General features: G+C 61.4%; 51 protein-coding genes and 3 pseudogenes (1 of these 54 running past the window's edge). 15 read left to right on the top strand and 39 right to left on the bottom strand.

What is annotated here, in order from left to right; genetic code table 11:
* Window positions 1-174 precede the first annotated feature (174 nt).
* Both YH62_RS21475 and YH62_RS21470 read left to right on the top strand, forming a co-directional pair.
* Entirely contained in the window at window positions 175-651 is a 477-nt protein-coding gene (locus YH62_RS21475; RefSeq protein WP_046796314.1) for a chemotaxis protein CheW, read from the top strand.
* A gap of 237 nt (window positions 652-888) precedes the next feature.
* Window positions 889-2532: pseudogene (locus YH62_RS21470) on the top strand (PAS domain-containing methyl-accepting chemotaxis protein); the annotation flags it as partial.
* Window positions 2533-2650: 118 nt separating this feature from the next.
* Here the strand turns inward: YH62_RS21470 and YH62_RS21465 are convergent.
* From YH62_RS21465 to YH62_RS21390, 16 genes and pseudogenes are all read right to left on the bottom strand, one after another.
* Window positions 2651-4312, bottom strand: a complete 1662-nt coding sequence (locus tag YH62_RS21465; protein WP_046796313.1) for an OFA family MFS transporter — start codon at window positions 4310-4312, stop codon at window positions 2651-2653.
* 76 nt (window positions 4313-4388) lie between these two features.
* Window positions 4389-4732, bottom strand: a pseudogene (locus YH62_RS21460) (formate dehydrogenase subunit delta).
* Window positions 4722-5543, bottom strand: a complete 822-nt coding sequence (fdhD, locus tag YH62_RS21455) for a formate dehydrogenase accessory sulfurtransferase FdhD (protein WP_046796312.1) — start codon at window positions 5541-5543, stop codon at window positions 4722-4724. Before fdhD ends, YH62_RS21460 begins: the two are co-directional and overlap by 11 nt.
* Window positions 5543-8422: a formate dehydrogenase subunit alpha gene (fdhF, locus tag YH62_RS21450; RefSeq protein WP_046796311.1), complete on the bottom strand. Its 2880-nt coding sequence runs from the start codon at window positions 8420-8422 to the stop codon at window positions 5543-5545. Before fdhF ends, fdhD begins: the two co-directional genes overlap by 1 nt.
* A gap of 4 nt (window positions 8423-8426) precedes the next feature.
* A complete protein-coding gene (locus YH62_RS21445) occupies window positions 8427-9983 on the bottom strand; it encodes an NADH-quinone oxidoreductase subunit NuoF (protein WP_046796310.1) in 1557 nt (518 codons plus the stop codon).
* Window positions 9980-10459 (bottom strand): formate dehydrogenase subunit gamma, encoded by a 480-nt coding sequence (locus YH62_RS21440; protein ID WP_046796309.1) that lies wholly within the window; start codon window positions 10457-10459, stop codon window positions 9980-9982. Before YH62_RS21440 ends, YH62_RS21445 begins: the two co-directional genes overlap by 4 nt.
* A 167-nt stretch (window positions 10460-10626) precedes the next feature.
* The gene (locus tag YH62_RS21435; protein WP_046796308.1) at window positions 10627-11520 is read right to left on the bottom strand and encodes a LysR family transcriptional regulator; all 894 of its coding nucleotides are present in this window, start codon (window positions 11518-11520) and stop codon (window positions 10627-10629) included.
* 161 nt (window positions 11521-11681) lie between these two features.
* A complete protein-coding gene (locus tag YH62_RS21430; RefSeq protein WP_046796307.1) occupies window positions 11682-12089 on the bottom strand; it encodes a F0F1 ATP synthase subunit epsilon in 408 nt (135 codons plus the stop codon).
* A gap of 69 nt (window positions 12090-12158) precedes the next feature.
* Window positions 12159-13598, bottom strand: a complete 1440-nt coding sequence (gene atpD, locus YH62_RS21425; protein WP_046796306.1) for a F0F1 ATP synthase subunit beta — start codon at window positions 13596-13598, stop codon at window positions 12159-12161.
* A 23-nt stretch (window positions 13599-13621) separates the two neighbouring features.
* Window positions 13622-14500, bottom strand: coding sequence for a F0F1 ATP synthase subunit gamma (locus YH62_RS21420; RefSeq protein ID WP_046796305.1), 879 nt, complete (start codon window positions 14498-14500; stop codon window positions 13622-13624).
* A 42-nt stretch (window positions 14501-14542) separates the two neighbouring features.
* Complete coding sequence (gene atpA / locus YH62_RS21415; RefSeq protein WP_046796304.1) at window positions 14543-16072, bottom strand: F0F1 ATP synthase subunit alpha; 1530 nt, start codon at window positions 16070-16072, stop codon at window positions 14543-14545.
* The gene (locus YH62_RS21410) at window positions 16072-16638 is read right to left on the bottom strand and encodes a F0F1 ATP synthase subunit delta (RefSeq protein WP_082118442.1); all 567 of its coding nucleotides are present in this window, start codon (window positions 16636-16638) and stop codon (window positions 16072-16074) included. The genes atpA and YH62_RS21410 overlap by 1 nt, the downstream gene beginning before the upstream one ends.
* A gap of 261 nt (window positions 16639-16899) precedes the next feature.
* Complete coding sequence (locus YH62_RS21405) at window positions 16900-17283, bottom strand: hypothetical protein (protein ID WP_046796302.1); 384 nt, start codon at window positions 17281-17283, stop codon at window positions 16900-16902.
* 66 nt (window positions 17284-17349) lie between these two features.
* Window positions 17350-19572, bottom strand: a complete 2223-nt coding sequence (locus YH62_RS21400; protein WP_046796301.1) for a primosomal protein N' — start codon at window positions 19570-19572, stop codon at window positions 17350-17352.
* A gap of 57 nt (window positions 19573-19629) precedes the next feature.
* Window positions 19630-20761, bottom strand: a pseudogene (locus tag YH62_RS21395) (AAA family ATPase).
* Window positions 20762-20803: 42 nt separating this feature from the next.
* A complete protein-coding gene (locus tag YH62_RS21390; protein WP_046796300.1) occupies window positions 20804-21715 on the bottom strand; it encodes a 1-acyl-sn-glycerol-3-phosphate acyltransferase in 912 nt (303 codons plus the stop codon).
* Between the two features lie 141 nt (window positions 21716-21856).
* Between YH62_RS21390 and YH62_RS21385 the strand changes: the two genes are divergently transcribed.
* Both YH62_RS21385 and YH62_RS21380 read left to right on the top strand, forming a co-directional pair.
* Window positions 21857-22792: a tyrosine recombinase XerC gene (locus YH62_RS21385; RefSeq protein ID WP_046796299.1), complete on the top strand. Its 936-nt coding sequence runs from the start codon at window positions 21857-21859 to the stop codon at window positions 22790-22792.
* Between the two features lie 79 nt (window positions 22793-22871).
* Window positions 22872-23954, top strand: a complete 1083-nt coding sequence (locus YH62_RS21380) for a TraB/GumN family protein (RefSeq protein WP_046796298.1) — start codon at window positions 22872-22874, stop codon at window positions 23952-23954.
* A gap of 82 nt (window positions 23955-24036) precedes the next feature.
* On the opposite strand, the gene lpdA is transcribed toward YH62_RS21380, so the two are convergent.
* The 13 genes from lpdA to sdhC form a co-directional block, all read right to left on the bottom strand.
* Window positions 24037-25443 (bottom strand): dihydrolipoyl dehydrogenase, encoded by a 1407-nt coding sequence (gene lpdA, locus YH62_RS21375; protein ID WP_046796297.1) that lies wholly within the window; start codon window positions 25441-25443, stop codon window positions 24037-24039.
* Between the two features lie 33 nt (window positions 25444-25476).
* Window positions 25477-25890, bottom strand: coding sequence for an MAPEG family protein (locus tag YH62_RS21370; protein ID WP_046796296.1), 414 nt, complete (start codon window positions 25888-25890; stop codon window positions 25477-25479).
* Between the two features lie 15 nt (window positions 25891-25905).
* A complete protein-coding gene (gene odhB, locus YH62_RS21365) occupies window positions 25906-27156 on the bottom strand; it encodes a 2-oxoglutarate dehydrogenase complex dihydrolipoyllysine-residue succinyltransferase (RefSeq protein WP_046796295.1) in 1251 nt (416 codons plus the stop codon).
* A 60-nt stretch (window positions 27157-27216) separates the two neighbouring features.
* Window positions 27217-30213, bottom strand: coding sequence for a 2-oxoglutarate dehydrogenase E1 component (locus tag YH62_RS21360; protein WP_046796294.1), 2997 nt, complete (start codon window positions 30211-30213; stop codon window positions 27217-27219).
* A 180-nt stretch (window positions 30214-30393) separates the two neighbouring features.
* Window positions 30394-31299 carry a succinate--CoA ligase subunit alpha gene (sucD, locus tag YH62_RS21355; protein ID WP_046796293.1) on the bottom strand — a complete coding sequence of 302 codons (906 nt, stop codon included), beginning with the start codon at window positions 31297-31299 and terminating at the stop codon, window positions 30394-30396.
* A 19-nt stretch (window positions 31300-31318) separates the two neighbouring features.
* Window positions 31319-32512, bottom strand: coding sequence for an ADP-forming succinate--CoA ligase subunit beta (gene sucC, locus YH62_RS21350; RefSeq protein WP_046796292.1), 1194 nt, complete (start codon window positions 32510-32512; stop codon window positions 31319-31321).
* 21 nt (window positions 32513-32533) lie between these two features.
* Window positions 32534-33496: a malate dehydrogenase gene (mdh, locus tag YH62_RS21345; RefSeq protein ID WP_046796291.1), complete on the bottom strand. Its 963-nt coding sequence runs from the start codon at window positions 33494-33496 to the stop codon at window positions 32534-32536.
* A gap of 177 nt (window positions 33497-33673) precedes the next feature.
* Window positions 33674-34837, bottom strand: a complete 1164-nt coding sequence (gene zapE / locus YH62_RS21340) for a cell division protein ZapE (protein WP_046796290.1) — start codon at window positions 34835-34837, stop codon at window positions 33674-33676.
* A gap of 22 nt (window positions 34838-34859) precedes the next feature.
* The gene (locus YH62_RS21335; protein ID WP_046796289.1) at window positions 34860-35390 is read right to left on the bottom strand and encodes a protease inhibitor Inh/omp19 family protein; all 531 of its coding nucleotides are present in this window, start codon (window positions 35388-35390) and stop codon (window positions 34860-34862) included.
* Between the two features lie 219 nt (window positions 35391-35609).
* Entirely contained in the window at window positions 35610-36389 is a 780-nt protein-coding gene (locus YH62_RS21330; protein WP_046796288.1) for a succinate dehydrogenase iron-sulfur subunit, read from the bottom strand.
* 18 nt (window positions 36390-36407) lie between these two features.
* Window positions 36408-38249 (bottom strand): succinate dehydrogenase flavoprotein subunit, encoded by a 1842-nt coding sequence (gene sdhA, locus YH62_RS21325; protein ID WP_046796287.1) that lies wholly within the window; start codon window positions 38247-38249, stop codon window positions 36408-36410.
* Between the two features lie 7 nt (window positions 38250-38256).
* Window positions 38257-38637 carry a succinate dehydrogenase, hydrophobic membrane anchor protein gene (gene sdhD, locus YH62_RS21320; RefSeq protein WP_046796286.1) on the bottom strand — a complete coding sequence of 127 codons (381 nt, stop codon included), beginning with the start codon at window positions 38635-38637 and terminating at the stop codon, window positions 38257-38259.
* Window positions 38638-38649: 12 nt separating this feature from the next.
* The gene (sdhC, locus tag YH62_RS21315; protein WP_046796285.1) at window positions 38650-39042 is read right to left on the bottom strand and encodes a succinate dehydrogenase, cytochrome b556 subunit; all 393 of its coding nucleotides are present in this window, start codon (window positions 39040-39042) and stop codon (window positions 38650-38652) included.
* A gap of 300 nt (window positions 39043-39342) precedes the next feature.
* On the opposite strand from sdhC, the gene YH62_RS21310 reads away from it, so the two are divergent.
* Window positions 39343-39714 (top strand): hypothetical protein, encoded by a 372-nt coding sequence (locus YH62_RS21310; RefSeq protein WP_046796284.1) that lies wholly within the window; start codon window positions 39343-39345, stop codon window positions 39712-39714.
* Window positions 39715-39717: 3 nt separating this feature from the next.
* Here YH62_RS21310 and YH62_RS21305 read toward each other — a convergent pair whose 3' ends face one another.
* From YH62_RS21305 to tsaD, 5 genes are read right to left on the bottom strand one after another with little or no spacing between them, the layout of a single operon-like run.
* A complete protein-coding gene (locus tag YH62_RS21305; RefSeq protein ID WP_046796423.1) occupies window positions 39718-40362 on the bottom strand; it encodes a methyltransferase in 645 nt (214 codons plus the stop codon).
* A gap of 7 nt (window positions 40363-40369) precedes the next feature.
* Window positions 40370-40810, bottom strand: coding sequence for an EVE domain-containing protein (locus YH62_RS21300; protein WP_046796283.1), 441 nt, complete (start codon window positions 40808-40810; stop codon window positions 40370-40372).
* A gap of 6 nt (window positions 40811-40816) precedes the next feature.
* Complete coding sequence (locus YH62_RS21295; protein WP_046796282.1) at window positions 40817-41110, bottom strand: YciI-like protein; 294 nt, start codon at window positions 41108-41110, stop codon at window positions 40817-40819.
* 21 nt (window positions 41111-41131) lie between these two features.
* Window positions 41132-42121, bottom strand: coding sequence for an NAD(P)H-dependent glycerol-3-phosphate dehydrogenase (locus YH62_RS21290; protein WP_046796281.1), 990 nt, complete (start codon window positions 42119-42121; stop codon window positions 41132-41134).
* Window positions 42118-43215, bottom strand: a complete 1098-nt coding sequence (gene tsaD, locus YH62_RS21285; protein ID WP_046796280.1) for a tRNA (adenosine(37)-N6)-threonylcarbamoyltransferase complex transferase subunit TsaD — start codon at window positions 43213-43215, stop codon at window positions 42118-42120. The genes YH62_RS21290 and tsaD overlap by 4 nt, the downstream gene beginning before the upstream one ends.
* A 69-nt stretch (window positions 43216-43284) precedes the next feature.
* Between tsaD and hemC the strand changes: the two genes are divergently transcribed.
* The 6 genes from hemC (at window position 43285) to YH62_RS21255 (ending at window position 49198) form a co-directional block, all read left to right on the top strand.
* Window positions 43285-44214, top strand: a complete 930-nt coding sequence (gene hemC / locus YH62_RS21280; protein WP_046796422.1) for a hydroxymethylbilane synthase — start codon at window positions 43285-43287, stop codon at window positions 44212-44214.
* A gap of 3 nt (window positions 44215-44217) precedes the next feature.
* A complete protein-coding gene (locus YH62_RS21275; RefSeq protein WP_046796279.1) occupies window positions 44218-44931 on the top strand; it encodes a uroporphyrinogen-III synthase in 714 nt (237 codons plus the stop codon).
* An 89-nt stretch (window positions 44932-45020) separates the two neighbouring features.
* Window positions 45021-46292 carry a COG4223 family protein gene (locus YH62_RS21270; protein ID WP_046796278.1) on the top strand — a complete coding sequence of 424 codons (1272 nt, stop codon included), beginning with the start codon at window positions 45021-45023 and terminating at the stop codon, window positions 46290-46292.
* Window positions 46293-46304: 12 nt separating this feature from the next.
* A complete protein-coding gene (locus YH62_RS21265; protein WP_046796421.1) occupies window positions 46305-47915 on the top strand; it encodes a heme biosynthesis protein HemY in 1611 nt (536 codons plus the stop codon).
* A 19-nt stretch (window positions 47916-47934) separates the two neighbouring features.
* Window positions 47935-48414: a TerB family tellurite resistance protein gene (locus YH62_RS21260; protein ID WP_046796277.1), complete on the top strand. Its 480-nt coding sequence runs from the start codon at window positions 47935-47937 to the stop codon at window positions 48412-48414.
* Between the two features lie 10 nt (window positions 48415-48424).
* Window positions 48425-49198 carry a glutamine amidotransferase gene (locus YH62_RS21255; protein WP_046796276.1) on the top strand — a complete coding sequence of 258 codons (774 nt, stop codon included), beginning with the start codon at window positions 48425-48427 and terminating at the stop codon, window positions 49196-49198.
* Here YH62_RS21255 and YH62_RS21250 read toward each other — a convergent pair.
* Window positions 49186-50445, bottom strand: a complete 1260-nt coding sequence (locus tag YH62_RS21250) for an MFS transporter (protein ID WP_046796275.1) — start codon at window positions 50443-50445, stop codon at window positions 49186-49188. The two genes, YH62_RS21255 and YH62_RS21250, sit on opposite strands and share 13 nt — an antisense overlap.
* A gap of 138 nt (window positions 50446-50583) precedes the next feature.
* On the opposite strand from YH62_RS21250, the gene YH62_RS21245 reads away from it, so the two are divergent.
* Together YH62_RS21245 and YH62_RS21240 are read left to right on the top strand one after the other, a co-directional pair.
* Window positions 50584-50874: a YggT family protein gene (locus YH62_RS21245; protein WP_046796274.1), complete on the top strand. Its 291-nt coding sequence runs from the start codon at window positions 50584-50586 to the stop codon at window positions 50872-50874.
* Complete coding sequence (locus YH62_RS21240; RefSeq protein WP_046796273.1) at window positions 50871-51185, top strand: DUF167 domain-containing protein; 315 nt, start codon at window positions 50871-50873, stop codon at window positions 51183-51185. Before YH62_RS21245 ends, YH62_RS21240 begins: the two co-directional genes overlap by 4 nt.
* Before the next feature lies 1 nt (window position 51186).
* Here YH62_RS21240 and ppa read toward each other — a convergent pair whose 3' ends face one another.
* The 4 genes from ppa to YH62_RS21220 form a co-directional block, all read right to left on the bottom strand.
* A complete protein-coding gene (gene ppa, locus YH62_RS21235; RefSeq protein ID WP_046796272.1) occupies window positions 51187-51723 on the bottom strand; it encodes an inorganic diphosphatase in 537 nt (178 codons plus the stop codon).
* Between the two features lie 128 nt (window positions 51724-51851).
* Complete coding sequence (locus YH62_RS21230; RefSeq protein WP_046796271.1) at window positions 51852-52358, bottom strand: GNAT family N-acetyltransferase; 507 nt, start codon at window positions 52356-52358, stop codon at window positions 51852-51854.
* Between the two features lie 198 nt (window positions 52359-52556).
* Window positions 52557-54380 (bottom strand): translational GTPase TypA, encoded by a 1824-nt coding sequence (typA, locus tag YH62_RS21225; protein ID WP_046796270.1) that lies wholly within the window; start codon window positions 54378-54380, stop codon window positions 52557-52559.
* Window positions 54381-54515: 135 nt separating this feature from the next.
* Window positions 54516-56597 (bottom strand): M3 family metallopeptidase, encoded by a 2082-nt coding sequence (locus YH62_RS21220; protein WP_046796269.1) that lies wholly within the window; start codon window positions 56595-56597, stop codon window positions 54516-54518.
* Window positions 56598-56825: 228 nt separating this feature from the next.
* Between YH62_RS21220 and YH62_RS21215 the strand changes: the two genes are divergently transcribed.
* Both YH62_RS21215 and YH62_RS21210 read left to right on the top strand, forming a co-directional pair.
* Window positions 56826-57305, top strand: coding sequence for a MarR family winged helix-turn-helix transcriptional regulator (locus YH62_RS21215; RefSeq protein ID WP_046796268.1), 480 nt, complete (start codon window positions 56826-56828; stop codon window positions 57303-57305).
* A gap of 22 nt (window positions 57306-57327) precedes the next feature.
* On the top strand, window positions 57328-57671 hold the start of the coding sequence (locus tag YH62_RS21210; RefSeq protein WP_046796420.1) for a multidrug effflux MFS transporter. It continues 829 nt past the right edge of the window; the window shows 344 of its 1173 coding nt (coding positions 1-344); the start codon lies at window positions 57328-57330; its stop codon lies off the right edge, out of view.

Below are 57671 nucleotides of genomic sequence, written 5' to 3'. Positions count from 1 at the left end.
CAAGCCGCAATGCTGCACAATGCCTTTGCCCATTCAGCTTTGTGCAACACTCTTCCCATAGGATCACCCCAAGCGCGACCGGGGCTCGAGAGGCATATGGCACGCGAACTTTACGGCAACGGTCGCGCCAGCGCGGTGCTCCCGTCCAGCCTTGGATCATTGGGAGAAATATCGATGGCGACCGCCAACTCCACGAATTACGGCAACGAGATGCTGGAGATCATCGCTTTCCGGCTTCACGATCAGGAGTTCTGCGTAAAGACGACGACGATCCGGGAAATTCGCGGTTGGGCGCCTTCGACGCCGATCCCACACGCGCCCGCCGATGTGATCGGCGTCATGAACCTGCGCGGCTCGGTTATTCCGATCATCGATCTCGCCTACAAGCTCGGAATGCATAGCACCGTTGCCAACGAGCGCAGCGCCATCGTGGTGGCGGAGGTCCACAACATGGTGATCGGCATGCTGGTGGATCGCGTCTCCGATATCCTGACGATCCCCTCCAGCCAAGTTCAGCCGGTTCCGGAAATCTCCGCATCTTTCGACAAGTCCTTCTGCGAGGGGGTCATCGCCAGCGAAGCCGGCATGATCTGCTTCCTGAATCTCGCCAAGATGTTCAAGGGCAACGAAGCCGAAGATCTCGCCGCATAGTTTCGAGGTCCCTCTTCTCATCGATCCGAAGCCGCCGGGCATTGCCCGGCGGCTTTTTCTGTAATGTAAGTAAAAACTTACCTATGTGGTCAGTATCTGCAATTTTCATAAATTACCTATTAATTTATACATGCTCCAATGGGGCCACAGGTATGAAACCTGAAGTTGAGTATCATCTAAAAATTTGGAAAATGGGCTGAGGACGGCGTGAAACCCGTCCTGTCAGAGGGGTCAAACATGTTGGGTTTAGGCAAGTCAGCGGAAGCGCGCCATGTGGTGGATGCCATATCGCGATCGCAGGCCGTGATCGAATTCGATCTTACGGGAAACATTCTCTACGCGAACGAAAACTTCTGTCGCGCCTTGGGCTACAGCCTGGCCGAGATAAAGGGAAAGCACCACCGCATCTTCTGCGATCCCGACTATGTCACATCAGCCGAGTACCGAGATTTCTGGGCCAATCTCGCTGCGGGAAAATTCGACGCGGGAGAGTATAGGCGCATCACTAAAGCGGGCGGCGACGTCTGGATTCAGGCGTCCTACAATCCGGTCTTCCGCTCCGGCAAGCCTTACAAGGTCGTCAAGTTCGCGGCCGATATCACCGCAGCCAAGCTCAAGGCTACCGATGATGCGGGCAAGCTTACGGCGCTGGACCAGTCGCAGGCGATCATCGAATTCACGCCGGAAGGCGAGATCCTGACTGCCAACGAAAACTTCTGTCGTGGGCTCGGCTACGAGCTTTCCGAAATCAAGGGCCGTCATCACCGGATGTTCTGCGACCCGGCCTATGCGGCTTCCCCGGAGTATGCTGCCTTCTGGCGCAGGCTTGCGGCGGGAGAGGTCATTGCCGATGAATTCGTGCGCTATGGGAAGGGGGGCCGGGAAATATGGATTCAGGCCGCTTACAATCCGATTCGGGACATGAACGGACAGGTGAGCAAGGTGGTGAAGTTCGCCACCGACGTCACTCCACGCATGAGCGCCATCGACGAGCTTGGAAACGGTTTGCAGGATCTCGCGGAAGGAAAGCTTGCCCAGAAGCTCGAACGACCCTTCGTGCCCAGCATGGAGAAGACCCGGCATGACTTCAATGCCGTCGCGGCAAAGCTTCGCGATGCCATGCAGACGGTTGCGGAAAACGCCTCGGCGATCGCCGCCGCTTCGGGCGAGATTCGCGACGCTTCCGACGAGCTTGCACGGCGAACAGAGCAGCAGGCGGCGTCGCTCGAAGAAACCGCCGCCGCCCTTGACCAGATCACGACGACGGTGGCCGATGCCAGCCGGCGCGCAGACGAGGCTGGGCGGCTGGTGACCCACACCAAGGAGAATGCCGAACAATCCGGCCTTGTCGTTCGGGATGCGATCACCGCCATGGATCAGATCGCCCAATCCTCCCGCGAGATCACCAATATCATATCGGTGATCGACGAGATCGCCTTCCAGACCAACCTTCTGGCGCTGAATGCCGGGGTGGAGGCTGCCCGGGCCGGGGAGGCCGGCAAAGGCTTTGCGGTCGTGGCGCAGGAAGTGCGCGAACTTGCCCAGCGCTCTGCAAGCGCCGCAAAGGAGATCAAGACGCTCATCAACACGTCGAGCCAACTCGTTTCCAACGGTGTCGATCTGGTTGGCCAAACAGGAACGGCACTTCGCGAAATCGTCGGCCAGGTTGCGGAAATCCACGGCAATGTCGCTGCGATCGTCGAAGCCTCGCGGGAGCAATCGACCGGGCTGAAGGAGATCAATCATGCGGTCAACCTGATGGATCAGGCGACCCAGCAGAACGCCGCGATGGTGGAAGAGACCACGGCAGCCAGCCACTCGCTTGCGGGTGAAGCCGAAAGCCTGCGGAAGCTTCTCGCTCAGTTCGATATCGGCGATATGCGCAGGGAAGAAAGCCCACGCGCCCAGCATACGCTCCAAACACGCGCCGCCTGACGCCGCTGTAGGCGTGAATACAAAAAAGGCGGCCCAAGGCCGCCTTTTTCCTTTGCCGGGGTTCTTAACCGAACAGAGCTAAGCTGCTCTTCAACGTTACCCAAATACCCCAGAGAAGCGGGATTCCGACGACGGCCCAGGCGAGTGCCGCCTTGGTATCGAGCCCGCCTTTGCCGATGCCGAAAGAACCGGTCGGGCCGGCATTCGCCGCAGCGGTCCTGGCCTGCAGGGCAGCGACTTCCTCATCCGGCATGAACCACTTTTCCGAGAGCGGCCGCACCAACGCATTGGCGATGAGGCCGAGCGCCAGCATGCCGGCGAGGATATACATGGTGCCGGTATAAAGCGCGGGCCCCGGCGCCACGCCCGCCGCGATCTGCGCTTCGCGGATGTAGTTCACGACCACCGGACCGACGATGCCGGCCGTCGCCCAGGCCGTCAGTAGACGCCCATGGATGGCGCCAACGAACTGCGTGCCGAAGATATCGGCGAGATAGGCCGGAATAGTCGCGAAGCCGCCGCCATACATGGACAGGATGATGCCGAAGGCGAGCACGAAGAGCGCCTTGCTGCCCATGTCGGCAAGCGTCGGAGCCGCCGCATAGAGCACGATGCCGATGATGAAGAAGGCATAATAAGTGTTCTTGCGGCCGATCTTGTCGGAAAGCGATGCCCAGAAGAAACGCCCTCCGATGTTGAACAGCGACAGGAGGCCGGTGAACCCCGCCGCGATGGCGGCGATCTGCGCCTTTTGTCCGGCGTCAAGCTGCGAGAAGGAAAGATCCGGGAGGCCGATCAGCGAGCCCGCGAAGATTTCCTGCAGCATCGGTGAGGCCATGCCGATGACCCCGATGCCGGCCGACACGTTCAGGCACAGCACCGCCCAGATCAACCAGAACTGCGGGGTCTTGTGCGCGTCGCGAAGGTGGACATGCTTATGGGTGATCATAGCCTTGCCGTTGTTGGCCGGAGGTGTCCACCCGTCCGGACGCCAGCCAGCCGGCGGAATGCGATAGCCGAAGGCGCCGCCCATCATGAAGGCGAAGTAGATGACCGCCATGACGATGAAGGTCTGCCAGACACCGACGGAGATATCGGTCTTGAAATAATTCATGAGAATATTGGCGAGCGGAGCGCCGATCATGGCACCGCCGCCGAAGCCCATGATGGCCATGCCAGTCGCCATGCCGCGGCGGTCCGGAAACCATTTGATGAGGGTCGAGACCGGCGAGATATAGCCGAGCCCGAGGCCGACACCGCCAATGACCCCGGCGCCGAGCCACATCAGCCAGAGCTGATGCGTCATCACGCCGAGAGCCGCGACCAGAATGCCGCCGCACCAGCAGCAGGCTGAGACGAAGCCGGCCTTCCGCGGACCTACCCGCTCGAGCCAGCCGCCCCAGATCGCCGCCGAGCATCCTAGCAACACGAAGAAAAGCGTATAGATCCAACCGAGGTCGGCAACACGCCAGTTACATGTCGTTGTGAAGAGAGCGGAAAGCAGGTTCAGGCTGCTACATGATGGATCAGGCGTTCCGGGTATCGCCCGCGAGAGCGGTAACCAGAATACGCTGAAGCCGTAAGCCATCCCGATGCAAAGATGGATGGCCAAAGCCGCCGGCGGCACGAGCCAGCGGTTGAAGCCTGCTTTTGCGACAATACGTTCCCTATCGAGGAGCCCGACATTGCCTGTCAGGCCCTCGTCCGTTGTTCCTGCAAATGCCATTAACAATACCCTCCTCTGGAATGTCGTGACTGAAGATCGTCACCCGTCCGGGCTTGTCCCCGACCGGCGGGTGCATTCACGCAGCGCTTTCCGGCCTGTTCGGCCAGGAAAGCGGTTCATTCGCTACCGGCCCCCTGCCGCTAGATCATTCTCGGCAGCGCCTTGTCCGACACCGCTCGCAGGGCCGACCTTATCCTCCGGTCTGCGGATCAACACGGAGGCCTCGATCACCAGCGGCAGCAAACCCTCGCCGCCCCGGTCGAGATGCTCGAAGAACTGCCGCCGCATGCGCGGCTCCCAGAACTTGTTGATATGCGTGGCAACTCCCTCAACCCGAACCTCTTCCGGCTGCGACATGAAGAAAGTGGCGATCTGGTTCGCCATACGGATCAGCTTGTCGTGGGTCTGGTCATGCGACATCGGCAACTGCTCCGGTACTGACGCGATCGCTGCGCGTGAAAATCTCGAAATCCTCGCCACGGGTCAGCGCGATCAGCGTCATGCCCGCGGTTTCCGCGGTGCGGATCGCGAGCGCCGTAGGCGCGGAAATGGCGATCAGAACCGACGACCCTATGATCGCGGCCTTCTGCACCATTTCCACGGAAATGCGGCTGGTCACGACGACCACGCCACCGGCCCCATCGAGCCCCTGGCTGAGGACCGCACCCGCGAGCTTGTCGAGCGCATTGTGCCGGCCGACATCTTCGCGAACCGCCAGAAGCCCCTCGCCGGGCACGAAAAACCCCGCGCCATGAACCGCATGGGTCTGCGCATTCAGAACCTGTGCGCCTCCGAGCGCTGCTGCAGCCTCGGCGATATCCCGTGCTGAAAGCGTCACGCTGCCCGCCGAGACATCCGGCACCGGCCGCACGGCCTGCTCGATCGATTCGATACCGCAAAGACCGCAACCGACCGGCCCGGCCATATGCCGCCGCCGCGCGCGCAGCGCCTCCTCCCTCTCCTGGGCAAGAGTAACCTGCACATCGAGTCCCGGACCTTCCTCGATCACGTTGATCGCCTCGATTTCCGCCGCCGATGCAATAATGCCCTCCGTCAGGCTGAAGCCCACCGCGAAATCCTCGATATCCGCCGGCGTGCCCATCATCACCGCATGGGTAGATCCGTCATAGGAGAAAGCTATCGGCACTTCCTCCGGCACCACGCGCGAGCCTCGGCGGATCACGCCATTGCGTCGCGTAATCTCGAGAGCTGTTGCGATGGTGGCCGGCATCACTCCGCAGCCTCCAGCTTGCCGGCGATACGGCGGGACCGACGTGACAGTTCCTCGTAATCTTCCTGCCACTCGGTCGGTCCGTTGGAGGGTGAGACCTGCACCGCCGTCACCTTGTATTCCGGACAATTGGTCGCCCAGTCGGAGAAGTCCGTGGTGATGACGTTCGCCTGTGTGTCGGGATGGTGGAAGGTCGTATAGACCACGCCCGGCGCCACGCGATCAGTGATGAGGGCGCGCAGCGTCGTATCGCCCGAGCGGCTGGCGAGCTTGATCCAATCGCCTTCCTTGATGCCGCGTTGCTCGGCATCGTGCGGATGAATTTCCAGCCGGTCTTCCGCATGCCAGGCGACGTTTTCCGTACGCCGGGTCTGAGCGCCGACGTTGTATTGGCTAAGGATGCGGCCGGTGGTCAGCAGCAGCGGGAAGCGCGGGCCGGTCTTCTCGTCCGTCGGCACATATTCCGTGCGGATGAACTTGCCCTTGCCACGGACGAAGCCGTTGACATGCATGATCGGCGAGCCTTCCGGGAACTTCTCGTTGCAAGGCCACTGAACAGAGCCCATCTTTTCGAGATAGTCGTAGGAGACCAGCGCGAAGCTCGGCGTCGTCGCCGCGATCTCGTCCATGATCTCGGACGGATGCGTGTAATTCCAGGCAAGCCCCATCGCCTGCGCCAGCTTCTGGGTGACTTCCCAATCCGCATAGCCGTTCTTCGGGCTCATGACCTTGCGAACGCGGTTGATGCGGCGTTCGGCATTGGTGAACGTGCCATCCTTTTCCAGGAAGGTGGAACCCGGCAGGAAAACGTGGGCGTAATTGGCGGTCTCGTTGAGGAAGAGATCGTGGACAACGACGCATTCCATCGCTGCGAGGCCGGCAGAGACATGCTTGGTGTCCGGGTCGGACTGCAGGATATCCTCGCCCTGGATATAGATGCCCTTGAAAGTGCCTTCGACAGCGGCATCCAGCATATTGGGAATGCGCAGACCCGGCTCGTTGTTGAGCGTGACGCCCCAGAGCTTCTCGAAGGTCTCGCGCGTGGCATCGTCCGAGATGTGGCGATAGCCCGGAAGCTCGTGCGGAAAGGAACCCATGTCGCATGAGCCCTGCACATTGTTCTGGCCGCGTAGCGGGTTCACGCCGACACCCGGGCGGCCGATATTGCCGGTTACCATGGCAAGATTGGCGATCGCCATGACCGTGGTCGAGCCCTGGCTGTGCTCGGTGACGCCGAGACCGTAGTAGATCGCGCCATTTCCGCCGGTGGCGTAGAGACGGGCCGCACCCCGGACGAGCTCGGCCGGAACGCCGGTATATGTCTCGGCAGCTTCCGGGCTGTGCTGCTCTTCGGAAACGAAGGCCGCCCAATCCTCGAATTCGGACCAGTCGCAACGCTCGCGGATGAATTTCTCGTCGAACAGGCCTTCCGTGACGATGACATGCGCCAGCGACGTCAGCACGGCGACATTGGTGCCGGGTTGCAACGGCAAGTGATAGGAGGCCTCCACATGCGGCGTCTTGACGAGGTCGATACGGCGCGGATCGATGACGATCAGCTTGGCGCCCTGGCGAAGCCGCTTCTTGAGCCGCGAGCCGAAGACCGGATGCCCATCGGTCGGATTGGCGCCGATGACGATGACCACATCGCTCTGTTCGACGGAATCGAAGTTCTGCGTGCCGGCCGACGTACCGAAGGCCTGGCCGAGGCCGTAGCCGGTCGGCGAATGGCAGACGCGGGCGCAGGTATCCACGTTGTTGTTGCCGAAGCCCGCGCGGATCAGCTTCTGGACGAGGAAGGTTTCCTCGTTCGTGCAGCGCGAGGAGGTGATGCCGCCGATCGAATCGCGGCCGTATTGATATTGGATGCGCCGGAATTCGGATGCCACATGCGCGAAAGCCTCCTCCCAGGTGACCTCGCGCCAGGGATCGGTGATCTTTTCGCGGATCATCGGGTTGAGGATGCGGTCCTTGTGGGTGGCATAACCATAGGCGAAGCGGCCCTTGACGCAGGAATGGCCGCGGTTCGCCTGGCCATCCTTATAGGGCACCATGCGCACCAACTCCTCGCCGCGCATTTCCGCCTTGAAGGAGCAGCCGACGCCGCAATAGGCGCAGGTGGTGACCGCCGAATGTTCCGGCTGGCCAATCTCGATGACCGACTTTTCCGTTAGCGTCGCCGTCGGGCAGGCCTGGACGCAGGCGCCGCAGGAAACGCATTCGGAATCAAGAAAATGCTCGTGCATGCCGGGCGAGACGCGCGACCCGAAACCCCGACCCTCGATCGTCAGCGCAAACGTGCCCTGCACTTCCTCGCAGGCTCGCACGCAGCGGGAGCAGACGATGCACTTGGAAGGATCATAGGTGAAATACGGATTCGACTCGTCCTTCGGCATCCACTTGGCGTTGACCTCGCCATTGTTGCGCGCCTTGACGTGGTTATCGCCCTCATAGCCGTAGCGTACATCGCGAAGGCCTACGGCGCCGGCCATGTCCTGCAGCTCGCAGTCGCCATTGGCGGCGCAGGTGAGACAGTCGAGCGGGTGGTCGGAGATATAGAGCTCCATCACGCCTTTGCGTATGTCCTTCAGCCGTCCCGTCTGCGTGTGGACGATCATGCCCGGCGTGACCGGCGTGGTGCAGGAAGATGGCGTACCGTTGCGGCCTTCGATCTCCACGAGACAGAGGCGGCAGGAACCGAACGCATCGACCATATCCGTCGCACAGAGCTTCGGCACCTTGATGCCTGCCTCCATGGAGGCGCGCATGATGGAAGTGCCTTCCGGCACGGTGATCTCGCGCCCGTCGATGGTCAGCGTCACCTGTGCTTCGGATTGGGAAGCGGGCGTTCCGTAGTCGATTTCTTGGATCAGGGACATGGTGTCACTCCGCCGCTTCGATGAGGGGTGTTGGGGCGAAATCCTCCGGGAAATGCGTCATCGCGCTCATCACCGGATAGGGCGTGAAGCCGCCAAGCGCACAAAGCGAGCCGAACTTCATCGTGTTGCAGAGGTCGGCCAGAAGCTCGCGATTCTTCTCGGGCTCGATGCCTTGGGCGATCTTATCCGCCGTTTCGACGCCTCGGGTCGAGCCTATGCGGCAGGGCGTGCACTTGCCGCAGCTTTCGATAGCGCAGAACTCCATGGCAAACCGCGCCTGCTTCAGCATATCCACGGCATCGTCGAAGACTGTGATCCCGGCGTGACCGATCAGACCATCCCTTGCCGCAAAAGCCTCGTAGTCGAACGGCGTATCGAACAGTGCGCGCGGGAAATAGGCCCCGAGCGGCCCGCCCACCTGCACCGCCTTCACGGGCCGGCCCGTCGCCGTACCGCCACCGATCTGGTCTACGATCTCACCAAGCGATAGGCCGAAAGCCGTTTCGAAAAGCCCGCCATGCCTGACGTTACCGGCGATCTGGATCGGGATCGTGCCGCGAGACCGGCCCATGCCGAAATCACGATAGAAGGCGGCACCCCTCTCCATGATGACCGGGACGGAGGCCAGCGAAATGACATTGTTGACCACTGTCGGCCGGCCGAGGAAGCCTTTCAGCGCCGGCAGCGGCGGCTTTGCGCGCACGATGCCGCGCTTGCCCTCCAGCGAATTGAGGAGCGAAGTCTCCTCGCCGCAGACATAGGCGCCGGCGCCGGAGCGGATCTCGATGTCGAAGGCGTATGAGGAACCCATGACGGAGGAGCCGAGAATACCGGCTTCGCCAGCGATCCTGATCGCTTCGGTCATCGTCGCGATCGCATGCGGATATTCCGAGCGGGTATAGACGTAACCCTTGGTGGCGCCGGTCGCGATGCCTGCGATAATCATGCCTTCGATCAGTACGAAGGGATCGCCCTCCATGATCATGCGGTCGGCAAAGGTGGCGCTATCGCCCTCGTCGGCATTGCAGACGATGTATTTCTGCGGCCCCGCCGCATCCATCACCGTCTTCCACTTGATGCCGGTCGGAAAGCCTGCGCCGCCGCGGCCGCGAAGCCCGCTGTCGGTGACTTCCTTCACGATATCCGCGGGGGTGGTCGCGATGGCCTTCGCAAGACCCGCAAAGCCGCTGTGCTTGCGATAGTCCTCGATCGAGAGCGGATCGGTGATTCCGCAACGCGCAAAGGTCAGGCGTGTCTGCTGACGAAGGAACTCGATCTCCTCCGTCAGCCCGAGACAGAGTGGATGAGGTGCGCCGCTCAGTAGGCCTGCATCGAAGAGGCTTGCCACATCGCCGGCCTTCACGGGACCGTAGGCGATACGCCCGCGATCGGTTTCGACTTCGACCAGCGGCTCCAGCCAGAACATGCCGCGCGAACCGTTGCGCACGATCTTGGCGTCGAGGCAACGCGCCTCGATCTCCTGGGCGACTGCTTTCGCCACCTTCTCGGCGCCGAGCGCGAGCGCTGCTGCGTCACGCGGAACGAATATCGTCACCGTCATCGGCGTGCCTCCACAACGATTTCGGAAAGACAGTGCTCGTCGACCCGGCCGTAGACTTCATCATCGAGCATTGCAGCGGGCGCGCAGGCGCATAAGCCGAGACAGAAGACTGGCTCCAGCGTCACAGCTCCGTCACGCGTCGTTTCATGGAAGTCGATGCCGAGAAGCTGCTTCACGCGCTCTGCAATCCGATCGCCACCCATCGATTGGCAAGCCTCCGCGCGACAGAGCTTCAGCACATGCCGACCGGCCGGGTGATCGCGGAAATCGTGATAGAAGGTGACGACGCCATGCACCTCGGCGCGCGACAGGTTGAGCTCGTTTGCGATGATCGGCTTCACCTCGTCCGGCACATAGCCGAACTCCGCCTGGATCGCATGCAGGATCGGCAGCATCGGGCCTTCAAGATGCTTCAGATCCCTGATGATCTGAAGCGACCGCTCAGCAGGGTCGCCGGCGGAAACGCGCATGTTCATGTCTCATTGCCTCCCGGCTGGTCCAGGAAACGGCGCGAGGAGCGCCGCCCGGAACAGGACGCGGCGAAGCTGTCCGACAATCTTACTTCGCCGACTGTGATGGAATGTCACAACAGGGAGGCGCAACCGTCAATAAAGGAGATCGGTTACGCGATAGAAAAAAACTATCAAGCCATGGCCGCCGGCGTGAGGCTACGCGCCTGATGAAGCAGGGCGGAAACCAGAGGCGTAAACGGCTCGCGATGGGTCGCCACCAGCCCGACGATGTGGCTCGCCTCCGGACCAACGATCGGAATGGTGCGAATCTGCTTCGAAAACCCAAAGGATCGGGCGACATTGCGGGGCATGATGCTGGCCCAGCGGCCGGTCCCCACATGCGAAAGCAGCACCACCATGGAGTTCGACTCGAGCATAGGCTTTATCGTCACCCCGGCCTCGGCCAGATGCTGGTTGATGATCCGCCGGTTCTGCATGTCCGGCGTCAATAGACAAAGCCTAAGATCGGCCATTTCCTTCCAGGTGACCTGCTCGCGGTCGGCATATTGCGTGCCCACCGCCGTCACCAGATTGTAGCGTTCGGCATAGAGAGGCACGCTGGTGACGCGGCCGAGCGGCTCGTTGTCCAGATAGGTGATGCCCGCGTCGATCTCGAAATTGTCGAGTTGGGAAAGCACCTGCAGCGAGTTGCGGGATACGACCGAGAACGTCACGTCGGGATGCTTTTCCTGGAAAGGCTCTGTGAGTCGCGGGATCATCGCCAGCGCGGTGGGGATGGAGGCGAGACGGATATGCCCGGCAAGGCCTTTCCGGGCAGCACGCATCTCCTCGCGCATGGTGCGGGCATCGCCGACAATTCGCCGCGCCCATTCCAGCACCCGTTGCCCCTCGGGGGTCAGGCCCTGGAAGCGCGAACCGCGAACCACAAGCTGCACGCCGAGCTGATCCTCGAGCTGCCGGATGGCAGCCGAAAGCGACGGTTGCGTAATACCGCACTCTTCCGCCGCGCGGCCGAAATGGCCTTCACGAGCCAATGCAATGAAGAATTCCAGCTTGTCGATCATCGGCGCTCTCCCATGCAAGGGCTATCGCGTTCCGACCCTTGATACAACTGCGCCCCGAAGCCCGATCGCTCCCCCGATTGGCAAATGGCCTGCACCTCGCAACGATGAAAAGGAAAAAGGCGGCTTTTCAGCCGCCTTGATGAATTCCCATTTTGCCCTGATCAGGCCGGCAGGATTGCGCCGTGCAGATCGGTCAGCTGCGCCAGATATTCCTCGAGCTTCGTCTTGTGCTCGTGGCTGGTCGCCGCATTGACATCGGCCTGGGTTGCCTCGATGCGCTTCTGAAGCGTCTCGCGGTTAATCTCGCTCATTGGCACGGCCGCCTCGGCAAGGAGCGTGCAGCCGGTCGGGAGGATATCGGCGAAACCGCCGAACACCACGTATTGGTTCGTCTGCCCCGAGGCCAGCTTCACCGTGACGATGCCGGGCTTGACCGTGGTCATCGTGGGCGCATGGTTGGCCAGAACCGTCATTTCGCCAAGCGTTGCCGGGATGACGACTTCCGTAGCCTTCTCCGAGACAAGCAGGCGCTCCGGCGAAACCAGTTCAAAGTTGAAAGCGTCGGCCATAGCGGTTCACTTCTTCACGTGTTGCATGCAGAGGCGCGTCGCAACGCAACGCGCCCGCTCTGTATTGCTTTAAGCAGCCTCTGCCAGCTTCTTGGCCTTCTCGATGGCTTCTTCGATCGAGCCGACCATATAGAAGGCAGCTTCCGGCAGGTGGTCGTACTCGCCGTTGACCAGGCCCTTGAAGCCCTTGATCGTGTCTTCGAGAGCCACCAGCTTGCCCGGCGAACCGGTGAAGACTTCGGCGACGAAGAACGGCTGCGACAGGAAACGCTCGATCTTGCGGGCGCGGGCAACCGTCATCTTGTCCTCTTCGGACAGTTCGTCCATGCCGAGGATGGCGATGATGTCCTGCAGCGACTTGTAGCGCTGCAGCGTCGTCTGAACCTTACGGGCAACGTCGTAGTGCTCTTCGCCGACCACCATGGGGTCGAGCATGCGCGAGGTGGAGTCGAGCGGATCGACGGCCGGATAAATGCCCTTTTCCGCAATCGAACGCGACAGAACCGTCGTTGCGTCCAAGTGGGCGAACGATGTTGCCGGAGCCGGATCGGTCAAGTCGTCGGCCGGAACGTAAATGGCCTGAACCGAGGTGATCGAGCCCTTGGTCGTGGTGGTGATGCGTTCCTGCATCTGACCCATATCGGTGGCAAGCGTCGGCTGATAGCCCACGGCCGAAGGAATACGGCCGAGCAGAGCCGAAACTTCCGAGCCAGCCTGGGTGAAGCGGAAGATGTTATCGACGAAGAACAGAACGTCCTGACCCTTGTCGCGGAAGTCTTCAGCGATCGTCAGACCCGTCAGAGCGACGCGGGCGCGGGCGCCCGGCGGTTCGTTCATCTGGCCGTAGACCAGCGCAGCCTTGGAGCCTTCGCCACCGCCATGCTTGTTGACGTTCGATTCGATCATTTCGTGGTAAAGATCGTTGCCTTCACGGGTACGCTCACCAACGCCCGCGAACACGGAGTAACCACCGTGCGCCTTTGCAACGTTGTTGATCAGTTCCATGATCAGAACGGTCTTGCCGACGCCGGCACCGCCGAAGAGACCGATCTTGCCGCCCTTTGCGTAAGGCGCGAGCAGGTCGACGACCTTGATGCCGGTGACCAGAATCTGGCCTTCCGTAGACTGCTCGACATAGGCCGGAGCATCCTGGTGGATCGAACGGAGCTTGGTGCGGTCAAGCGGACCTGCTTCGTCGACCGGTTCGCCGATGACGTTCATGATGCGGCCGAGCGTCTGCTCGCCGACCGGAACGGAGATCGGAGCGCCGGTGTTCTTGACCGGCTGGCCGCGAACGAGACCTTCGGTCGAGTCCATCGCGATCGTGCGAACGGAGTTTTCACCGAGGTGCTGCGCGACTTCGAGAACGAGGCGATTGCCGTTGTTGTCGGTTTCGAGCGCGTTCAGGATCGGCGGCAGGTCGCCTTCGAATGCGACGTCGACGACAGCGCCGATGACCTGCGTCACCTTGCCGGACGCCGCCTTATTCAGGGTAGCTGCTTTAGCCATGTTTCTTACCCTCTTTCTCTCGCTCAGAGCGCTTCCGCGCCCGAAATAATTTCAATGAGTTCCTTGGTGATCTGAGCCTGGCGCTGACGGTTATAGGAAAGCGTCAGCTTGTTGATCATCTCACCGGCGTTGCGCGTGGCATTGTCCATCGCGCTCATCTGCGCGCCATAGAAGGAAGCGTTGTTCTCCAGGATCGCGCGAAAGATCTGCACGGCCACGTTCTTGGGCAGCAAGTCCTCGAGGATTTCCTGTTCTCCGGGCTCATACTCATAGAGCGCCGCGGATGCATCCGCTGCTTCCGAGACTTCGAACTTGGCCGGAATGATTTGGCTAGCTGTCGCAACCTGCGAGATCACCGACTGGAAGCGCGCATAGAACAGCGTCGCCACGTCGAATTCGCCTGCATTGAACAGCGCGAGAACCTTGTGGGCCACTTCGTCAGCCTGGGCGAAACCGAGCTGCTTCACCTCGCGGAACGTCACATAATCGATGATGTTCTCGCGGAAGCTCCGGCGCAGAACGTCGTTGCCCTTGCGACCGACCGTCAGGATCTTGACGGTCTTGCCTTCGGCAAGCAGCTTCAGCGCATGTTCGCGGGCAAGGCGGATGATGGAGGAATTGAAGCCGCCGGCCAGCCCGCGCTCGCCGGTGGCGACCACCAGGAGGTGGACCTGATCGCGGCCCGTCCCCGCCAGAAGACGCGGAGCCTCCGCGTTCCCAGCATTTGCGGCACTCAAGCCCGCCAGCACCTTGTTCATGCGTTCCGCGTAAGGACGGGCAGCTTCGGCCGCCTCCTGCGCACGGCGCAGCTTCGCCGCGGCGACCATTTTCATCGCCTTGGTGATCTTCTGCGTCGCCTTGACGGAGGCGATCCGGTTTTTCAGATCCTTAAGTGAAGGCATCCGTTATCGGTCCCCTGGGGGTTAGTTGGGCTTGATCCGTTCTCAGGCGAAAGACTTGGCGTAGCTGTCGAGCGCCGCCTTCAGCTTTGCCTTCGTGTCGTCAGACAGCTGCTTGTCGGTGCGGATCGCATCGAGAATAGCCTTGCCTTCGGAGCGGAGGTAGGAGAGCAGACCCTGCTCGAACTTGCCGACCTGGTTGACCGCGATCTTGTCCAGATAGCCGTTCACGCCGGCGAAGATCACCGCAACCTGTTCTTCCGTCTTGAGCGGCGAGAACTGCGGCTGCTTCAGGAGCTCGGTGAGACGCGCACCGCGGTTCAGCAGGCGCTGCGTCGCGGCATCGAGATCCGAACCGAACTGGGCGAAGGCGGCCATTTCGCGATACTGGGCGAGCTCGCCCTTGATCGAACCGGCAACCTGCTTCATCGCCTTGATCTGAGCGGCGGAACCGACGCGGGAAACCGACAGACCGACGTTCACGGCAGGGCGGATACCCTGGTAGAACAGGTCGGTTTCAAGGAAGATCTGACCGTCGGTGATCGAGATCACGTTGGTCGGGATGAACGCGGAAACGTCGTTACCCTGGGTTTCGATGACCGGCAGAGCGGTGAGCGAACCGGCGCCCTTTTCGTCGCTGAGCTTTGCAGCACGCTCAAGCAGGCGGGAATGCAGGTAGAAAACGTCGCCCGGATAGGCTTCGCGGCCCGGCGGGCGGCGCAGCAGCAGGGACATCTGGCGATAGGCGACAGCCTGTTTGGAAAGGTCGTCGTAACCGATCAGCGCATGCTGACCGTTGTCGCGGAAATATTCGCCCATCGCGCAACCGGCGAACGGAGCGAGATACTGCATCGGCGCCGGATCGGAAGCCGTCGCAGCAACGATGATCGAGTACTGCAGCGCGCCGCGCTCTTCGAGAACCTTGACGAACTGGGCAACCGTCGAACGCTTCTGGCCGATGGCGACATACACGCAGAACAGCTTGTCGTTGTCCGGGCCGTTATCGTGGATGGCCTTCTGGTTCAGAATCGTATCGAGGATGATCGCGGTCTTGCCGGTCTGGCGGTCGCCGATGACGAGCTCGCGCTGGCCGCGGCCAACAGGGATGAGAGCGTCGATGGCCTTGAGGCCGGTCGACATCGGCTCATGCACTGACTTGCGCGGAATGATGCCGGGAGCCTTGACGTCGACGCGGGCGCGACGGGTCGCATTGATCGGACCCTTGCCGTCGATCGGGTTGCCGAGCGCATCGACGACGCGGCCGAGCAGTTCCGGACCGACCGGAACGTCGACGATCGCGCCGGTGCGCTTGACGGTATCGCCTTCCTTGATGTCGCGGTCGGAACCGAAGATGACCACACCGACATTGTCGGTTTCAAGGTTCAGCGCCATACCGCGGATGCCGCCCGGGAACTCGACCATCTCACCGGCCTGGACATTGTCCAGACCGTAGACGCGGGCAATACCGTCGCCGACGGAAAGAACCTGTCCGACTTCGGAAACTTCAGCCTCCTGGCCGAAATTCTTGATTTGATCCTTCAGAATTGCGGAAATTTCCGCGGCGCGGATATCCATCAGCCAACCTCTTTCAGTGCAAGCTTAAGGGTGGAAAGTTTGGTGCGAAGGGAGGTATCGATCTGGCGAGAGCCGACCTTGACGATCAGGCCGCCGAGGAGCGACGGATCGACCGTGACGGCGATCGCCACATCCTTGCCAGTGACGCCCTTCAGCGCCGACTTGAGTTCTTTTTCCTGCGCCGCGGTCAGCGCATGGGCCGAGGTGACTTCGGCGGTAACTTCACCGCGATGCTCGGCGGCAATCACGCGATAGGCGCGGATCATGCCGGGCAGCGCAAACAGACGGCGATTGCCGGCAACGACCTTCAGGAAATTGGCGACAAGCCCCTTTACCCCGGCCTTTTCGGCAATGGCGGCCACAGCCTTCTGCTGATCCTCGGCGGAAAATACCGGGCTTGCGACCAGGCGACGCAGGTCTTCACTTTCGTCCATCAGCGCCTGAAAACGATCGAGATCGGCTCCGACCGCATCGATCGATCCGGTTTCGAGAGCGAGTTCGAAAAGCGACGAAGCATAGCGCTCCGCCACACCGGAAATAAGCTGGGACGTGTCAGCCACGGGCACAGTTTCCCTGAATTGCCATCCAAGCGCCAAACCTCACGGGAGAGATCCGGCAAAGCCTTGAAATCGTTTGATTATTCCCCAGAACCTGCAGGGCGCCCGCCCTACCCTTTCTGACTTTCGCGGTCCGTCTAGCATAGGATGTAGGGACTCGCAACACGCGTGATAACGGAAAAAGCCTGCTGCGCAAGGGCTCAATCGATTTTTATGGCGCAAGCAGCGGAATATCGGCAGCTTTTCGACCAAGACGTCAAAATGCACGCCTTACAGATAGCCGAAGACATAGGCGAGCGGCCCGGCGGAAAGAACAACCTCAAGTAGGAAAATCAGGATATTCCGCGGTGTGAGAGCCCGATCCAGGATGCAAGCCAGCAAGCGTCCCATTGCCGCGAAGGCAAGCGCAATTCCAAGCGCCATATAAAGCCAGTCTTGCGCGAGCAGGATCGGCAGGAGGCCGAGACCCAGATACTGGGCGCCGATCGAACGGACGGAAGCGTAGCCTTCCGGCCGTATGCCCCCGATATGGAAGGCGGAAAGGCGAAGCACCGTTGCCGGAAAGACCAGCACGAAAAGGCCGATGACCGCCGTTGCCGCTGCCCCGGTAAAGGCGAGCTGTTCCCCCAGCTCGGTGGGAAAATAGAATTCCATGCCGCCCTCAAATCAATCGAATCGCGGTGTTTTTATCGCATACCGCCGCAAGCCGCAAAAACCCGGTCAGAGAAAGCTTTGCGGATCAATGTCGACTTGGATCTGCACCGAGCCTCTCTGTTTGGGGCCGTTCGCCAGCATTGTCCGCAGGTATGCCTGCATGTCGGAATTCCGGCGGCCATGCACCAGCAGCCGGAAACGATGCCGGCCGCGCACCAGCGCAAGCGGAGCCTCGGCGGGACCGAGCACGGAAATGCCGGAGACCTGCGGCGCGGCCGCCCGCAAGCCACGGGCATGGCTTTCCGCATCCGCCCTGGTATCGGCCGAAACGATGAGCGAAGCGAGGCGCCCGAAGGGTGGCAGGATCGCCTTTTCCCGCTCGGCGATTTCCCGCTCGTAGAAAGCTCCGGCATCCCCCGAGACGATCGCCTGCATCACTGGATGCTGAGGCTGAAAGGTCTGCAGCAGGCCATGGCTTTTCAAGCCTGTTCGCCCGGCGCGCCCCGTTACCTGCGAAAGAAGCTGGAAGGTCCGCTCGGCCGCGCGCGGATCGCCATTGGCAAGCCCAAGGTCCGCATCGACGATGCCCACCAGCGTCATCAGCGGGAAATTGTGGCCCTTGGCGACGAGCTGGGTGCCGATGACGATGTCCGCGTCGCCCCTGGCGATCGCCTCCAGTTCCAGGCGCATGCGCTTGACCCCGCCGAGAAGATCGGAAGACATCACGATCGTACGCGCCTCGGGAAAGTGTTTTTCCACCTCCTCGGCAATCCGCTCCACGCCCGGTCCGCAAGCGACCAGATGATCGAGCGTGCCGCATTCCGGGCAGGCTTCGGGTGTCGGTTCGGCATAGCCGCACTGGTGGCATTGGATCTGGTTTTTGAACCGATGCTCGACAAGCCAGCTAGAGCATTGCGGACATTGGAAGCGGTGACCGCAGACGCGGCAGAGCGTCAGGGGCGCATAGCCGCGACGATTGAGAAAGAGCAAGGCCTGTTCGCCGCGTTCGATGGTCTTGCTGATTGCCCGGAGCAGCACCGGTGAGAGAAAACCTCCCCTTTCCGGCGGATGCCGGCGCATGTCTACGACATGCAGGTCGGGCAGCGCCGCATCGCCGAAACGGGTCGGCAGATGCACGGTATTGTAGCGCCCCGAAAGCCCGTTCACCTGGCTTTCGACGGAGGGCGTGGCGGAAACCAACACGATCGGGAAATCGCCGATCCGGGCGCGCACGACCGCCATGTCGCGGGCATTATAGAAGACGCGATCTTCCTGCTTGTAGGCCGGATCGTGCTCTTCGTCGACGATGATGAGGCCAAGCTCCTCGAAAGGCAGGAAGAGTGCCGAACGGGCACCCGCCACCACGCGCACCTCGCCCGTCACGATCCCGCGCCACACCTTTTCGCGCATGCGAGGGGAAAGATCGGAATGCCATTCGCCGGGCTTGGCGCCGAAACGATCCTGGAAGCGTTCGAGGAAACTTGAGGTGAGCGCGATCTCCGGCAAGAGGATCAGCACCTGCTTTCCGCGCTTCAGCGTCTCGGCGATCGCTTCGAAATAAACCTCCGTCTTGCCCGATCCCGTGACCCCATCGATAAGTGAAGCCGAAAAGCCCCCTTTGCGGATCGCTTCGACGATATCGACTGCGGCTTCCTTCTGCGGTCCCTGTATCCGCGGTTCCACATAGTCCGGGTCGGGCCTCGCCACCACGGGCGGAGGAGGCAGGAAGACCGTCTCGAAAATGCCCTGAGCCGTCAGACCGTCGATCACGCTCAGGGAAACGCCGGCCGCATGCGCGAGCCCGCTGCGGGTCCAGGGCACGTCTTCGTCGCCGGCAAGCTGGAGGACCTTCGAGCGGGCGGACGTCATCCGCTCCGGCTCTCCGCCGAGATAGCGCAGCCCCTCCACCATCGGTTCAGGGTCGAGGGCAGCCGGCGCCCGGATCGCCATGCGCGCCACCAGGCCCGGAGGCGAAAGCGTATAGGATGCCACCCATTCGATGAAGCTGCGCATCTCCTTCGAAAGCGGCGGACAATCGAAGACCAGCGTGATCGGCCGCAGCTTCTTGGGGTCGAGCGTCTCGTCGTTGTCGCCATCCCAGACCACGCCGATCAATTGCCGGGGGCCGACCGGCACCTGCACGACCGATCCCGGCTCCACATGAGCGCCTTCCGGCACGGCATAGCTATAGGGGCCCGGCACCGGCAGCGGCACCAGGACAGGCACCACGCGGTTTACCGCCGGCGCTTCGAACAGCGTGCCGAAGAGATCGGAAGAATCCTTGTCCATCAGCCGGGACCATGCCCCGATGAGAAATAAAAGAAAACCATAAAGAGCGCGTAGCGGCTATTCCGCCTCGTCATCCATCATGCCGGTAAGCCGCATGCCGTCGATCCACGTTGCACCATCCTGGCGGATTACCCGGCGCGAGCGTGTGCCGCATCGAGCCTCCACTTGTTCTGCAAGCTGTTCCGAATGGGTAACGACCCAAACCTGGCTGCTGCGCGTCGCTCCAGCGACCATATCGGCCAACGGCGACAGCATGTCCGGATGCGGGCTTGCTTCCGGCTCATTGAGCGCGATCAACGGTGGCTGACGATAGGACATCAGGGCTGCCGCCAAACCCAGAAAGCGGATCTGTCCATCGGAAAGCTCGCGCGGCTGGAAAACCCGCTTGGGAAAATCAGGAAAGACAAGCCCGAATTCCGCATATTCACCCGGCAGCGGTACCGAAAGCCTTGCTCCGTTGAAGGCCGAAGCGATGGCCCCATCGAGATCGGCGGTATCCTCGCGAATATGGGTAAGGGTCGCCAGCACGCCGCGAGATTGCTGCCATCCTGATCCAGAAGCGGCGAGGTGACCGCAAGGCACGGCTGCCTGAGTGGCGAACGCGATCGGTGCGGAAGCCGTGATAGAACCTCCAGGCATCGACCGCACGGCGAAAGGTACCGACCTCCGGATAATGCCCGGCATCGCCCAGAAGCGCGATCGCGGTTTCGGAAGCCAGCGCCTGCTCCGGATATTCCTCCATACGGCCGCGTTCGCCGCGAACCATGATGCCAGGCCCCGCCCTCTTCATCATCGTCACGGGCCGGGTGCCGGTCTCGATGGACAGCTCTTCCATCTTGATCTGCGGCTCGAAGGCAAAGCCGGCCGCGGCCGGCGGACGCAACCCCGCCTCGACACGATAGCGAAAGATTATCGCCCGCTCCTCGTCGATGAGCTCCACTTCGAATTTGATGCGAAAATTCTTCTCCTCCCGTCGCGGACCGGACCAGAGGGCAGACGCCATGCCGCCTTCGGCGGCGATCTCATGGGCCAGATTTCCGCGCACGGCAGCCTGCACGAGCTGCAGCGCCCGGTAGAGATTGGATTTGCCGACGCCATTCTCGCCGATGAACAGGTTGACGCCAGCGATATCCATGCGGATTGCGCGGAGTGAGCGGTAATTGGCGGCGGACATGGAGCGAAGCTGCATGTCCTTACTTCTACATGATCGCTGGCAAAGCCGGAATGCGCATCAATCCCGAGGCGGGCTGGCGAAACGAGAATTGCCGTCCGCGGCGAGCTCGAAGACCGTATGATACTCGAGCGCCTTCGTCACTTCGGTAATATCGCCGTCCAACTGATCTGGCTGGATCATCTGTCCGACCGTGAAATCGAAGCGGTTGCCCTTCTTGTTCAGAAGCTCGTAAAAGACGGTCATGTCGCGCAATTCGGTCGACCACTTGGCGAACCAGTAGAAGAGGCCGGAATTGCGCGCCCGCATGTGCACCGGCAGGATCGGTAGGTTGTATTTGCGGGCAAGTCCGACGGCCGAGGTCTTCCACGGCCGCTCGTTGAGTTTTCCGTCCGCCCAGTAGGCGATGCGGCCGGAGGGAAAGAGCACCATAACCTTGCCGTCTTCCACGGACTTGTTGGTGAGCAGCAGCGTCTCCCGTGCCTTCAGCTTGCTCTTGAATTCCTCGCGCCATTCGACGGGAATGATCATCTCGGCAAACCGCGGATTGACGCGCACGGCATCGCGATTGGCGAAAACCATCATGTCGGGCCGCCGTGCCTTCAATACGTCGAACACCGCTACCCCATCCGCGATCCCGGTCGGATGATTGCTCACGAGAATAAAGCCACCGGTCTCCGGTATCCGTTCGCTATTCTCCACTCGCACGTCGAGTTTGAGGAGGTCGCTCATATATTGAAAGGACTGGAAGCCGGGCAGGCTCGCGATATCGTTGGCGAACTCGATCGCGCGGCCATAACGAAGCAATGTATAAAGAAAGGGTCGCATCACCGGCCAGAGCGGATGCTTGACGATTCGCTCACCTCTTTCGGCGATCAAGGTATCGACGATGTGGCCAGGTCTACCGTGGGAAACCAGGGCAATCGCTTCGGCGAACTGCCCGAACATGGTCATGGAATCACGGCGCGCCATGCAAACTCCCGCAAACAGGCCCCACCCTATATCTCAGTCGTCTGTGATCTAACAATGACATACTTGCCTGTCCTTTTAGGAATTCGTAACCCCGTCGACAGCAATCTGGGGCACTGCCTCCGTGATTCAACAGGTGCCGGATTGAACGAGCTCTTGATCATCGCCGCGCCGGATCTCGTCGAAAAGCGCCACGAATGGCTGGAAAGCCTGGCGCAGGAGCGCCGGTTGTCCGGGCACACGCTCGACGCCTATGAACGCGATACGCGGCAATTCCTCACATTCCTTACCGGCCATCTCGGCGGTCCGCCGAAGCTCGGCGATATCCGCGCCCTGCGACCAGCCGACCTGCGTGCCTTTCTCGCCATGCGGCGGCGGGAGGGCGCCGGCGCCCGCTCACTCGGGCGACATCTGGCGGGCTTGCGATCCTTCCTCCGCCATCTCGAGCGCAAGGGCCTCGTGAACGCCGCCGCGGCCGGTGCCGTCCGTGCGCCGAAGCAGCCCAAATCCCTGCCGAAGCCGCTCACGGACCGCCAGGCACTGGGCTTGATGGAGATCGATGCTCAATTGCACGAGGAGCCCTGGATCGCTGCCCGGGACACGGCTGTGATGACCTTGCTTTACGGCTGTGGCTTGCGTATCTCGGAAGCGCTGGGCCTCTGCCCTGCCGATCTCGCACCGGGCGCAACATCGCTACGCATCACCGGCAAGGGCAACAAGACGCGCATCGTGCCGCTGTTGCCGATCGTGCTCGATGCGCTGGAAGCCTATAAGAAGCTCTGCCCTTATGCCCTGGCATCGGACGAACCTCTGTTCCGCGGCGCGCGCGGGGGAAAACTCCAGCCGGCGATCATCCAGCGGGAAATGCAGAAACTGCGATCGGCCTTCGGCTTGCCCGAGACCGCGACACCGCATGCGCTTCGGCATTCCTTCGCGACCCATCTGCTCGCCGGCGGCGGAGACCTGCGCACCATCCAGGAGCTCTTGGGCCATGCAAGCCTTTCGACGACGCAGGTCTATACGGGCGTCGACACCGCCCGCCTGCTGGAAGTTTATGATCGCGCCCATCCGCGCGCGTGAACGATTTCTTAACCACCCACGTTAAGCGGATATGGAACCGGCATGATTATCATGCCGGCGACAGTTCCGGACGGATGCCATGACGATTCCCGCCTTTGCCTTCAATGTCGATGCGCTTTTCCGGCGCGCGCAGAATGCCATGCTCTGGCTGCTTGCCGCCCTGCATATCCTGCTGTTTGCTTCTCTCTTGCTCGTTCTCGGCTCGTTGTCTGAAGCGAATGCAGCAACGCCCGTTTGCGGCGGTGAAAACCTGCTTGGTGACTTGAAAGCCGAAAAGCCGGGACTCTATGAGGAAATTCTTTCAGAAGGCAGCAGAGTACCGAATGGGAAGGGTCTCTTCTGGAAGGTAGAAAAGACCGGACTCGCACCATCCTACCTGCTCGGCACCATGCATGTCTCCGATCCGCGCGTGTTGAAGATGCCGCCCGGCGCAGCTGAAGCCCAAGCCGAAGCCAGCACCATCGTCATCGAATCCGACGAGATCCTGGACGAGAAGAAGGCCACTGCCGCTCTGCTCTCCAAGCCCGAACTCACCATGTTCACGGATGGCAATTCGATCGAGAAGCTTTTGCCCAAGGAAGATGTGGCGCTTCTCGAGAAGGGGCTCAAGCAACGCGGCATTCCGCTTGCCGCCGTTTCCCGGATGAAGCCCTGGATGCTGATGGCCTTCGTTTCGCTGCCGCCCTGCGAGCTTGCCCGCAAGGCCCAGAACGCCGCTTTTCTCGACAAGAAGATCGCCACAGATGCGATTGCCGCCGGCAAACAGGTGAAAGGGCTGGAGACCCTTGCCGAACAGCTCTCCACCATGGCCGCCATCCCGATGGACCTTCACTTGAAATCGCTTGTCGAGACGATCAAGCTCGGGTCGCGCATGGAAGACGTATTCGAGACCATGACCGAGCTTTATCTTTCCGAGGATATCGGCCTGACCATGCCCCTCCTGAAGGCCGTGGCACCGGACGGGACCGACGATCAGTCAGGTTATGGCGAGTTCGAGGAACTCGTCGTCGTCAAACGCAACCAGCTCATGGCGGAACGTGCCGCGCCGATTCTAGCCGAAGGCGGCGCCTTCATCGCGGTCGGTGCGCTGCACCTACCTGGTGAACAGGGGCTGATCGAGCTGCTGCGCGAACAGGGCTTCACCGTAACGCGGGCGGAGTGATCTCCGCATCATACGCCACCATGAAAAAAGGGCAGGATCATCTCCTGCCCTTTTGTTTGATGCCGATCCGAAACCGGTACGATTACATGTGGATCGGCTTGAAGAAGGTGGCGAGCGCCGCTTCCTTGACCGCTTCCGACATGGTCGGATGCGCATGGCAGGTGCGGCCGAGATCTTCCGAGGAACCGCCGAACTCCATCAGCACCGCGATCTCGTGGATCATCTCGCCAGCGCCGAATCCGACGATATGGCCGCCGAGAACCCGGTCCGTCTCCTTGTCGGCGAGGATCTTCACGAAACCATCGGTCACGAGCATCGCCCGGGCGCGGCCGTTCGCCGTGAACGGGAACTTGCCGACCTTGTAGGCAATGCCGGCGGCCTTCAGCTCCTCCTCCGTCTTGCCGACGGAGGCGACTTCCGGCTGCGTATAGACGACGCCCGGAATGACATCGTAGTTCACATGGCCATGCTGGCCAGCGAGGATTTCGGCAAGAGCGACGCCTTCGTCTTCCGCCTTGTGAGCGAGCATCGGGCCGCGCACCACATCGCCGATCGCATAAATGCCATCGACATTGGTCTTGAAGTGATCGTCGATCTCGACGCGGCCGCGATTGTCGACCTTCACGCCGGCTTCTTCAAGTCCGAGGCCAGCCGTATAGGGCTTGCGGCCCGTGGAAATCAGCACGACATCGGCCTCGATGGACTGCGCGTCACCGCCCTTGACCGGCTCGTAGGTGACCTTGGCACCCTTGGCTGACTTTTCGACACCCGTAACCTTGGCTTCGGTGCGGATGTCCATGCCTTGCTTGGCCATCATGCGCTGGAATTGCTTGGCCGCTTCGCCGTCCATGCCGCCGAGCAGCTTGTCGAGATACTCGATGACCGTCACCTTGGCGCCGAGGCGCTGCCAGACCGAACCCAGCTCCATGCCGATGACGCCGCCGCCGACGACAACGAGATGTTCCGGCACCTTTTCAAGCGCGATGGCGCCCGTGGAGGAAACGATGACCTTCTCGTCGAACTCGACATTGACGCCAGGAATGCCGGCGACATCCGAGCCCGTGGCGATCACGATGTTCTTGGTTTCGATCTCCTGGCTCTTGCCGTCCTCGCCGGTCACCGAAACCTTGCCGGCAGCGACGATCTTGCCGGTGCCGATGAAGCCATCAATCTTGTTCTTCTTGAAGAGAAAGCCGACGCCGTCCACATTCGCCTTCACGGTCGCATCCTTGTGCGCCATCATCTTACCGAGGTTGAGCTTAGGCGCGGCAACCTCGACGCCGAGGGCATCCATGCCGTGGCCGGCATGATGGAACATTTCCGAAGCGTGCAACAGCGCCTTGGAGGGAATGCAGCCGACGTTCAGGCAGGTCCCGCCATAGGTGGCGCGCTTCTCCACCACCGCGACCTTGAGGCCGAGCTGGGCCGCCTTGATGGCGCAAACATAACCGCCGGGGCCGCTACCGATTACGACGAGATCATAAGCCATTACAGAGTCCTTTTTATTGAACCGCCACTGCCATCAAGCGAACAAAGCAAACATCATCATGAGCAAGCCGGCGATGCTGATGAGCCACACGAGCGAACGAACATAGGGTATTCCGGCGAGATAGAGCGGGATGTAGACGATCCGGGCTACCAGCCAGATGGTAGCACCGACAAGGCCCGTTCCCGACGTATCGCCGGTAAAGGTGAGCGCCAGCAGCAGGCCAAGGAAGGCAGGATAGGTTTCCTGGTAGTTCCCGGATGCGCGGGCAGCGCGACCGGCCAAAACACCTTTCGGCTCTCGGCCTTCGTCCCTTGGCCCCGCGTTCCACGCCGGGCCAAGTTCCTTAGTCGCCAGCATTCCTTGCAGCCCGATGTGGAAGAGCAACAGGAAAACGCTCAGGGCAAGCAGCGTCAAAAGATACGTTGCGTCTGCCGAAGCGAGCTCCATGCCGCTCTCCCTTGATTAGAGGTCGAGGACCAGACGCTCCGGATCTTCCAAGCTTTCCTTGACGCGGACCAGGAAGGTCACCGCTTCCTTGCCATCCACCATGCGATGGTCATAGGAGAGCGCCAGATACATCATCGGGCGGATCACGACCTGACCACCGATCGCAACTGGACGCTCCTGGATCTTGTGCATGCCGAGGATGCCGGACTGCGGCGCGTTGAGGATCGGCGAGGACATCAGCGAACCGTAGACGCCACCGTTCGAGATGGTGAAGGTGCCGCCCTGCATGTCGGCCATCGACAATTGGCCATCACGGGCAAGTTTGCCCAGGCGGCCGATATCCTTCTCGATCTCGGCGATCGACATCTGGTCTGCATCGCGCACGACCGGAACGACAAGACCCTTGTCGGTGCCGACGGCGACGCCGATATGGCAGTAGTTCTTGTAGATGATATCCGTGCCGTCGATCTCGGCGTTGACCGCCGGCAGTTCCTTCAGAGCATGTGTGACCGCCTTGGTGAAGAAGCCCATGAAGCCGAGCTTCACGCCGTGCTTCTTCTCGAAGATATCCTTGTACTTGTTGCGCAGATCCATGACCGCCTTCATGTCCACCTCGTTATAGGTGGTGAGCATGGCGGCGGTGTTCTGTGCATCCTTCAGGCGACGCGCGATGGTCTGGCGCAGACGCGTCATCTTCACGCGCTCTTCGCGGGCGGCGTCTTGCGTGGTCGACGGGCTGCGTGCAGCCTTCGGAGCCTCGGACGCTGCAGCCGGAGCGGAAATGCCCTTGGCGACGGCGGCGATCACGTCGCCCTTCAGAACCTGGCCACGCTTGCCGGAACCATCCACCTGTTCAGCGGACAGGTTGTTTTCCGCGAGCATCTTGGCGGCGGCCGGTGCCGGCGGCATCGAGGAAGCGCCGGCGGGTGCGGCAGCCGGAGCCGGTTCCGCGGCCTTGGCGGGGGCAGCTTCGGCAGCCTTTGCAGGCTCGGCGGGCTTGGCCGGAGCAGCGGCACCGGCACCCGCGCCACCTTCGGCGATCTGGCCGAGAAGGGCGTCGAGACCGACGGTTTCACCGTTCTGTGCGACGATTTCGGTCAGCACGCCGGAAGCAGGTGCCGGAACTTCGACTGTGACCTTGTCGGTTTCGAGCTCGACCAGCGGCTCATCGGCCTTGACCGTGTCGCCCACCTTCTTGAACCAGGTGCCGACGGTCGCCTCGCTCACGGACTCGCCAAGGGTTGGGACGCGGATTTCAGTGGCCATGATCTGTTTCCGTTTTCTCAGATATCGTTCGTGTCGATGGTTGGGAGAGGAGGCTGAAAATCAGCCTCCGAGCGCGTCTTCGAGGAATGCTTCGAGCTGTGCCAGATGCTTGGACATCAGGCCGGTGGCCGGCGAGGCGGCAGCCGGACGGCCGGTGTAGCGGACCCGCTGATATTTTGCATCGATATGGGCCAGTACCCACTCCAGGTAAGGATCGATGAAAGCCCAGGCGCCCATGTTCTTCGGCTCTTCCTGGCACCAGACCATCTCCGCGTTCCGGAAGCGGGAAAGCTCGTTGATGAGGGCCTTCGCCGGGAACGGATAGAGTTGTTCGATGCGTAGCAGGTAGACGTCGTCGACGCCGCGCTTCTCGCGCTCTTCCAGAAGGTCGTAATAGACCTTGCCCGTGCAGAGCACGACACGCCGGATCTTGCTATCCTTCTGCAGCTTGATCGGACCGTCCTTGATCACCTCCGCATCGTCCCAGAGGAGACGGTGGAAGGAGGACTCGCCCGCCATTTCGGTAAGCGTGGAGGTAGCCCGCTTGTGGCGCAGGAGAGACTTCGGCGTCATCAGGATGAGCGGCTTGCGGAAATCGCGCTTCACCTGCCGGCGCAGGATGTGGAAGTAGTTGGCCGGCGTCGTGCAGTTGGCAACCTGCATATTGTCTTCGGCGCACATCTGCAGCCAGCGCTCCAGGCGGGCCGAAGAGTGCTCCGGGCCCTGGCCTTCATAGCCATGCGGCAGCAGGCAAACGAGACCGGACATTCTGAGCCACTTGCGTTCGCCAGAGGAGATGAACTGATCGAAGACGACCTGTGCGCCGTTCGCGAAATCGCCGAACTGGGCTTCCCAGAGCGTCAACGCATTGGGACGCGCGAGCGAATAGCCGTATTCGAAGCCGAGGACGGCCTCTTCCGAAAGCATCGAGTTGATGACTTCGTAACGGGCCTGGGTCGACGCCATGTTGGCGAGCGGTATGTAGCGCTCCTCGGTTTCCTGATCGTAGAGCACGGAATGGCGCTGCGAGAATGTACCACGTTCGCAATCCTGGCCGGAGAGGCGGATCTTCGTACCTTCCACGACCAGCGAGCCGAAGGCGAGCGCCTCGGCCATCGCCCAATCGATGCCCTCGCCAGTCTCGACCATTTGCGCCCGGTTTTCCATGAAGCGCTTGATGGTGCGATGGGCGTTGAAGCCTTCCGGGATGGTGGAAAGCTTGCGGCCGATCTCCTTGAGCTGCTTCATCGGTACGGCCGTCTTGCCACGGCGCTGCTCGTCGGCATTGTCGGCGGAACGCAGGCCCGACCACTGTCCGTCCAGCCAGTCGGCCTTGTTCGGCTTATAGCTCTGGCCAGCCTCGAACTCGGCTTCGAGATGCGCGCGCCAATCGGCCTTCATCTTTTCGAATTCGCCTTCGGTGATGAGGCCTTCGGCAATGAGGCGATCGGCATAGAGCTGCGTCACGGTCTTGTGGCCGCGGATGACCTTATACATCTTCGGCTGCGTGAACGCGGGCTCGTCGCCCTCGTTGTGGCCGAAGCGGCGGTAGCAGAACATGTCGATGACGACCGGCTTGTGGAACTTCATCCGGAACTCGATTGCCACCTTGGCGGCGAAGACGACAGCTTCCGGGTCGTCGCCGTTGACGTGGAAGATCGGCGCCTCGATCATCTTTGCGACGTCGGACGGATAGGGCGACGAACGCGAGAAGGCCGGATTGGTGGTAAAGCCGATCTGGTTGTTGATGATGAAGTGCATGGTGCCGGCGACGCGATGCCCGCGCAGACCGGAAAGACCGAGGATTTCCGCGACCACGCCCTGGCCGGCAAACGCAGCATCGCCGTGCAGCAGCAGCGGCAGCACCTTGGCGCGCTCCTTGAGCGGGATGACGTCGCCTTCCCAGGCCTTTGCCAGCATGTCCTGCTTGGCGCGCGCCTTGCCCATGACGACCGGATTGACGATCTCGAGATGCGACGGGTTCGCCGTCAGCGACAGGTGGACCTTGTTGCCGTCGAATTCGCGGTCGGAGGAAGCACCCAGATGGTACTTCACGTCGCCGGAACCTTCGACTTCGTCGGGCTTGAAGGAGCCGCCCTTGAACTCGTGGAAGACAGCCCTGTGGGGCTTATGCATGACGTTGGTCAGCACGTTCAGACGACCACGATGGGCCATGCCGAGAACGACTTCTTCGAGGCCGTCCTGACCGCCGCGCTTGATGATCTGTTCGAGCGCCGGGATCAGAGATTCACCGCCGTCGAGGCCGAAGCGCTTGGTGCCCTTGAACCTGACGTCGAGAAACTGCTCGTAACCCTCGGCTTCGACGAGCTTGGAAAGGATGGCCTTCTTGCCCTCGGGCGTGAATTCGACGCCTTTGTCCGGCCCTTCGATACGCTCTTGAATCCACTGCTTCTCCTCCGGATTGGAGATGTGCATGAATTCGACGCCAACGGTGGAGCAGTAGGTACGCTCGAGGATATCGATCATCTCACGCACGGTCGCGTATTCAAGGCCGAGCACGTTGTCGATGAAGATCTTGCGGTCGTAATCAGCTTCCGTGAAGCCGTAGGCCGTCGGAGACAATTCGTTATAGTCCTCGACCGGCGCAGCAAGGCCGAGAGGATCGAGCTTGGCATGCAGGTGGCCGCGCATACGGTAAGCGCGGATCATCATGATGGCGCGCACGCTATCGCGCGTCGCCTGCAGCACTTCCGCTTCGCTGACGGGCTTGCCGGTCGCGGCAGCCGTGGCTTCGGCCTTCGCCTTCACCTTGCCTTCGATGGCCTTTTCGACCACTGGCCAATTGCCGTCGAGCGCCGAGACGAGCTCGCCATTGGCCGCGATCGGCCAGTTCTTACGCTGCCAGGAAGCCCCGGTCGCTGCCTTCTTCACATCTTCGGGGTTATCGGCCAACGCCTTGAAGAAGGACTGCCATTCCGGGCCTACCGAATTCGGATCTTCCTCGTAGCGGGCATAGAGCTGCTCGATATAAGATGCGTTCGCACCGTCGAGAAAAGAGGTGATGAGGAACTGCTCGTTGGCTTCTTGCCGTGCCATGATGCTTTGCGGACGCCGCGTCCGCCTCCTGACGTAATGAGGCCGAAGAAGAGCGTCGGCCACCGCTTTCATTTGCTTGCGACACGGCCGATATCCAACCAGCCACGCATCGCTTGACGCTGAACTGGGCAGGCAAACCATGTTCCAGTTCGCCTGCCCGAAGCTTGTAACTATGTGGCGTCAGCCCTTGAGGACTTCAACCAGGGTCTTGCCGAGGCGAGCCGGAGACGGCGACACCTTGATGCCGGCCGACTCCATGGCCGCGATCTTCGATTCCGCGTCACCCTTGCCGCCGGAAACGACGGCGCCAGCATGGCCCATCGTGCGGCCCTTGGGTGCCGTGCGGCCTGCGATGAAGCCGGCCATCGGCTTCTTGCGGCCCTTCTTGGCTTCGTCGATCAGGAACTGCGCTGCGTCTTCTTCAGCCGAGCCGCCAATCTCGCCGATCATGATGATCGATTGGGTGGCTTCGTCGGCGAGGAACATTTCGAGGACATCGATGAACTCGGTGCCCTTGACCGGGTCGCCGCCGATGCCGACGGCCGTCGTCTGGCCGAGGCCTTCGTTGGAGGTCTGGAACACGGCTTCGTAGGTCAGCGTGCCCGAACGGGAAACGATACCGACCGAACCCTTACGGAAGATCGAGCCTGGCATGATGCCGATCTTGCACTCTTCCGGCGTCAGGATGCCCGGGCAGTTCGGGCCGAGCAACCGCGACTTGGAGCGGTCGAGGCGAGCCTTCACGCGCACCATATCCATCACCGGAATACCTTCGGTGATGCAGGTGATGAAGGGGATCTCGGCCTCAATCGCCTCGATGATCGCATCAGCGGCGCCTGCCGGCGGCACGTAGATCACGGTCGCATCGGCACCGGTCTTTTCCTTGGCTTCGGCGACAGTCGCAAAGATCGGCAGCACGGTGCCGTCGACGCCCGACGACCACGTTTCGCCACCCTTCTTCGGATGAATACCGCCGACCATCTTGGTGCCGTAATAGGCGAGCGCCTGTTCGGTGTGGAAGGTGCCGGTCTTGCCGGTCAGGCCCTGAACGAGAACCTTGGTGTCTTTGTTGACGAGAATAGACATTCTTTCCGGTCCTTCCAGATTAGGCTTTGATCGCCGCGACGATCTTCTTCGCCGCATCGTCAAGATCGTCGGCCGCGGTGATCGCGAGACCAGACTCGTTCAGGATCTTCTTGCCGAGTTCGACATTGGTGCCTTCGAGGCGCACGACGAGCGGAACCTTCAGACCGACTTCCTGCACTGCGGCGACAACGCCTTCAGCGATGACGTCGCAGCGCATGATGCCGCCGAAGATGTTGACGAGAATGCCTTCGACCTTCGGATCGGCCGTGATGATCTTGAAGGCCGCAGCGACCTTTTCCTTACCGGCGCCGCCACCGACGTCACAGAAGTTCGCCGGCTCCTTGCCGTAGAGCTTGATGATGTCCATCGTCGCCATGGCAAGGCCCGCGCCATTGACCATGCAGCCGATATTGCCGTCGAGCGCGACATAGGCGAGGTCCCACTTGGAGGCCTCGATTTCCTTGGCGTCTTCTTCAGTCTCGTCGCGCAGGCCCTTGACGTCGTCGTGGCGGAAGAGCGCATTGCCGTCGAACGACATCTTCGCGTCGAGAACGCGCAGGTGGCCGTTTTCCATGACGATCAGCGGGTTCACTTCGAGAAGAGCCATGTCCTTCTCGTTGAAGGCCTTGTAGAGCGCCGGGAAGAGCGCCTTGGCATCTTCGGCAGCAGCGCCCGAAAGCTCGAGAGCCTTGGAGATCTTCGCAATCTCATCAGCCGTGACGCCGGCTTCCGGATCGATGGCGATCGTGTGGATCTTCTCGGGCGTGTCGTGAGCGACAGCCTCGATATCCATGCCGCCCTCGGTCGAAACGACGAAGGCGACCCGACCAACGGAACGGTCGACCAGCAGCGAGCAATAGAGTTCGCGGGCGATATCGGCGCCATCTTCGATGTAGAGACGGTTGACCTGCTTGCCGGCTTCGCCGGTCTGCGCGGTCACCAGCGTGTTGCCGAGCATTTCCTTGGCATGAGCGACGACTTCATCGATCGACTTGGCGAGACGAACGCCGCCCTTGGCTTCTGGGCCGAGTTCTTTGAACTTGCCCTTGCCGCGACCGCCGGCATGAATCTGGCTCTTGACCACGTAGAGCGGGCCCGGAAGTTTCTTGGCGGCAGCTTCCGCCTCTTCGACCTTCAAAATGGCCACGCCTTCGGCAACCGGCGCACCGTAGCCCTTCAGAAGAGCCTTGGCCTGATATTCATGGATGTTCATGGGGCTTGATCCCTTTTTGAATTACTTGAGCGAAGGCGCGATGTTGATGCAGGCTTCGCAAAGGCCGGCGACGGCGCCGACCGACTTCTGGAAGGCGGCCTCTTCGTCCTTGTTGAACTCGACTTCGACGATGCGCTCGACACCACCGGCGCCGAGAACGACCGGAACGCCGACATACATGTCCTTGACGCCGTACTGGCCGGTCAGGTGAGCAGCGACAGGCAGGACGCGCTTCTTGTCCTTGAGATAGGATTCCGCCATCTCGATCGCCGAGGCGGCAGGCGCGTAATAGGCCGAACCCGTCTTGAGCAGGCCGACGATTTCGGCGCCGCCGTCACGGGTGCGCTGAATGATTTCTTCGAGGCGCTCCTTGGTGGTCCAGCCCATCTTGACGAGGTCGGTCAGCGGAACGCCGGCAACGGTGGAGTAGCGGGCAAGCGGCACCATCGTGTCGCCATGGCCGCCGAGAACGAAGGCCGTCACGTCCTGGACGGATACGTTGAATTCTTCGGCGATGAAGAGGCGGAAGCGAGCGGAGTCGAGCACGCCGGCCATGCCGACGACCATGTTCTTCGGCAGGCCGGAGAACTTCTGGAGTGCCCAGACCATCGCGTCGAGCGGATTGGTGATGCAGATCACGAAGGCGTTCGGGGCATACTTCTTGATGCCGGCGCCGACCTGTTCCATGACCTTGAGGTTGATGCCCAGCAGGTCGTCGCGGCTCATGCCCGGCTTGCGGGCAACACCCGCCGTAACGATGCAGACGTCGGCGCCTTCGATCGCGGAATAATCGCTCGCACCGGAAAGCTTTGCGTTGAACCCTTCGACGGGACCGGACTGGGCAATGTCGAGGCCCTTCCCCTGAGGGATACCATCGGCGATATCGAAGAGGACGACGTCGCCCAATTCCTTGAGGCTGGCAAGATGTGCCAGCGTGCCACCGATCATGCCAGAACCAATGAGTGCGATCTTCTTGCGCGCCATCGAAAAGCTTCCTTTCGAGATCCAAGTCCATTGCAGAGCACGGCGATGCCCGCCAATGTGGCTCCCGGCATACCGGCATCTTCCAAGATTGGCAATCGATTATTTTCGGATGATATTTTTCAATCGGTTAGATAACAAAATTCTTACGTAAACGTAAGAATTGATGACATGAAACCGTCAAATTACCTGTCGCTTTTCACGGTGGAGCTCAAGGTAATCCGGACTGCGCATCTCGAAGAGGCGTGAGACGGTACGGTCGAATTCGAAGCCCTCCGTGCCGCGCCTTTCGGTCAGCAGATCTTCTGGCGCGGTAGCCGCCGAAACGTAAAGCCGGACGGTATGGTCATATAGGGCGTCGACAAGAATGATGAACCGCTTCGTCTCGTTGCGCTTCTCGGGACCGAGCCGCGGAATGTGCTCGACGAAAATGGCGTCGTACCGATCGGCGAGCGCCAGATAGTCGGAAGCGCCGAGCGGCCTTTCGCAGAGATCGGCGAAGGTGAACCGCGCTGCGCGGCCGGCCTCCAGCGGCACGTGGATCGTCCTGCCCTTCATGGGAATTTCCGCCGGCTGCGCCCGCTTCCCTTCCGTGACCTGATGCCAGGCCGCTTCGAGGGCGGCATCGGCGCGGCCGTCGAGCGGTGTGACGTAGACCGGAAGGCTGGCAAGCTTCTGCATCCGGTAATCCGTCGGGGAATCGAGCGTCACCACATCCACATGCTGGCGTAGGAGATCGATGAAAGGCAGGAAAAGGCCGCGGTTGAGGCCATCCCTGTAAAGGTCTTCCGGAGCGACATTGGACGTGGCCACCAGCACGCACCCCAGATCGAAAAGCTCCTTGAAAAGCCGTGCCAGGATCATCGCATCGGTGATGTCCGTGACCGTAAACTCATCGAAGCACAGGAGCTCGGCTTCGGCAAAGATCGAAGCCGCAACCGGCGGCACCGGATCGGCTTCCTGCGTTTCTCCACTCTTGAGTTTCATGCGATGCGCATGGATGCGGCCATGGACATCCGCCATGAATTCGTGGAAGTGCGCACGGCGCTTCCGATCCACCGGAGCCTTTTTGAAGAACATGTCCATGAGCATGGTCTTTCCGCGTCCCACGCTACCATGCACATAGAGCCCGCGGACAGCCTTCGGCTTGCCCGAACCCTTGGCGAAGAGCCAGCCGAGCGCGCTTTTCTTCTTCGCCGGGCGGGCATCGCGAAGGTTATGCAATACGCGGTCCAGCCTGCCCGCCACCTCCAATTGCGCCGAATCCGCGGCGAGCGCTCCAGACGCTGTCAGCGCCTTGAGCTCCTCGCCAACGCTTTGCGTGTACTCGGGGATGGGTTCCAAACCGGCAGGACCTCGAAGAGCCTTATCGGCTCAGGCTGATCGGCTGCCCGGAATTGGTAGTGCCGTCAAAGCGGTTGTCGGCGCTCTTGTAGACGCGGCCGAGAACATTGCCGGCCCGGTCCTTGAACTGCACCGTCTTGCCGGCGACTTCCCAGGAGCCCATCGCGGTAAGTTCGCCGGCGCATCCGCGCGTGCCGCCGCGGGAACCGCTGCCGAGATTGGTGAGCGTCAGGAACATGTCGCAGTTCGAACCTGCATTCGCGACGCGCCAGCTACCGACCATGGATTCCTTCGTCACATCGAGCGCGCTCGCCGGCGGCGTCCCCGTCTGTGCGGCGGCGGCCATTTCCGGCGAAGCGGTAGGCGCGGATGGGAACTGCGATGGATTGGCTGCTCCGGGAGCCGGAAGGGAATTGGACTGAACCGACGGAACCGGCTGCGCCTGGAGAGGCGGCGGGGACGGCAGATTGCTGGAAGGATTAAAGGAGGTCCTTTGGCAACCGGCCAGCGATAGCGCAATGACAAGACCCGTCGCCACATATCTGAACTGCATCACATACTCCCGCGTTTCAGTTGGTACCCGCCGCGAATGCCCCTGAATTGAGACCGAATTATCGTAAACCGCTTTGGTTAATCAAGTCGTACCGGAAAATTCGCCGCGATTGCGTCATTCCGGCATCTGCTCCGATTTCGTACAGCATTTAAAAAAAACTCGCCGCCGCCGGGAAGGCAGCGACGAGTCTCATGGCTATGAACACGATGGTCGCAACCGTTATACGCGGCGCTCGACCATCATCTTCTTGATTTCGGCGATCGCCTTGGCCGGGTTCAGACCCTTCGGGCAAGCCTGCGCGCAGTTCATGATCGTATGGCAGCGATAGAGGCGGAAGGGGTCTTCGAGATTGTCGAGGCGCTCGCCCTTGGCTTCGTCGCGGCTGTCGATCAGCCAGCGATAGGCCTGCAGCAGAACGGCCGGACCGAGATAACGGTCGCCGTTCCACCAGTAGCTAGGACAGGAGGTCGAGCAGCAGGCGCAGAGAATGCACTCGTAGAGACCATCGAGCTTCAGGCGGTCCTCGTGGCTCTGCTTCCATTCCTTGGCGGGCGGCGGCGAAACCGTCTTGAGCCAGGGCTCGATCGAGCGGTGCTGCGCATAGAAATTGGTGAGATCCGGGACGAGGTCTTTCACCACCGGCATATGCGGCAGCGGATAGACCTTCACCGCGCCCTTCACGTCGTCCATGCCCTTGGTGCAGGCCAGCGTATTGGTGCCGTCGATATTCATGGCGCAGGAGCCGCAGATGCCTTCGCGGCAGGAGCGGCGCAGCGTCAAGGTCGGGTCGATCTTGTTCTTGATGTAGAGCAGACCGTCGAGGATCATCGGGCCGCAATCGTCGACATCGATATAATAGGTATCGATGCGCGGGTTCTGGCCGTCGTCCGGATTCCAGCGGTAGACGCGGTACTCCCGGACGTTCTTGGCACCTTCCGGCTTCGGCCAGACCTTGCCTTCGGTCATCTGAGAGTTCTTGGGGAGAGCGAGTTCAACCATATTGCAGGTTCCTTGAGATCAGTAGACGCGAGCCTTCGGCTCGATCTTGTGCGGATCGATGCCGTCTGCGATGAGCTCCGTATGGACGGGGCGGTAGTCGAGCTTCACGTCGCCCGCCTCGCTTACCCATGCGAGCGTATGCTTGCGCCAGTTCTCGTCGTCGCGACCGCCGAACGGACCGGACGTATAGTCCTCGCGGGCGTGGCTGCCACGGCTTTCCTTGCGGGCTTCCGCGCCGTAGACCGTGGCGATGGCGTTCGCCATCAGGTTTTCGAGTTCGAGCGTCTCGACGAGGTCCGAGTTCCAGATCATCGAACGGTCGGTAACCTGAACGTCCTTCATCTCGCCCCAGATTTCGGAAAGACGGCGGCAGCCGGATTCCAGCGATTCCTGGGTGCGGAACACGGCCGCGTCTTCCTGCATGGCGCGCTGCATCTTGTCGCGCAGCACCGCCGTCGGCGTGCCGCCCTTGGCATTTCTCAAACCGTCAAAACGATCCATGATCTTGTCGCAGGCGGTAATGTCGAGCGCCGGGATAGGCGCCGCACGGTCGATAACTTGGCCGGCACGGATCGCCGCGGCGCGGCCGAAGACCACGAGATCGATCAGCGAATTGGAGCCGAGGCGGTTCGCACCATGGACCGAAGCGCAGCCTGCTTCGCCAACAGCCATCAGGCCGGGCGCGATGCGTTCTGGATTAGCGCTATCGGCATTCAGCACCTCGCCCCAATAGTTGGTGGGGATGCCGCCCATATTATAGTGGACGGTCGGCAGGACCGGGATCGGCTCGCGGGTCACGTCGACGCCTGCGAAAATCTTGGCGCTCTCGGAAATGCCCGGCAGGCGCTCATGCAGAACCGCCGGATCGAGATGGTCGAGATGCAGGAAGATATGGTCCTTGTTCTTGCCGACGCCACGACCCTCACGGATTTCCAGCGTCATGCAGCGTGAGACGACGTCGCGCGAGGCAAGATCCTTGGCGGAGGGCGCATAACGCTCCATGAAGCGCTCGCCCTCTGAGTTGACGAGATAGCCGCCTTCGCCGCGCGCGCCTTCCGTGATGAGACAGCCCGAGCCATAGATGCCGGTCGGGTGGAACTGCACGAACTCCATGTCCTGGAGCGGCAGGCCGGCGCGCGCGATCATGCCGCCGCCGTCGCCCGTGCAGGTATGGGCAGACGTTGCCGAGAAATAGGCCCGGCCGTAGCCGCCGGTCGCCAGCACCACCATCTTGGCGGCGAAGCGATGGATCGTGCCGTCGTCCAGACACCATGCGACGACGCCGGTGCAGCGGCCGTCGTCCGACATGATCAGATCGAGCGCGAAATATTCGATGAAGAATTCCGCATTGTTCCTGAGCGACTGGCCATAGAGCGTGTGCAGGATGGCGTGACCGGTGCGGTCTGCGGCGGCGCAGGTGCGCTGCACCGGCGGGCCGGCGCCGAAATTCTGCATGTGGCCGCCGAACGGGCGCTGGTAGATCTTGCCCTCTTCATTACGGGAAAAGGGTACGCCGTAATGCTCGAGCTCGTAGACGGCCTTCGGCGCTTCCATGACCATGTACTGCATGGCGTCCACGTCGCCGAGCCAGTCGGAACCCTTGACTGTGTCGTAGAGGTGCCACTGCCAGCTGTCCGGCGTCATGTTCTGCAGCGAGGCGGCGATACCGCCCTGTGCCGCGACAGTGTGGGAGCGGGTCGGGAAGACCTTGGTGATGCAGGCGGTCTTGAACCCCTGCTCGGCCATGCCGAGCGTGGCGCGAAGACCCGCGCCGCCCGCGCCGACGACGATCACATCATAGGAGTGATCGACATAGGTATAGGCCTTGCCGTTCTGGGCGATGGGAGAAATCGATGCCATGACCGGATTATCCTGCGAATGCGATTTTCAGGACGGCGAAAAGACAGAGCCCGCCGACAAGAAGGGAAAAGAAGGCATTGAGGACGAGGGCCGCAAGCTTCATGCCTTCCGAGTGAACATAGTCCTGAATGATCTCTTCCATGCCGAGGCGCATGTGCACGATGCTGGCGATGATGGTCAGCGCATTGATCGTCGCAACGAAGGGATTGGCAAGCGCGCCGACCACGTCCGCATAGGGCTTGCCGACATGCATGATCAGGAAAACGATATAGAAGAGGATGAGGGGAACGAGGGCGACCGAAGTCGTCCGGACTTTCCAAAAGTGATCGGTGCCGCTCTTGGCCGAACCCAGCCCGCGAACCTTTCCGAGAGGAGTACGCATATCCATGGTCTATTCTCCTCAGCGGACCAGAAGCACGACCGCCCAGACCAGAATGGTCAACGCGATGGAAGCGACGAGATTGGCCTTGGCGAGCTTGGTCGAGAACTCCTTCTCGAAGCCGTAGCCGAGATCCCACATGATGTGGCGCAATCCGCCGAGCAGGTGATGGATGATCGCCCAGGTGTAGCCGAACAGGATGATCTGGCCGACGATCGTGCCGAACAGCCAATTGACCTGATTGAAGTATTCCTCGCCCGAAGCGGCTGCGATCAGCCAGGCAGCAACCAGGATCGTGCCGAAATAGAGTGCACCGCCGGTAATACGGTGAACGATCGACATCGCCATGGTGGGAATGAACTTATAGATTTGAAGATGCGGCGACAGGGGCCGGTTGTTTGTCACATTCGCCATCAGAACCTCGCGGCGTCGTATGCGGTATCGAGGGGCAGAACGCCCGGCAATGCACTGTGCCGAAGAAATGTGCATTGCATCATCGGCGTGGTTTAATCCCCGAAATCCTCAACGACAAGCACTATTCAAACGGATTTCAAATTTAATCGATTGTGTTTTTTCTGCGGGAAGCAAGCCTCAATCTTCGACGTCGGCGTTAACCATATCCGCCAAAGGTTAATGCATCGAGACGGATTTCCGGACCTTTTCGACGGCACTTCGTGTTAACCTTTCGTTAGCTTTTTGCGCTCGGAGGCCGGCATGACGCCGATTCAGATCACATCCACGCTGCTCGCGGCGATACTTGTTGCCCTGCCCGCATCCACGGCTTTTAGCAGCGATTACAACAGCAGCCATCGCCACGGCGGCTATCATGCGAAGTGGCGGCCTTCGATCGGCTACACCAATCCGGTGTCGCGCATCCGCGGCGTGGGAACATTCAGCAGCTCGTCCTGGGCATTCAATCTCGACCGCGTTGCCGGTTCGATCCGCGAATATCGGATTTCCGGCCCGCAACTGGCTCCCATGGCGAAGGTGATCGATGTCGAGAGCGAGCCGCCAGGCGGCCTCTTCAATCCGAGGAACGCCTGCTCCTATGAGATGGGCGTATGCGTGATCCGCGGAGATCGCTGACGGTCAGATAAATCGCCAGACGGTGGTTTTCTTGATTTCGCTGTCTTCCAATGCACGGGTGACCGGCACTTCATAGACGGCGCATGCTTCCAGTCGATCCCTGGGACAATAGCTGCGGCCAGGGTCACCGATCAGCACCAGTTTTCCCTCCGCCGCCAGCCGGCCGAACCAAGGCACGAGATCGGCCGCAAAGTCGCGATCGTAGAAGACGTCGCCCGCGAGGATCACGTCGGCATCGATTTCACTTCCAACAAGGTCGTGATCGGTAAAGTCGACTTCCACGCCATTCTCGGCGATGTTGAGCTTCACGGCGCTTGCCACCCACGGATCGATATCCGCCGCGAGGACATGGGCAGCACCGGCCATTTTCGCCGCGATCGCCACCAGTCCCGAACCCGTGGCAAAGTCCAGCACATGGCTGCCCGCAACGGCCTCCGGGTGATCGAGAACGTAGCGGGCGAGCCCCTGCCCGCCAGCCCAGGCGAAGGCCCAGAAGGGCGGTGGCAGACCGATCTGCTCAAGCTCCTCTTCCGTTTTCGACCACAGCTCATGCGCCTCGGCTGCCAGATGCAGCCGGATTTCCGGCACATGCGGCGGCGCCATTATATCCGTATTGGCGAGAATGAAGCTGCGGGGATCGGTCTTCACCGGCCGGTCAGTCCGGCGATCGCGGCGGATTGTCGAGACCACTCAGCCTGCAGATCTCGAAATACTCCTCCTCCGTTACCGGTTGCACGGAAAGCCGCATGGAGGTGACGAGCGACATCTTCTCGAACTTCGGGTTCGTCTTGATATCCTTCAGCGTGACCGGCTTGGGCAGATCGCAGACTGCGCGGATATCGACGCAATCCCATCTTGGATCGTCCTTGGCCGTGGAATCGGGATGGCTGAGGGCACAAACCTCTACGATGCCGACGATCTCCAACCCTTCGTTGGAATGATAGAAGAAGCCTTTGTCTCCGAGCTTCATGGCGCGCATGTTGTTGCGTGCCTGGTAATTGCGCACGCCGGTCCATTCCTCACCCTGCGCGCCCTTGGCCTTCTGCTGCTCCCAGGACCAGGTGGAGGGTTCGGATTTATAAAGCCAATATGCCATGGAAGCTCACTCCGCCGGCTTGTTGAAGACCCAGTTATAGGGCTTCACCTCGACCTTCTCGAAGAGCCCGGCGAGATAATAGGGATCCGCTTCAGCAAGCGCGCGGGCAGCAGCCATGTCTTCCGCCTCGACAATCACCAGGCTGCCATTCGGCTTACCCTCGTCGTCGAGAAACGGGCCGGCCATTTTCAGCGTGCCTTCGGCATTCAGCTTGTTCAGGTGCTCCAAGTGCGCGGGACGGGTCTCCATCCGCACGTTCAGATGGCCGGGCTTGTCGGTGCATAGGAAGGCAAACAGCATCACTTTCTCCTGGAAAAACCTTTATTCGGTGGTGATCGGCCGGGTCATCAACTGTTCCGTCGCCGTGCGGATATCAAGCCTGCCGTCGATGATGGCCGCCACCGCATCGGTAACCGGAAGTTCGACCGAGAACGTTTGCCCGAGCCGGGACGCTACCGACGCGGCGAAGGCGCCTTCCACCAATGGACCGCCGGCGGTGGTCGCAGGCTCGCCCTTGCCGAGCGCTATGCCGAAACGCAGGTTGCGGGACTGGTGGCTGGTTCCCGTCAGCACGAGATCGCCAAGTCCGGAAAGCCCCCGCACGGTATCGGCCTTGCCGCCCATCGCCGTCACCAGCCGCGACATTTCCGCAAGCCCGCGGGAAATCAGCGCCGCGCGGGCGGAATCGCCGAGGCCTGCCCCTTCGACTATGCCGCAGGCGATCGCCAGCACATTCTTGAGCGCGCCGCCGAGCTGGACGCCGATCCGGTCCGTTGCTGCATAAAGCCGGAAAGTCCGGCTGGAGAGCGCAAGCGCCAGCCGTTCCGCGAGAGCATAATCCTCCGCAGCGATCGACATGGCCGTCGGCAGGCCGCGGGCGATATCCGCCGCAAAGCCGGGGCCGGAGAGCACCGTAACGGGATGGTCCGGCAGCTCGCTCTCCAGCACTTCGGTCAGAAGCTTGCCGGAGGCGCGGTCGATCCCCTTGGCGCAGGTGACGACCACGGCGTCCTTGCCGAGATAGGGACCGTAATGCTTGCCGGCGTCCGCATGGGCCTGGGAAGGCATGGCGAAGAGCACGATGCTCGCATCCTCGATCGCATCCGGCTCGGCGGAAAATTCAAGGGAATCAGGCAAGGGCACCCCCGGCAGGGCTGCATCATGCACACGATCCTCACGCAGATCGCTCATCAGTGCGGGGTCTCGTCCTATGAGCGTCACGGAAAATCTGTTCTCAAGGGCGACGACGGCAGCAAGAGCAGTTCCGAAGGCGCCTGCACCGACCACCACGATCCTTTCAGCCGCGCTCATGCCTTCGCACCCCGCTTGCCCGATCCCAATAGAGTTTTCGCGTGAGTGTCGAGCGGCCAGCGCGATCGCGGCTGAACATCGAGCGCATCAGCGGGAAAATCCTGTGCCAGCCTTTCCAGGCCGGCCCAGGCGATCATCGCCGCATTGTCGGTGCAGAGCCTCATCGGTGGAGCAATAAAGCGAAATCCATGCTCCAGGCAGAGCGCCTGCAGCGTGCGCCGGATCTCCTGGTTGGCGGCAACGCCGCCGGCAACCACCAACGCCGGCTCGACATCGAGGCTCATGAATTCCGCCTTGAAGCGGGAAAGACTGCGGCCGATGCGATCTTTCAGCGTGCGCGAGATCGCCTTCTGGAACGAAGCGCAGATATCGGCGACGTCCTGCTCGGACAGAGGAGCAATTTCGGTCGCCGCCTGCCGGACAGCCGTCTTCAATCCGGAAAAGGAGAAGTCTAGTCTGGCTTCGCCGACCAGCGGTCGTGGCAGAGAGAACCGGTCGGGGTCACCCACCTGCGCCGCCTTCTCCACCGCCGGGCCACCCGGATAAGGAAGCCCGAGCAGCTTGGCCGTCTTGTCGAAAGCCTCGCCCAGGGCGTCGTCGATCGTGGTGCCCCAGCGCTCGTAGTCTCCGACGCCGCGCACCAACACGAGCTGGGTATGGCCGCCGGAAACCAGCAGCATGAGATAGGGAAAGGAGAGCCCATCCGTCAGCCGCGCCGTCAGCGCATGGCCCTCGAGATGATTTATCGCCAGCAACGGCTTGCCGGCGGCGCGCGCGAGCGCCTTGGCCGTCATCAATCCGACGATCAGGCCGCCGATCAGGCCGGGCCCGGAGGTCGCGGCGACCGCATCGATATCATCGAGCGACACCTCGGCTCTATGGAGCGCCTCTTCCACCAACCCATCCAGGGCCTCGACATGGGCGCGGGCGGCGATTTCCGGCACCACGCCGCCATAGGCGCTGTGTTCCTCGAGCTGGGAAAGCACCACGTCCGAAAGGATTTCGCCGCGGCCATCCGGATGGCGTGCGACAACGGCCGCGGCGGTTTCGTCGCAGCTTGTTTCGATGCCGAGGATGCGAAGAAAGGTCGCCATGCCCCCTCGTTGATTGCGATGCCGGCCAAACCGGTCTACGAAAGCTCCGGTAACAATGGAATGAAACGGATGCAAACAAAACCTTTCCGGATCGGCACGCGCGGCAGCCCTTTGGCACTCGCCCAGGCTTCCGAAACGCGTGCGCGGCTGATGGCTGCGCACGGTATGCCGGAGGAAATGTTCGAAATCGTGGTGCTGTCGACGGCCGGCGATCGTATTACCGACCGATCGCTGGCCGAGATCGGCGGCAAAGGGCTTTTCACACAGGAGCTGGAGGAGCAGCTTCTTTCGGGCAACCTCGATTTTGCCGTACACTCCTCCAAGGACATGCCGACGAAACTGCCGGATGGCCTGCAGCTTTCGGCCTACCTGCCGCGAGAGGATTTTCGCGACGCCTTCATCGGCCGCACCGCGCCGACGCTAACCGCCCTTCCCGATGGCGCGACGGTCGGCTCCTCCTCCCTTCGCCGGCAGGCGCTGATCCGCCGCATCCGGCCGGATATCAACGTCATCACGTTCCGGGGCCTCGTCGATACCCGTCTGCGCAAGCTTCGCGAAGGCCAGGTGGATGGCACCTTGCTCGCCTTTGCCGGCCTCAAGCGGCTGAAGAAGGAAGATGTCGTTACCGAGCTGCTCGACCCCGAGGACTTCCCCCCGGCTCCGGCCCAGGGCGCGATCTGTGTCGAAAGCCGGATCGACGACACCCGCATCAATGCGCTTCTCGAAGCGATCAACGACAAGCCGACCTATGATGCGGTCTCCTGCGAGCGTGCCTTCCTGGCGACGCTCGATGGCTCCTGTCGCACGCCGATCGCAGGTTATGCGGTCTGCGAAGACCACCAACTGAAATTTTCCGGCCTCATCCTGACCCCGGATGGCCGTCAGGAGCATGCGATAACTGTCGAAGGCTCGCGCGACGAGGCCGAGAAGCTCGGCCGGCGGGCCGGAGAAGCCGTGCGCGCGGCTGCAGGCACCAGCTTCTTCGACAGCTGGACCTAAGACATGCGGGTCGTCGTCACCCGCCCCCTTGCCTCGGCCGGACGCACGGCCGAACGGCTTGCCTCGATGGGCCACGAGCCGGTGCTTTTTCCGCTGACCGAGGCCCGACACTATCCCACGGCAGTGGCGGAAGCGCTGGAGGAGCCGCATTTCGCCATCGCCGTCACCAGTGCCGAGGCTGTTCGCTGCATGCGGGAACTCGGTCCAAAACTGGCTCCCTATCGCGGCGAAGCTCTCTTCGCCGTCGGAGAAGCCACTGCCGATGCGGCCCGGGAGGCGGGTTTCCGCTTCATCCATCTCGGGCCGGGCACCGGCGCGGAGCTGGCGGCGCATATAGCGGGCACCGATAGCGCGCGCCAGGCGACATCGCCGCTGCTTTACCTCGCCGGCAAACCTCGCTCGCCCGCCTTCGAGGAAGGGCTTCGCCATCGCGGTATCCCGTTCGTGACGGCGGAATGTTATGAAATGATCCCGGTGATGCCGGGGGATGGCCGCCTGCTTATCGACCCGCCCGCCGATGCCGTGCTTCTCTACTCCAGGGAGAATGCAAACCTCTTCTTCGGCCTGGATATCGTGCGGCAAAATGCCCGTGCATTTGCAGGCATGGTCTTCTGCTGCATGAGCGAGAATGTCGCCGAAGCCGTTCCACAGGGTTTCCGCAACGACCTTCGTATTGCGAAAAGACCAGAGGAGCCGAGCCTTCTCGCCCTTCTTTAGTCGAGGTGAGGAGCAAAATCCCGTGCGGCCCTTCCCTTCGCCGGGCCCGCCGACTAGTTTGCAAGAAGCAAATGCAGAATGAGGTCCCCATGGTTTCGGAAAAGCCGCCCCGCCGTTCCAGAAAGGCCAACGAGCCGGTCACGATAGACCTTTCGGCCGAGGAAACGAGCGCGGTTGCGGAACCGATACGCAGCAACGACACCGACGAACCGGTCACGCCAACGGAAGAGGAAAGCCTTCGGGATACCGAGGCCGCGAGCCCCGACGCCGGTAAGAGCGAGGATGAGAAGGAAGGCGGCGCGGAAGCCTCGTCCGAACCGTCCTCCGCCGAAGAAGCCATCAGGGAAGATGTGCCGGAGGAGGCGGACACCAAGGCCGGTTTCACTACTCCACCCCAACCGGCACCCGCCTCACAGACGCGGCTACGTCAGAGCCCCGCGACCTCCACCCTGATCGCCTCCGGCATATTCGGCGGCATCGTGGCGCTCGCCCTTGCAGGCAGCATGCAATATGCGGGGTATCTCCCTGCCGCAACGCCCGCACCTCCCCCAGCACCGGTCGCCGATACCAGCGCCCTCTCCTCGCAGATTGCGAGCCTGCAGCAGGAAATCGCGACACTGAGGGAAAGGCCGACTGCCGATACCGCCGGGCTTCAGGCCCGTGTCGAAGCGCTGGAAACCACTTCCAGCACCACTCCCGCCCCGGCCGACACCGAAGCGCTTGCTGCGCTGAAGAGCGACGTCGACCTCCTGCGCTCCGCCGTGGAAACCACCGCCGGAAATGATGCGGAGCTCGAACGCCGGCTGATCGAGGCCGAGGCCAAGCTGAATCGGCCCGGAGCGGAAGAGCAGGTGGCGCGAGCCGTGGCCGCGTCTGCGTTGAAGGCCGCCGTCGATCGCGGCGGGCCATTCACCACTGAGCTGGAAACCTTCGCCGGCCTCGTCGCCGATGATCCCGCGGTCGCCGAGCTGCGGAAATTCAGCGCCACCGGCGCTCCCTCCCGCGCCGGGTTGCTGCAGGACTTCCCGGCGGCAGCCAATGCAATCCTCGATTCCGTGAGCCAGCCCGATCCCAACCAGGGCATAGCGAGCCGCCTGATGGGAAGCGCGTTTTCCGTCGTGAAGGTCCGCCGCGTGGGTGATGCCGAGGGCGATACGCCGGAAGCGATCGTGGCCCGCATGGAGAACAGGCTGCGCGAGAACGACCTGCAGGGAGCGGCGGCGGAATGGGAAAAGCTGCCGGAGCCCGCAAAAGCCGCGTCCAAGCAATTCAAGCAGGGACTGGATGGGCGCATCCAGGTGGAAAAGCTGGTCGGCGATAGCCTCGCGCGCGTCATGAGCGGCACGGGTCGACAAGGCTGAGGACGTATTATGATGGTCAGACTAATCGCCTTCCTCCTTCTCGTCCTCGCACTCGGCTGGGGTTTTTCATGGCTCGCCGACCGGCCGGGCCTGATCTCCATCACCTGGCAGGATCATCTGATCGAAACGAGCGTGATGGTCGCCGCCACCTTCGTGGTCGCGCTCGTCGCCGCCGCGATGATCGTCTGGTGGCTCCTCCAGGGTGTCTGGAACTCGCCGCATTCGGTTCGCCGCTATTTCCGTGCCCGCAAGCGCGATCGCGGCTATCAGGCGCTCTCCACCGGCCTCATTGCCGCCGGGGCCGGCAATTCCCTCCTCGCCCGCAAGATGAGCGCCCGCACCAAAGGGCTGCTGAGCGCCGATCAGGAGCCGCTGATCCACCTTCTGGAAGCCCAGGCAGCCCTCATCGAGGGCAAGCACGATGAGGCAAGGCAAAAATTCGAACAGATGGTCGAAGACCCGGAAACCCGGGAACTGGGATTGCGGGGCCTCTACATGGAGGCCCGCCGGCTGGGCGCCAACGACGCAGCCCGCCAATATGCTGAAAAAGCGGTGGAGAACGCTCCCTATCTCCCCTGGGCAGCCCAGGCTACGCTCGAATACCGCTGTCAGTCCGGCCACTGGGATGATGCCATTCGCCTTCTCGACCAGCAGCGCGTCGCCAACGTGGTCGACAAGGGCCAGGCCGATCGATGGAAGGCGGTTCTCCTGACGGCCAAGGCCGGCGACCGGCTGGAAGGCGACCCGAAGGGAGCCCGCGACGATGCGCTCGCCGCCCTGAAACTGGTCAAGGATCTGGTGCCTGCGGCGGTGATTGCGGCCAAGGCTTGTTTACGCGAAGACAATGTCCGGCGCGCCGCCTCCCTTCTGGAGAGCGTGTGGAAACTCACGCCTCATCCGGAGATCGCCAGCACCTATGTCCGCGCACGGAGCGGCGACAGTGCCGTGGATCGATTGAAACGGGCCGAAAAGCTCGAGGCGATGCGACCGAACAATGTGGAATCGCTTCTCGCGGTCGCTCAGGCCGCACTCGACGCACAACAGTTCAGGAAGGCACGCGCCAAGGCCGAAGCCGCCATCCGCATGGACCCGCGCGAATCCGCCTATCTGCTGCTTGCCGATGTCGAGGAAGCCGAATCCGGCGATCAGGGCCGCGTGCGGCACTGGATGGCTCAAGCGCTCCGGGCTGCGCGTGACCCCGCCTGGGTGGCTGACGGCATGGTTTCGGAGAAGTGGCTGCCGATCTCGCCCGTGAGCGGCAGGCTCGATGCCTTCGAATGGAAGGTCCCCTTCGGTCAGCTCGAAAGCCCAGTGGAGGAAGGCACGCTTGCGGCGGACGATGCGATCGCCCCTCTGCCGCCGGCCTCGGAAATCGCCCCGGCACCGCGGCGGGAAGAGCCGCGGAAGGCGCCCGCGACCATAGAGCTTTCCGTCCCGAAGGCCGAAAAGGAAGCGGCACCTGTTGCAGCAAGGTCACCAGCGCGCAGCAATGTGAAGCCTCAAGAGGAAAAAACACCGGAAATCGACGAAGAGGTGGTTCCATTTTTCGGACGACCACCAGATGATCCCGGCGTCAAGGATCCCGACGCCGCCCAACCTGCGACGAGGCTCCGGCTTTTCTAAAGGAGAGGGCCAAGCATAGATGTTGGATCGCATCCAGGCCTTCCTCCATACGCTCACCGCATCGCATCATACCGACGAATTCGCGCCCGATGATCCGCGCGTGGCTTTCGTAGCACTCTGCTTTCAGGTGATGGAGGCGGACGGCAATGTGTCGAAGCAGGAGCAGAAGAAATTCCGCGACCTCATTCGCCAACGCTACAATCTGAGCGAGGAGCGGCTGAAGGCTCTGATCGAGATCGGCCGCGACGAAAGCCGTGAAGCAGTTGACTATTATCGTTTCACCTCCGATCTTAAGCGGCATCTCGCCAACGAAGAAGATCGTATCGAGCTGCTCGGCATTCTCTGGGATATCGTCTATGCCGATGGAGATAGGAACGAGATCGAAGATCACGTGATCTGGCGGATAGCCGATCTTCTCGGTGTCTCGGCACGCGATCGGGTCTTGCAGCGCCAAGAGGCAGCGGCGCGTGTTTCGGGAGGAGACCAGGGAGGAAATTGAGGACCGTAATATGCTGATTCTTCCCTCCCGCCGTACTAGGAAGCAGCCGATATTGATCGTGCTCCATCAGGAGCGCTCCTCTCCTGGCCGCGTCGGCCAGATGCTCGTCGAAAAGAGCTATCCTCTCGATATCCGCCGTCCCGTTCTTGGCGATCCGTTGCCGGATACCCTGGCGGAACATTCCGGCGCCGTGATCTTCGGCGGCCCCATGAGCGCCAACGACCCCGATCCCTTCGTCAAGACGGAAATCGATTGGATCGGAGTGCCGCTCAAGGAAAACCGGCCCTTTCTCGGGATTTGCCTGGGCGCGCAGATGATGGTGCGGCACCTGGGCGGCAAGGTCGCTGCCGACAAGGAAGGGCTCACCGAAATCGGCTGGTATCCGTTGCACGCCACCGAACATGGCCGGCTTCTGATGCACTGGCCGAAGATGGTCTATCACTTCCACCGCGAAGGTTTCAGCCTGCCGACCGGCGCTCATCTGCTCGCGGAAGGCGATGCCTATCCGAACCAGGCAATCCGCTACGGCGACAATGCCTGGGGCCTGCAGTTCCATGCGGAACTTACCCGGGCGATGATGCAGCGATGGGTGGTCCGTGGCGAGCATCGCTTCGTCATGCCGAATGCCCAACAAGGCCGGGAGCACCTGGAAGGACGCATGATCTTCGACCAGCCTCTGCGTGAGTGGCTATGGCAGTTCCTGGACCTGGTTTTCGAACGGCAGTTCGCAACGGAAAAAGCACCAGCCGAGGCCGAACCCAAGCGGAGCCTTCAGGCGGGCTGAGCGGCGGTATTTTCGCGATCCGGAGCTTCCAGGCTATCGATGTTCCGGAGCTTCGGAAAGGCAAGCGCCCAGGCAATGGCGACCGCGAGCGTGCCGATGCCGCCGACCACCACCGCCGGCACCGCGCCGAAGATGGACGCCATCGTGCCCGCCCGGAACTCCCCAAGCTCGTTCGAAGCGCCGACGAACACCATGTTCACCGCATTGACGCGGCCGCGAACCTCGTCCGGCGTCCAGAGTACGATCAGCGTCTCGCGCACATAGACGGAAATCATGTCGGAGGCGCCCATCAGCATCAGCGCGGCGATGGATACCCATGCCGTTTCCGAGAGGCCGAAGATCACAGTACCCACGCCGAACAGGGCGACGCCGATGAACATCGCTATACCGGCATGATGGCGAACCGGATGAAAGGCGAGCCAGACCGCAACGACGACTGCGCCGATGCCGGGCGCGGCCCGCAATAGGCCAAGGCCCCAGGGCCCGAGCGCCAGCACATCGCGCGCAAAGATCGGCATCAGCGCTACCGCGCCGCCGAGCAGCACGGCGAAAAGATCGAGCGAAATGGCGCCTAGCACCACTTTCTCTTTCGAAATGAACCGGAAGCCGGCGAGAATCTCTTCCCAGTTCACGGCCTTCGAGGGGCTCCGCTGCGCGGGCTTGGGAATCATCAACACCAGAACCGCCGCCAGGATCAGCAGCGCAAGCGCGACGGAATAGGCCACGACCGCGCTTGCGCCATAAAGCAAGCCGCCCATGACCGGCCCCAGGATTGCCGCCATTTGCCAGGAAGAGGAATTCCAGGCGATCGCATTCGCGAGATCTTTCTCAGGGACCAGATTCGGCGCAAGCGACTGCACCGCCGGCCCCATGAAAGCACGCTCGACACCGAAGACGAGCAGGATACCGAAGACCGGCAAGGGAGCAAAGGCGCCGGCGAGCGTCAGCCCCAGAAGCGCCGCCGAACAACCGGCACCGATGACGAGGCAGATGGCCACGATGGCCCTGCGATTGTACCGGTCGGCGACCGAGCCGGTAACAAGGATCAGGAGAAGGGAGGGCAGAAACTGGAAAAGGCCGATCAGTCCGAGATAGAGCGCGCTGCCGGTAACATCATACATTTGCCAGCCGACAGCGACGCTCACAATCTGGATCGCGAAGGCGGCGAGAAACCGGGATGCGAAGAAACGCGCGTAGGATGCATGCCGAAAGGCAGCAAAGCGATCACCGGTACTGGGAATGGACATGAGCGGCTTCCAGGAAGGGCAGGAGCGGCAAATCCCGGAAATGCCCGTGGAACTTGATTCGCCTGCTGTGCATATGCGGCACTTGCCCGTTAGTTCGCCAATGTCTACATGTCTGTCAACAACGAATTGGAGACTTGGATGTACGCGCTGTTTCAGACCATAGATTTGGCCTTGAACCTCTACACGTGGGTGCTGATCGCCAGCGCCATTTTCTCCTGGCTCTATGCCTTCAACGTCATCAACTCGCGAAACCAGTTCGTCGATGCGATCGGCCGTTTCCTCTACAACATCACCGAACCGGTCCTGCGGCCGATCCGCCGCATCATGCCCGATCTCGGCGGCATCGACATCTCGCCCATCATCGTCCTGCTGATTATCTTCTTCCTGCGCTCGCTGATGTGGACGACCGTCTATCCGATGGTCGCGTGAGCCGGCCCTACAGCAGGCAATCGGATCACCTTCGCCTCTCAATTCGCCTGACGCCGAATGCCCGGCATGACGGTTTCGACGGGATCGAAATCGGAACCGACGGCGAGGCTTACCTAAAAGCCCGCGTCACCGAGATCCCCGAGAGCGGCAAGGCCAACAAGGCCCTCATCGCCTTGCTTGCGAGCACACTGAAGCGGCCGAAATCCTCGATTTCCATTCTCTCCGGAGAAACGGCGCGCAAAAAAATCCTCCGGATCGATGGCGACCCGGAGGAGATTGCAGAAAAGCTCGAAGCCGTCTTGCGGGGCTGAATTACTTCTTGTCGGCTTGATAGCGCTCGATCGCCTCGACGATCAGCTTCTTGGCGACATCGACACCTTGCCAGCCACCGATCTTCACCCATTTGCCGGGCTCCAGATCCTTGTAGTGCTCGAAGAAGTGCTCGATCTGCTTCAGCGTGATTTCCGGCAGGTCGGTGTAGTTCTTGACCTTGTCGTAGCGCTGGGTGAGCTTCGGAACCGGCACGGCGATGATCTTCTCGTCCTTGCCGCCATCGTCTTCCATGACCATGACGCCGATCGGGCGGACGTTGATGACGCAGCCGGGCACCAGCGGACGCGTATTGCAGATCAGAACGTCGATCGGATCGCCATCCTCGGAGAGCGTATGGGGCACGAAACCGTAATTGCCCGGATAGGTCATCGGCGTGTAGAGGAAGCGGTCGACGACCAGCGCTCCGGCTTCCTTGTCCATCTCGTACTTGATCGGATGGCCGCCTACCGGCACCTCGACAATGACGTTGACATCTTCCGGCGGGTTCTTGCCAACAGAAATCGCATCAATACGCATTCTTTTCCCCGATGAGGTTAACTGTCCGGGGGCTTCGATACTGGGAATCATGCTGCAAGGCAACAAGGCTTTCGCCAAAGAATGGTCCGGCAAGTCATCCGCCTTCCGGAACGAAGCCCCCGGAACCACTACGGCCAGACGAAACCGATCTTCCTGAGCTGTGTGCCGCCGAAATCTTCCATGCCTTCGGCGATGTCGATCCCGCCATACCGGCGGAAGAAACGGGCCGCGTGATCGCTGTCTTCCAGGCACCAGACGACGAGCCCTTCGCAGCCGAGCGATTTAAGCAGCCTGCGGCTTTCGCCGAACAGTCGGCGCCCGAGCCCGACGCCCTGAAATTCGGGCCGAAGATAGATCTCGTAAACCTCACCGTCATGCGGAAGGGCGCGAGCCCGGTTGAGCCCGATCGTCGCATATCCTGCCACCGTGCCGGCGACGTCCAGCACCAGGAGGGTCGCAGGCCCTCGCGTCGCTTTTCGCCACCAGCTCTCGCCGCGCCGCTCAAGCATCTGGGTGAGCGGCTTGTGCGGGATGAGGCCGGCATAGGCTTGCGTCCAGGCAGCGCGATGCACTTCCGAAATGGCTCGGGCATCTTGCGGGTCGGCCCGCCGGACATCGATCGACAACGTTTTCATAACGCTATTGTGGTCCCGCTGCAGGTGATCCGCCATTCCCGCCTGGGGAAGCCGACGGATTGCCCACAGACTTCTCATGTGAACGATGCGGGAAGGTTAACGCCTTTTTAACCCTGGCAGCAAGTCTGCGCCGAATGAAGGCACAAATAAAAAACCCCGGCGTTCAAGCCGGGGTTTCGAAGGGCACATAGGGCGTTTTCAGCCTAGCGCGACGCGAGATTTTTCGAATCGCTTGCGGTCGTTGGCATCGAGGTAAATCTTGCGCAGACGGATCGACTTCGGCGTCACTTCCATCAATTCATCGTCCTGGATCCAGGAGAGCGCGCGATCGAGCGTCATGCGGATCGGCGGGGTCAGCCTGACGGCTTCGTCCTTACCGGCTGAACGGATGTTGGTGAGCTGCTTGCCCTTGAGGACGTTGACTTCGAGGTCGTTGTCACGGCTGTGAATGCCGATGATCATGCCCATGTAAACCTTTTCGCCCGGCTCGATGATCATCGGACCGCGGTCTTCAAGGTTGAACATCGCATAAGCGACGGCTTCGCCGGCCTGATTGGCCAGAAGAACGCCGTTGGTACGGCCGGCAATCTCACCCTTGAACGGCTGATAGTCGTGGAAAAGGCGGTTCATGATCGCCGTGCCGCGGGTGTCGGTCAGCAGTTCCGACTGGTAGCCGATGAGGCCGCGGGTCGGCGCAAGGAACTTCAGACGAACGCGGTTGCCGCCCGACGGACGCAGCTCGGTCATTTCGGCCTTGCGCTCGGACATCTTCTGAACAACGACACCGGAATGTTCTTCATCGACGTCGATGACGACTTCTTCGATGGGCTCCATCATAGTGCCGTTCTCGTCCTTGTGCATGACGACACGCGGACGCGAAACGGCCAGTTCGAAACCTTCGCGGCGCATGGTCTCGATCAGGACGGCGAGCTGAAGTTCGCCGCGGCCGGAAACGTAGAACGAGTCCTTGCCTTCGGCTTCTTCGATCTTCAGGGCCACATTGCCTTCTGCTTCTTTGAACAGGCGGTCGCGGATAACACGGCTCGTGACCTTGTCGCCTTCGGTGCCGGCAAGCGGGCTATCGTTGACGATGAAGGACATGGTAACGGTCGGCGGGTCGATCGGCTGAGCCGTCATCGCTTCCGTAACAGAGGGATCGCAGAACGTATCGGCGACAGTTCCCTTGGAGAGACCGGCAATCGCTACGATATCGCCTGCCTGCGCTTCCTCGATAGGCTGACGCTCGATGCCGCGGAAAGCGAGAATCTTGGAAATACGGCCGGTTTCGACCGTCTTGCCGTCCTGGCTCAAAACCTTGACGGCCTGGTTTGGCTTGATCGAACCCGAAGCGATACGGCCGGTGATGATACGGCCGAGGAACGGGTTGGCTTCGAGAAGCGTGCCGATCATCCGGAACGGGCCTTCTTCGACCACCGGCTCGGGAACGTGCTTGAGCACGAGATCGAGAAGCGGCGCCAGACCTTCGTCCTTCGGACCTTCCGGATTGACATTCATCCAGCCATCGCGACCGGAACCGTAGAGGATCGGGAAGTCGAGCTGCTCGTCGGTAGCGTCGAGATTGGCGAACAGGTCGAAGACTTCGTTGATGACTTCTTCGTGGCGGCCGTCCGGACGGTCGATCTTGTTGATCGCGACGATCGGGCGAAGACCGACCTTCAGCGCCTTGCCGACCACGAACTTGGTCTGCGGCATCGGGCCTTCCGACGAGTCGACGAGAACGATCGCACCATCCACCATCGACAGGATACGCTCGACTTCACCGCCGAAGTCGGCGTGACCGGGGGTGTCGACGATATTGATGCGGTGGCCCTTCCACTCGACCGAGGTGGCCTTGGCGAGGATGGTGATCCCGCGTTCCTTTTCCAGGTCGTTGGAATCCATCACGCGCTCGGCCACGCGCTGGTTCTCGCGGAAGGAGCCAGACTGTTTCAGGAGTTCGTCGACGAGGGTCGTTTTCCCATGGTCAACGTGCGCGATGATCGCGATGTTGCGAAGTGCCATATTGGATATCTCTGAAGCTGAGGCGCACTAACGGGAGGACGCGCCATATTTCGTTGGCGCGCTCATACCCGTTTTTTTGCATTTGCGAAAGGGGGCTAGCCAACCACTCTCGGCAGGACTGCCCTGCAGTGCCGATCAGGCATCGCTGCCGGCGAGTTCCTCGACCATGGCAAGTCCCTTTTTCCTGAGCATGGCCTGGGGATCGGGAAGCTTGCCGCGGAAGGCCCTGTAGGTTTCCTCCGGATCGATCGAAGCGCCGACGGAATAGATATTGTTCTTCAGTTTGCGCGCCATCACCGGATCGAAGACATTGCCGGTTTCCTCGAAGGCGGCGAAAGCATCCGCATCGAGCACTTCCGACCACATGTAGGAATAATAACCCGCCGAATAGCCGTCGCCCGAGAAGACGTGCTGGAAATGGGGCGTGGCATGCCGCATGACGATTGAGGTCGGCATGCCGATCTCGACAAGCACTTGCCTCTGCACTGCCATCGGGTCTTCGACTATATCTCGTGTGTGGAAAGCCATGTCCACCAGTGCGGACGAAGTGAATTCCACTGTCGCAAAACCGGCATCGAAGGTGCGGGCAGCCAATACCTTATCGAGAAGTGCCTTCGGCATGGGTTCGCCGGTCTGATGATGGACGGCGTATTTTTCGAGGATTTCCGGCACGGTCAGCCAGTGCTCGTAAAGTTGGGAGGGCAGCTCGACGAAGTCGCGAGCGACCGCCGTACCCGAGACGGACGGATAGGTGACATCCGAAAGCATACCGTGCAGCGCATGGCCGAATTCATGGAAAAGCGTGCGTGCATCGTCGAGGGAGAGCAATGCCGGCTTGCCTTCGGCCGGCTTGGCGAAATTGCAGACATTATAGACGATCGGCAATTCGCCCGTCGTGCCATTCGTCAGCGGCAGCTTGTGCTGCGACTGGAATGAACTCATCCAGGCTCCGGAACGCTTGGAAGGCCGCGCAAAATAGTCGCCCAGGAAAAGCGCCTTCAACGCTCCCCCTTTTTCCCGAATCTCGAAAACACGGACATCGGGGTGATAGGCTGCAACGCCTTTGACCTCCGCGGCCTCAATGCCGAACAGGCGTTCGGCGACATCGAAGCAGGCCTCGATAATCTTTTCGAGCTGCAGGTAAGGCTTCAATTCGGATTCGGAAAAATCGAAGGTCCGCTCGCGCAGCTTTTCGGCGTAGTGCCGCCAATCCCAGGGCATGACCTCGTGGTTTCCGCCCTCCTCCGCAATCAATCCAGCAAGGCTTGCCTCTTCCTCCAGCGCCTTGGCTCGCGCCATCCTCCAGACCTCGCGCAGCAGCTTGTCCACCGCCTCCGGGGTTTTCGCCATGGTGTCGTCGAGCTTGTAATCCGCGAAGTTCTTGTAGCCGAGAAGCCCCGCCTTTTCGGCGCGCAGCGCCAGCATTTCCCGCACGATGCCGATATTGTCCCTCTCGCCGCCGTTTTCGCCCCGTGCAACCCAGGCCTTGAAGGCCTGCTCGCGCAGATCCCGGCGGCTGGAGAATGTCAGGAACGGCTCGATGATCGAGCGCGACAATGTCACAGCATAGCCGTCTTCACCGCGCTCGCGAGCCCCCGCCGCCATGGCATCGCGCAGGAAGGAAGGGAGGCCTTCAAGATCGGCCTTGTCCGACAGCTTAAGCGACCATTCCCTCTCGTCGCCCAGTACATTCTGGCCAAAACGTGCGCCGAACCCGGCCAGCTTCTCGTTGATGTCGGCCAGCCGCTCCTGTTCGGCTTTGGCAAGCTTGGCACCGGCGCGCACGAAGCCCTTCCAGTGGCGTTCCAGCACTCGCTTTTCCTCGACGGTAAGGCCGAGTTCCTCCCGCTTTTCCCAAAGGGAATCGATGCGGGCGAAAAGAGCTGCATTCATGCCGATCTTGGAATAGTGCCGCGACATCCTCGGCGCGATTTCGCGCTCCAGCGTCTGAATCCTATCATTGGTGTGAGCACCGGCCTTGTTCCAGAACAGCGCCGAAACCCGTGAAAGCTCGTCACCCGCGATTTCCAGCGCCACGACCGTATTGGCAAAGCTCGGCTCGTCTGGATTGTTGGCGATCTGGTCGATTTCAGTTTCGTGGGCTGCAAGCGCCGCATCGAAAGCGGGCGCAAAATCCTCATCCCTCACCTGATCGAATTGCGGCAGGCCGTGATGGCCGTTCCAGTTCACGAGCGCGGGGTTGGGGAAATTTGCCATCGAAACATCCTTTGAAATGACAGGTCGCCCTCATATAGGCGAAGGCGGAGGGAATGTTATTACCGGTGGACATGTACCTTCGGCAAGAAAGCACATCTCGATGGGGTTTTGTCCCTCCCGGACAGCTTTCGCGAACACATTTGCGTTGTCAACGCGATCTACGGCCGCTTTTCATTGGCGCTTGCCCGGAAAGATAGTAAGCGTGCCTTACGAATTTTGTGAGGAACGATGGGCGCCCGTCCCGATCTCTATACGCTTGGCTTTCTGGTCAGCGACAGTGCCCGCTTGATGCGGGTCGCCTTCGAGCGGCGCATCAGCCAGGCAGGGCTCGGCATCACGCCGGGAGAAGCCAGGGCCCTTCTCACCATTGCTGCGGCCGGTGGCAGCCGTCAGCTCGATATCGCAGCGCGCATGGGTGTCGAGCCGATGACGCTCTGCACCTATCTCGACAAGTTTCAGGCCTTGGGATTGATAGAGCGTCAGCAATGCTCCGCAGACCGGCGGGCAAAAAGGATCACCCTCACCGAAAGCTCCGGCGATCTGATCGAGCGCGTGCGCAACGAATTGCGTGCCGTGATGGTCGAGGCCACGGAGGGCATGAGCGAGGAAGACCGGTTTCTGCTCGACGATACCCTGAAAATCTTCAACGCCAACCTTCAGATGGCCAATAGCTCTCCCTCCCCCGCCGCGGCAGATGAAAGCCGATAGTTGCGCGCCCATGCCCGCCGCGATGAGCGAGCGCCGCACCACCCTGCTCGGCGCGCTGCTGACGGCGGTAGGGCCTATCTCCATGGCTATCTATACGCCGGCCATGCCGGAACTCGTCCGGGCCTTCGGCACGACGGAAGCGGCCATAAAGCTCAGCCTCTCGCTTTATTTCGGCGGGTTTGCCCTTGCCCAGCTCCTGGCCGGCCCCGTCTCCGATGCCTATGGCCGCCGGGTGGCGACGATCATCTTTCTCTCGATCTATCTGGCAGGGTCGATCATGGCTGCCTTCGCGCCGACGGTGGAGTGGATACTGGCCGCCCGTCTGGTGCAGGGCATTGGCGCTTCGGTAGGCCTCACCGTCTCCAG

The organism is Rhizobium sp. LC145 (assembly GCF_001005825.1).
In the GTDB taxonomy this organism is placed as follows: Bacteria; Pseudomonadota; Alphaproteobacteria; order Rhizobiales; family Rhizobiaceae; genus Neorhizobium.
Note: the sequence above shows the minus strand (reverse complement) of the source record. Positions and strands in the feature narration are given on the sequence as shown.

Excerpts from the sequence above, each read along its gene's own strand:
- YH62_RS21475 (WP_046796314.1), top strand. The coding sequence starts at position 175 with ATGGCGACCGCCAACTCCACGAATTACGGCAACGAGATGCTGGAGATC.
- YH62_RS21465 (WP_046796313.1), bottom strand. The coding sequence starts at position 4,312 with ATGGCATTTGCAGGAACAACGGACGAGGGCCTGACAGGCAATGTCGGG.
- fdhD (WP_046796312.1), bottom strand. The coding sequence starts at position 5,543 with ATGCCGGCCACCATCGCAACAGCTCTCGAGATTACGCGACGCAATGGC.
- fdhF (WP_046796311.1), bottom strand. The coding sequence starts at position 8,422 with ATGTCCCTGATCCAAGAAATCGACTACGGAACGCCCGCTTCCCAATCC.
- YH62_RS21445 (WP_046796310.1), bottom strand. The coding sequence starts at position 9,983 with ATGACGGTGACGATATTCGTTCCGCGTGACGCAGCAGCGCTCGCGCTC.
- YH62_RS21440 (WP_046796309.1), bottom strand. The coding sequence starts at position 10,459 with ATGAACATGCGCGTTTCCGCCGGCGACCCTGCTGAGCGGTCGCTTCAG.
- YH62_RS21435 (WP_046796308.1), bottom strand. The coding sequence starts at position 11,520 with ATGATCGACAAGCTGGAATTCTTCATTGCATTGGCTCGTGAAGGCCAT.
- YH62_RS21430 (WP_046796307.1), bottom strand. The coding sequence starts at position 12,089 with ATGGCCGACGCTTTCAACTTTGAACTGGTTTCGCCGGAGCGCCTGCTT.
- atpD (WP_046796306.1), bottom strand. The coding sequence starts at position 13,598 with ATGGCTAAAGCAGCTACCCTGAATAAGGCGGCGTCCGGCAAGGTGACG.
- YH62_RS21420 (WP_046796305.1), bottom strand. The coding sequence starts at position 14,500 with ATGCCTTCACTTAAGGATCTGAAAAACCGGATCGCCTCCGTCAAGGCG.
- atpA (WP_046796304.1), bottom strand. The coding sequence starts at position 16,072 with ATGGATATCCGCGCCGCGGAAATTTCCGCAATTCTGAAGGATCAAATC.
- YH62_RS21405 (WP_046796302.1), bottom strand. The coding sequence starts at position 17,283 with ATGGAATTCTATTTTCCCACCGAGCTGGGGGAACAGCTCGCCTTTACC.
- YH62_RS21400 (WP_046796301.1), bottom strand. The coding sequence starts at position 19,572 with ATGGACAAGGATTCTTCCGATCTCTTCGGCACGCTGTTCGAAGCGCCG.
- YH62_RS21390 (WP_046796300.1), bottom strand. The coding sequence starts at position 21,715 with ATGGCGCGCCGTGATTCCATGACCATGTTCGGGCAGTTCGCCGAAGCG.
- YH62_RS21380 (WP_046796298.1), top strand. The coding sequence starts at position 22,872 with ATGACGATTCCCGCCTTTGCCTTCAATGTCGATGCGCTTTTCCGGCGC.
- lpdA (WP_046796297.1), bottom strand. The coding sequence starts at position 25,443 with ATGGCTTATGATCTCGTCGTAATCGGTAGCGGCCCCGGCGGTTATGTT.
- YH62_RS21370 (WP_046796296.1), bottom strand. The coding sequence starts at position 25,890 with ATGGAGCTCGCTTCGGCAGACGCAACGTATCTTTTGACGCTGCTTGCC.
- odhB (WP_046796295.1), bottom strand. The coding sequence starts at position 27,156 with ATGGCCACTGAAATCCGCGTCCCAACCCTTGGCGAGTCCGTGAGCGAG.
- YH62_RS21360 (WP_046796294.1), bottom strand. The coding sequence starts at position 30,213 with ATGGCACGGCAAGAAGCCAACGAGCAGTTCCTCATCACCTCTTTTCTC.
- sucD (WP_046796293.1), bottom strand. The coding sequence starts at position 31,299 with ATGTCTATTCTCGTCAACAAAGACACCAAGGTTCTCGTTCAGGGCCTG.
- sucC (WP_046796292.1), bottom strand. The coding sequence starts at position 32,512 with ATGAACATCCATGAATATCAGGCCAAGGCTCTTCTGAAGGGCTACGGT.
- mdh (WP_046796291.1), bottom strand. The coding sequence starts at position 33,496 with ATGGCGCGCAAGAAGATCGCACTCATTGGTTCTGGCATGATCGGTGGC.
- YH62_RS21335 (WP_046796289.1), bottom strand. The coding sequence starts at position 35,390 with ATGCAGTTCAGATATGTGGCGACGGGTCTTGTCATTGCGCTATCGCTG.
- YH62_RS21330 (WP_046796288.1), bottom strand. The coding sequence starts at position 36,389 with ATGGTTGAACTCGCTCTCCCCAAGAACTCTCAGATGACCGAAGGCAAG.
- sdhA (WP_046796287.1), bottom strand. The coding sequence starts at position 38,249 with ATGGCATCGATTTCTCCCATCGCCCAGAACGGCAAGGCCTATACCTAT.
- sdhD (WP_046796286.1), bottom strand. The coding sequence starts at position 38,637 with ATGGATATGCGTACTCCTCTCGGAAAGGTTCGCGGGCTGGGTTCGGCC.
- sdhC (WP_046796285.1), bottom strand. The coding sequence starts at position 39,042 with ATGGCGAATGTGACAAACAACCGGCCCCTGTCGCCGCATCTTCAAATC.
- YH62_RS21310 (WP_046796284.1), top strand. The coding sequence starts at position 39,343 with ATGACGCCGATTCAGATCACATCCACGCTGCTCGCGGCGATACTTGTT.
- YH62_RS21300 (WP_046796283.1), bottom strand. The coding sequence starts at position 40,810 with ATGGCATATTGGCTTTATAAATCCGAACCCTCCACCTGGTCCTGGGAG.
- YH62_RS21295 (WP_046796282.1), bottom strand. The coding sequence starts at position 41,110 with ATGCTGTTTGCCTTCCTATGCACCGACAAGCCCGGCCATCTGAACGTG.
- YH62_RS21290 (WP_046796281.1), bottom strand. The coding sequence starts at position 42,121 with ATGAGCGCGGCTGAAAGGATCGTGGTGGTCGGTGCAGGCGCCTTCGGA.
- tsaD (WP_046796280.1), bottom strand. The coding sequence starts at position 43,215 with ATGGCGACCTTTCTTCGCATCCTCGGCATCGAAACAAGCTGCGACGAA.
- hemC (WP_046796422.1), top strand. The coding sequence starts at position 43,285 with ATGCAAACAAAACCTTTCCGGATCGGCACGCGCGGCAGCCCTTTGGCA.
- YH62_RS21275 (WP_046796279.1), top strand. The coding sequence starts at position 44,218 with ATGCGGGTCGTCGTCACCCGCCCCCTTGCCTCGGCCGGACGCACGGCC.
- YH62_RS21270 (WP_046796278.1), top strand. The coding sequence starts at position 45,021 with ATGGTTTCGGAAAAGCCGCCCCGCCGTTCCAGAAAGGCCAACGAGCCG.
- YH62_RS21265 (WP_046796421.1), top strand. The coding sequence starts at position 46,305 with ATGGTCAGACTAATCGCCTTCCTCCTTCTCGTCCTCGCACTCGGCTGG.
- YH62_RS21260 (WP_046796277.1), top strand. The coding sequence starts at position 47,935 with ATGTTGGATCGCATCCAGGCCTTCCTCCATACGCTCACCGCATCGCAT.
- YH62_RS21255 (WP_046796276.1), top strand. The coding sequence starts at position 48,425 with ATGCTGATTCTTCCCTCCCGCCGTACTAGGAAGCAGCCGATATTGATC.
- YH62_RS21250 (WP_046796275.1), bottom strand. The coding sequence starts at position 50,445 with ATGTCCATTCCCAGTACCGGTGATCGCTTTGCTGCCTTTCGGCATGCA.
- YH62_RS21245 (WP_046796274.1), top strand. The coding sequence starts at position 50,584 with ATGTACGCGCTGTTTCAGACCATAGATTTGGCCTTGAACCTCTACACG.
- ppa (WP_046796272.1), bottom strand. The coding sequence starts at position 51,723 with ATGCGTATTGATGCGATTTCTGTTGGCAAGAACCCGCCGGAAGATGTC.
- YH62_RS21230 (WP_046796271.1), bottom strand. The coding sequence starts at position 52,358 with ATGAAAACGTTGTCGATCGATGTCCGGCGGGCCGACCCGCAAGATGCC.
- typA (WP_046796270.1), bottom strand. The coding sequence starts at position 54,380 with ATGGCACTTCGCAACATCGCGATCATCGCGCACGTTGACCATGGGAAA.
- YH62_RS21220 (WP_046796269.1), bottom strand. The coding sequence starts at position 56,597 with ATGGCAAATTTCCCCAACCCCGCGCTCGTGAACTGGAACGGCCATCAC.
- YH62_RS21215 (WP_046796268.1), top strand. The coding sequence starts at position 56,826 with ATGGGCGCCCGTCCCGATCTCTATACGCTTGGCTTTCTGGTCAGCGAC.